This is a genomic window from Streptosporangium sp. G11 (genome assembly GCF_051192615.1).
In the GTDB taxonomy this organism is placed as follows: domain Bacteria; phylum Actinomycetota; class Actinomycetes; order Streptosporangiales; family Streptosporangiaceae; genus Streptosporangium.
Window position 1 is genome coordinate 57672 of record NZ_JBPJUQ010000023.1, and the last position, 57671, is coordinate 115342.

The following is a 57671-nucleotide window of genomic DNA, read 5'->3' on the forward strand; positions in this document are numbered from 1 at the left end:
TCGACGACTCCGACGTCCTCGACGCGCTGGCCGGCCGGTTCGTCCAGCGGGAGTTCCAGGCCGATGACGTGCTCGTGGAGTCGGGGCATCCGGCCGACGAGGTCGTGCTCATCGCGCACGGCAAGGTCAACAAGATCGGCACCGGCCCGTACGGCGACGAGATCGTGCTGACCGTGCTGGCCGCGGGCGACCACTTCGGCGACGACGCGCTGGCGGGCGACGAGAGCGAGTGGCCGTTCACCGCCAAGGCGGTCACCAGCGGCACGGCGATGGTCCTGCCCCGGCACGCCTTCCTGGAGCTGGCCGGGCAGTCGGAGACGCTCCAGGCCCATCTGCGGCAGCGGGAGACGTCCGCCCGCGGACCGCAGAACAAGTACGGCGAGGCCGCCGTCGAGGTGGCCGCCGGGCACGAGGGAGAGGCCGACCTGCCGGGCACGTTCGTCGACTACGAGCTCACCCCGCGCGAATACCGGCTGAGCGTCGCGCAGACGGTCCTGCGGGTGCACACCCGGGTGGCCGACCTCTACAACGACCCGATGGACCAGATCGAGCAGCAGCTCCGGCTGACGATCGAGGTGCTGCGCGAGCGGCAGGAGCACGAGCTGATCAACAACCGCGAGTTCGGGCTGCTGCACAACGCCGACCTCAAGCAGCGGATCCACACCCGCACCGGCCCGCCCACCCCCGACGACCTCGACGAGCTGCTCAGCCGCCGCAGGAGCACGAGCTTCTTCCTGGCCCACCCGCACGCCATCGCCGCCTTCGGCCGCGAGTGCAACGCGCGCGGCCTCTACCCGCAGGGCGTCGACGTCGGCGGTAGCGGGGTGCCCGCCTGGCGCGGCGTCCCCATCTTCTCCTGCAGCAAGATCCCCATCACCGACACCCGGACCACCTCGATCCTGGCCCTGCGCGTCGGCGAGGACAACCAGGGGGTCATCGGCCTGCACCAGACCGGCATCCCCGACGAATACCAGCCCAGCCTGTCGGTCCGCTTCATGGGCATCAGTGAGAAGGCGATCATCTCCTACCTGGTCAGCGCCTACTACTCCGCCGCCGTCCTGGTGCCCGACGCGCTCGGCATCTTGGAAGACGTCGAGATCGGCCACTGAGGACGGGCGAGCGATCCACCTTTCGGAACGGCCGCTGAGCGAGGGAGAGCAAGCATGAGGACCATTGAGACGTCGACGGACGGGCGGTCCGCGGGCGAGGTGCTGGCCTGGAGCCGGGACATGGTCGAGGCGACCCTGCGCCCGGCGGCCGACACGCTGCCCGCCTCGATGAGGCGCATCGCCGGATACCACTTCGGCTGGTGGGACGAGCAGGGCAGACCGTCCACGACCAGCGGAGGCAAGTCGATCCGTCCCGCGCTGGCCCTGCTGTCGGCCGAGGCCGTCGGGGGCAGCGCCGTCTCGGCGCTCCGGCCGGCGGCGGCCGTCGAGCTGGTGCACGACTTCTCTCTCCTGCACGACGACGTGATGGACGGTGACCGGACCCGCCGCCACCGCCCCACGGCCTGGGCCGTCTTCGGCGTCAGCCCGGCCATCCTGGCCGGTGACGCGTTGCTGACACTGGCCTTCGACGTGCTCGCGACCGGAGGGCACCCGATCACCGCCGAGGCGACACGAATTTTCAGCGTCGCGGTCCAGGAGCTGCTGGACGGCCAGAGCGCGGACGTCGCCTTCGAGGAACGCCGGGACGTCGGACCCGACGAGTGCCTGAGAATGGCGGTCGGCAAGACCGGGGCCCTGCTGGGGTGCGCCTGCGGGCTCGGCGCCCTGTTCGGAGGTGGCGGCCCCGAGCAGGTCGAGCATCTCGTCGCCTTCGGCAGGGACCTGGGGCTGGCGTTCCAGCTCGTCGACGACCTGCTGGGCATCTGGGGAGATCCCGAGGCGACCGGCAAGCCGGTTCACTCGGATCTGCGCAGCCGCAAGAAGTCCATCCCGGTCGTCGCCGCCCTGACCTCCGGCACCCCGGCCGGACGGGAGCTGGCCGGGCTCTACCATCGGGAACAGCCGCTCTCCGACGCCGAGCTGGTCCACGCGGCCGAGCTCGTCGAGGCGGCGGGCGGGCGGGCCTGGACCCAGGTGGAGGCCGACGAGCTGCTCACCCGGGCCCTGCGTCACCTGGGGGCCGCGGGCGCGCCGCCCCGGCCCGCCGCCGAGCTGGCCACGCTCGCCCGCCTCGCCGCCCGCCGCGACCACTGACCGGCGGCGTCGTATCCCCGACGGAGTTCGCCGTCCGAGCCCTCCGTCCGAGTGCTCGGACGGAGGGGTCAGACGAAGGCGCTCGTACCGGTGATCGCCCGTCCCACGATCAGGGTGTTGATCTCGCGCGTCCCCTCGTAGGAGTAGATCGCCTCGGAGTCGGCCACGAACCGGCCGACGTCGTAGTCGAGGACGATGCCGTTGCCGCCCAGGATCTCCCGGGCCCATCCCACGGCCTCGCGCATCCGCGCCGTGCAGAAGGCCTTGGCCATGGCCGAGTGCTCGTCCTTGTAGACGCCCGCGTCCTGGAGCTGTGCCAGCCGCACCACCATGCCCAGCGAGCAGGTGACGTTGCCCAGCATCCGTACGAGCAGGTCCTGTACGAGCTGGAACCCCGCGATCGGCCGCCCGAACTGCTCGCGGGTCTTGGCGTACTCCAGCGCGAGCTCGTAGGCGCCGGTCATGCACCCCACCGCCTGCCAGGCCACGCCTCCCCGGGTCTGCCGCAGGATGGTGCCGGTGTCGCGGAAGCCGTTGGCCCTCCGCAGCCGGTTGATCTCCGGCACCAGGCAGTTGGTGAGCGTGATGTCGGCGTTCTGGACCGTCCGCAGGGCTATCTTGTTCTCGATCTTCGTCGCGGCGAAGCCGGGCGTGCCCTTCTCCACCACGAATCCCTTGACCTGCCCGTCGGCCTCGTCCTTGGCCCACACCACGATCAGGTCGGCGAAGGTCGCGTTGCCGATCCAGCGTTTGGCCCCGTTGAGCACCCACACGTCGCCCTCGCGCCGGGCCGTCGTGCGCAGCCCCGCCGCGACGTCGGAGCCTCCCTCGGGTTCCGTCAGCGCGAACGCCCCGATCTTCTCCATCGCCGCCATCGGCGGCAGCCATCGCTCCCGCTGCTCCTCCGAGCCCAGCCGGTCTATGCTGCCCATCGCCAGGCCGTTGTGGACGCCGAAGAACGTGCCCATCGACGGATCCACCCGGTTCATCTCCAGAACCACGAACCCGGTCAGCAGGCTCCGCGCCCCCCGGTAGGCCAGGCCCGCGATGTCGAGCTTGGCGAGTTCGGGAATCAGCTGGTGGGGGAAGCGGGCGTTGGTCCACGCCTCGTTCGCGATGGGCGCGACCTCGCGCGCCATGAACTCCCGTACCCGGAGCACGATCTCCTTCTCGTGCTCCTCCAGCAGGTCGGAGTAGTCGTAGAAATCACCCGTCGTCATCGGCGCGGCTTCCCTCCGGTCGTCGTGCCTCTCCGCTGCCCGAAAGTCGGGGCATCAAGCGGGACACACCGGAAACGGCAGAGGCCCGGGTCGCCCCGGGCCTCCGCGTCGGTCGCCGTCCGGCCGCGCCGCGGCCTCAGGCGGGACTACCAGCGACGGGTGTACACGCGCACCCGGTCGGACCGGCTGCGGCTCTCGGAGAGCTCGTCGGTGCCGTCGAAGACGGCGCGGTACTCGCCGCTCGTGTACGCGCGGGCCCTGGCATGGAACGTGCCGTACCGGCCGGTGTCGGGGGAGGTCACGAACTTCCAGGCGCTGGAGCCGCGCTTGCGGAAGTAGATCTCCACCTCCTCGCCCCGCACGCCCTTCCAGCGGTCGTCGTCGACCTGGAGACGACCGGTGAAGTAGACCCAGCGGCCCTTGCGGACGCTGTCGGGGTTCGCGGAGAACCGGTAGACGCGGGTCTCCGCCTTCTCGTCCTGCTCGTGCGCGACGGAGAAGTTGACCTCATCGGTCACCTTCTTGCCGTCCTTGTCGTACGCGTCGGCGATCGCGACCCAGCGACCCTCGAAGTCGTTCTCGTCGAAGCTGGTCGTGAAGCGCCACAGGTCACCCTCGTGGAGGAGCCTGGGCTCCTGCGCAGCCTGGGTGCGGGCCTGGTCGGAGACCGGCCTGAGGCGAAGCTCGACGCGAGTGGCCTCGGTGGTGCGGACCTCGATGGTGACCCTCGTGTCGTCGTCTCCCTTCACGACGACCGGGTTCGGGTTGACGTTGTCGATGCGCACACTGAGAGCGACTCGCTCCGCGGAGGCCGTTCCCGCGGACAGGAGCAGCGAGCTGCTCACCGCCGCTGACAGCAGACCGATGGCGATTCGTTTCATCAAGACGCTTTCCTCTTCTCCCCGTTCTCGGAGACGGCCAGGGTTGACCGTTCCCGCTCCATAAGACGACACGGAAGCGACTGATGTTGCCTGAAGTCCCCAAAAAAGCGGGTTTAAGTTTCCGTAAGGTAACGTTTCCCGGTGAGAACGGCCAGGTCAGTCATCGATCTCCGAGGCCCAGAAATTTTTTTCCGATAAGTACGATATGTCCGAATTGTCGGGAATAAGGTTTCGGGGGTGAGGGGTCGTGTGGTGGTGTCCGGGTGTGGGGCGGACTGGGATCGTCGATCGGACATAACGGACAAAGGGGATGTGACGCCGTGGTGCCGGCGGGCGGATAGCGTTTACGTATGAGTGCCACCATCGTCGCCAAGGATCTGGCCGCCGGACACGGCGACCGAGCGCTTTTCGCCGGGCTCGACCTGGTGGTCGCCCCCGGCGACGTCGTCGGCCTGGTCGGCGTGAACGGCGCGGGCAAGTCCACCCTGATGAGGATCCTCGCGGGGCTGCTCCCTCCCGAGCACGGCTCCGTGCGGCTCAGCCCGCCTTCGGCGTCGGTCGGCTACCTGCCCCAGGAGCGCGAGCGCCGCGCGGATGAGACGATCGCGGACTTCCTGGCCCGCCGTACGGGGGTGGCCGCCGCGCAGCGCGCGCTGGACGCCGCGACCCAGGGGCTGGTGGAGGGCACCCCGGGGGCCGACGACGACTACGCCGCCGGTCTGGAGCGCTGGCTCGCCCTGGGCGGTGCCGACCTGGAGGACCGGGCCGGAGAGGTCGTCGCCGAACTCGGGCTCGCCGTGGAGCTCGACCGGCCGATGACGGCGCTCTCCGGCGGCCAGGCCGCGCGGGCGGGCATGGCCTCCCTGCTGCTCAGCCGCTACGACGTCTTCCTGCTGGACGAGCCCACCAACGACCTCGACCTGGAGGGGCTGGAGCGGCTCGAACGCTTCGTCACCGGCCTGCGCGCCGGGACCGTCCTGGTCAGCCACGACCGTGAGTTCCTGGCCAGGACCGTGAACCGGGTGGTCGAGCTCGACCTCGCCCAGCAGCTGGTCAGGGTGCACGGCGGTGGCTACGAGGCCTATCTCGCCGAGCGCGAGGTCGCCCGCCGGCACGCCCGCGACGAGTACGAGGAGTACGCCGGCACCGTCGCCTCCCTCAAGCAGCGGGCGGGGATGCAGCGCGCCTGGATGGAGAAGGGCGTCAAGAACGCGCGGCGCAAGGCGCCCGACAACGACAAGATCGGCCGGAACTTCCGTACCGAGACGACCGAGAAGCAGGCCGCGAAGGCCCGCCAGACCGAGCGGCTGATCGAGCGGATGGAAGAGGTCGAGGAGCCCCGCAAGGAGTGGGAGCTCCGCATGGAGATCGCGGTGGCCCCGAGGTCGGGGGCCGTCGTCGCGACGCTGCGCGACGCCGTGGTCCGGCGCGGGGCGTTCACCCTCGGCCCGGTGAACCTGCAGGTCGGCTGGGCCGAGCGGGTGGCGGTCACCGGCGCCAACGGCTCGGGCAAGTCCACCCTGCTGGCCGCGCTTCTGGGCCGGCTCCCGCTACAGGAGGGCAACGCCTCGCTGGGCCCCGGCGTGGTCGTCGGCGAGGTGGACCAGGCGCGCGGGCTGTTCCTCGGCGACGAACCCCTGGTGGACGCCTTCGGCGCCGCCGTGCCCGACATGGTTCCCGGTGACGTCCGCACGCTGCTCGCCAAGTTCGGGCTGCGCGCCGCGCACGTGCCGCGCCCGGCCGCCACCCTGTCGCCGGGGGAGCGGACCCGGGCCGCGCTGGCGCTGCTCCAGGCGCGCGGGGTGAACCTGCTCGTGCTCGACGAGCCGACCAACCACCTCGACCTGGTCGCGATCGAGCAGCTGGAGTCCGCGCTCGCCTCCTATCCCGGTACGCTTCTGCTGGTCACCCACGACCGCCGGATGCTGGACGCGGTGCACACCACCCGGCGGGTCCACGTCGACGGCGGCCGGATCACCGAAAGTTGAACGGGGCCGGTCATCCTGATCTGACTGTTGCCGTAACTTTCGCAAGTTGCCGCAAGTAATTGCTTCTCTTGCCTTATAGTTTCATCATGACGCGACGGCTTGCAGAAGTGGCCAAGAAGGTCGGGATGAGCGAGGCGACGGTCAGTCGCGTGCTCAACGGGAAGCCCGGAGTGTCCGAGGCGACCCGTGAGGCCGTCCTCACGGCGCTCGACGTGCTCGGCTACGAGCGGCCGACCCAGTTGCGGGGCGACAGGGCGCGGCTGGTCGGGCTCGTCCTCCCCGAGCTGCAGAACCCCATTTTCCCCGCTTTCGCCGAGGTGGTCGGAGGTGCGCTGGCCCAGCAGGGGTTCACCTCCGTATTGTGCACCCGGACCTTGGGCGGCGTCTCCGAGGCGGAGTACGTCGATCTGCTGCTCCAGCAGCAGGTGTCCGGCGTCGTCTTCGCCGGAGGCCTGTTCGCCCAGGCCGACGCCTCCCACGAGCACTACGAGCTGCTGCGGGAGCGGCGCCTGCCGACCGTGCTGGTGAACGCGGCGGTCGCGCACCTCGCCTTCCCGCAGGTCTCCTGTGACGACGTGGCCGCCGCCGAGATGGCGCTCGGCCACCTGCGGTCGCTGGGCCACGAGCGGATCGGCATGGTGCTCGGCCCCCCCGACCACGTGCCCTCGCGACGCAAGCTGGACGCGGCGGACCTCGACCCCGAGTTCGTCGAGCACACCATGTTCTCCCTGGAAGGGGGACACGCGGCGGCCGCGCGGCTCATTCGCAGGGGTGTGACCGGCGTCATCTGCGCCAGCGACGTGATGGCCCTGGGCGCGATCAGGGCGGCCCGCAGGGCGGGGCTCTCCGTGCCCGACGACGTCTCGGTGATCGGCTACGACGACTCCGCGCTGATGAACTGCACCGACCCGCCGCTGACGACCCTGCGCCAGCCGATCGACGCGATGGGCCGCGCGGTCGTCGACCTTCTCGCGGCCCAGATCGACAAGGCCCTGGTCCCGGCCGACGAGCTGCTCTTCGAACCCGAGCTGGTGGTCAGGGCCTCGACGGGCCCGGTCAAGCGCTGAGAGGACCTGTCGTGAGGCGGGAGGTCGTGCGCCGCGCCCGGCGGCCCGATCCCGGCCCCCTCGCCGGTTCTCGGTGCCGCGGGCGCTGCGGGTACTCGAGAGGCTTGGAGTCGACGTCCACGCCCCACCGGACCCGTTTCCAGGTCTTGCCCACGATGATCCAGCATCGTGCGTCGTTATTTTCCGAACTTGCATTCGTCTGTTACAGACATATGTTGTCAATAAGAAGTTGAAATGTCCTTCGCTTCCCGGGAGTGACTTCCCTCGGGGCTCCGGGGAGCGTCCCTCCGCGGCCCCCGGCCGGTTCGCACGACCGGCCCGGATCTCCCGCGAGCCCACCGCAAGCCCACCACCGACCTGCCGCGGACCTGCCGTGAACCTCCCGCGGACCCGCCGGGACGGCGCCGCACCCCGCCTCCGCCCTCGTCCGGCGCTTTGATCGTCACCGGAACATCTCCGGGTCTCCCATTTGCCCTCGTGGTCACTCTGGGTAGTTGTGGATCTCTTAGAGTTATCGCGACAAGTATGGAAGATCCATCGCTTGCCGCCCCCCGAAGACATGCCTGGTCATTCGGAAGGAAGAGATCTTGCGTAAGAGATTTGCCGTGCTCACCTCGGCGGGCGTGGGCGCTCTGATGGTCATCCTGGCGGCACCGGCGGTGGCCGCCCCCACCGACGACACCATCGTCACGTTCGACGTGGAGGCGGGAAGCCTGGACATCGTCGCGCCGCCCGGCCCGATCGATCTCGGCTCCGCTCCCCCCGGTGGCACGCTCACCGGGCAGATCGGTCCCGTGTCGGTCTCCGACACCCGCGGCGGGGCCGACTCCGTCTGGACCGCGACGGTGTTCGCGACCGACTTCACCGACGATGCGCTGACCATCCCCTTCGCCTCCGTGGAGTACTGGTCCGGGCCGACGACCGCCACCACCGGCGGCGGCACCTTCATCCCCGGACAGCCCACGGTGGGCGACGCGGTCCCGCTGACGGGGACGACGCTGACCGCCATCCCGGCCATGGCCCACACGGGAGGCACGGGCGGCAGCACGGCGACGTGGAACCCCACCCTGATCGTCAACATTCCCATCACGGCTCAGGTCGGTGCCTACACCGGGACGGTGACACATCAGGTGGCATAGCCGGATCGCTGGACCGTTCACGCTGACGCTGCTGGCCGCGCTGTGTTCCGGCGTGGCCGACGCGTCGGCCGGCGTGACGACCGGTAAGAGCCTGGTCGCCGCCGATCCCCGGGGCACGATCGGCATCCGCCTTCTCGAAGCGCCGGTCAGCCGTCGCGGCGATCCTCGCGCGCTCTCCTACATCGTCGACCATCTCAATCCGGGCACCACCATCCATCGGAAGGTGGAGATCTCCAACACCTCCAGGAAACCCCAGCACGTCAGCTTGTATCCGGCCGCCGCCAACGTCGTGCGGAACGGTTTCCACGCGCCGGCGGGCCGCCCCCGGAACGAGCTGGTGGGCTGGATGTCACTCGACCGCGACTCGGTCGACCTGCCGCCGGGCGGCACGGCGACCGCCCAGGTAACGATCAAGGTGCCGCCCGCCGCCTCGCGCGGCGAGCGGTTCGGCGTCGTCTGGGCGGAGGTCGCCGCCGAACCCGACGACGCCCACCCCGTGCGCGTCGTCAACCGGGTCGGGATCCGCGTCTACCTCGATGTCGGGCCGGGCGGCGAACCGCCGTCGGACTTCCGCATCGAGACACTGACGCCCGTGCGCCCCCCGGACGGCAGCCCGCAGCTGGTGGCACTGGTCCGCAACACCGGGGAGCGGACTCTGGACATGAACGGGGCGCTGTCGTTGACGGAAGGCCCCGGCGGCCTGCAGGCCGGGCCTTTCCCCGCCGACCTGGGGGTCACGCTGCTTCCCGGTGCCGCCGCTCCGGTGACCGTGACCATGGACCGGCGGATGCCCGACGGTCCCTGGAAGGGCAGGCTGACCCTGATGAGCGGCAAGGTGAAACGGGCGGTCACCGCCACCTTCACCTTCCCCGCGACGGGCGAGGGCTTCTCCGTCGAGCCCGACGAGAACCACCTGCCCCTGGTGGGGCTGGTGGCGGGGCTGGTCGTGCCCGCGACCGTCCTCGGCATCGTGGTGCGCCGCAGGCGCCGGGCCGCCGCCCCGGCTAGCTGACGTTCCCGCCGGAGTGGCGGCCCGGTGGCCGTGCGGGGCGGGCGGGGTCTCCCCGCCCGCCGCTCACTTCGAGACGTAGAGGACCTTCCAGCTGCCCGCGTACAGGCAGTTCAGGGAGGGCTTGGAAGCCCTGGCCTCGGAGCAGACCTTGAGCTCGACCTGGTAGAGGTCGTGCTGGGTGAAGGTGAACGACTTCGGGGTGCCGTACGAGCAGTCGACGACGCTGCGGTGCTTGAACGGCAGGTTCTTGCCGTCGGCGGTGCGGTAGGTGAGGCGGAAGACCGCCCAGCCGCAGGAGGGGCCCCTGGTCAGGTCGTAGACCTTTCCGGAGATCCTGCCCGTCTCGGCGGCGGGGATGACCGCGTGGTCCTCGCCGGAGACCGTCAGCGAGCCGTTCGTCTTGGCCTTCCTGCCGGGGGCGTAGTAGGTGCCCCACCGGCTGGTGTCCTGTGCCGCGGTCGTGCCGGTGGCAGCGGGGCCGGTCGCCGCCTGGGCGGTCGCCGGGGCGATGGAGACGAGGGCGGTGGCGAGGGCGAGTCCTGTGAGGAGACGGCTGATCGTCATGGGAGGGGTTCCTTTCCGGCTGCTGTGGCCACAGTGTGTGATGGACCGCTTTCAGACGGGTTGACCGCTCACTGCAAACGAGTATCAGCCGCCTATCAGGGGGAAGGGGGAGTCAACAGGAGGTAAGCACATGGAAGCGCTGGGAATCGACATCGGTGGGTCGGGGATCAAGGGTGCACCGGTGGACGTCGCGAGGGGGCGGCTGACGCGGGAGCGGCTGCGCATCCCCACGCCGGACCCCGCCACGCCCGGGGCGGTGGCCGAGGTGGTGGCGGAGATCGTCAAGCACTTCGCCTGGGACGGGCCGGTGGGGGTGACCTTCCCCGGGGTCGTGCTCGACGGGGTCGCCAGGTCGGCCGCCAATGTGGACAAGGACTGGATCGGCACGGACGCGCGGCAGTTGTTCTCCAGGGCGACGGGGCTGCCGGTGACCGTGCTCAACGACGCCGACGCGGCCGGCCTGGCCGAGGTGGCGGCGGGTGCCGCCAAGGGCAGAACGGGCGTGGTGATGCTGCTGACCTTCGGCACCGGGATCGGCAGCGCCCTGCTCGTCGACGGCCGTCTGGTGCCCAACACCGAGCTCGGCCACCTGGAGATCAGGGGCAAGGAGGCCGAGAAGCGGGCCTCCGACCACGCGCGCGAGGCGCACGATCTCGACTGGGACGAGTGGGCCGAGAAGGTGCAGGAGTATTTGGAACACGTCGAGGCGCTGTTCTCCCCGTCGCTGTTCATCATCGGCGGAGGGGTTAGCAAGAAGGCCGACAAGTTCCTGCCCCAGATCAAGCTGCGCACCCCGATCGTCCCCGCCGGCCTCCAGAACGAGGCGGGCATCGTGGGCGCCGCCATGGCGGCCACGGGGTAGTGGCGGCCCCGCCCGGGGCGCGCCCGGCGGCGGGCGCCCCGGGGAGGGCGGCGTACGCCCGGCGCGAGCGGCGGCGAACGCTCCGGGCGGGATCGAGGAGTCTCCCGGGGGCTCACCGGCGCCTACCACGCACCGTCCGGGAGCGGCTCCGGAGAGGAGCCTGAAACTTTCATCCTCCTCGAAATCTGTTCGGTGAGGTCAGGGGCGGGGACGGTCCCGTTCGGAGGCCTCCGACGTGCAACAAGCTGTACACATCCGTGAAACATCCGGACTATGGGAGCGCTCCCACCACAGTCCTGGAGATGATCACGAATGACAGTCAATCCGCGCCGCCATGCCTGGCGCAACCGGGTGGCGACCATGGCGGCCATGCTTGTGGCCGCCGCCGGTCTCGCCACCGGGCAAGCCGCCACGGCGCACGCCGCAGTCGCCTGCGACGTCGCCTACACCACCAACGACTGGCAGGGCGGATTCACCGCCAGCGTCACCATCAAGAACCTCGGTGACGCGCTCACCGGCTGGACCCTGGGCTTCGCCTTCACCGGCGGGCAGACGCTCCAGCAGGGCTGGTCGGCGACCTGGGCCCAGTCGGGCACCCAGGTCACCGCGAAGAACCTCTCCTGGAACGGCGCCCTCGCCACCGGCGCCTCCACCAGCCTCGGCTTCAACGGATCGTGGACCGGGAGCAACCCCAAGCCCACCGCCTTCACGATCAACGGCGTGACCTGTGGCGGGCAGCCCCCGGTCAACCAGCCCCCCACGGTCAGCCTGACCAGCCCCGCCTCCGGCTCCTCCCACCAGGCCGGTGCCGCCGTGCCGCTCGCGGCGACCGCGAGCGACGACGGCTCCGTCAGCAAGGTGGAGTTCTACGTCGACGGCGCGCTGGTCAACACCGACACCAGCTCCCCCTACTCCTACTCCGCCACCGGCCTGTCGTCCGGCTCGCACACCGCGAGCGCCAAGGCGTACGACAACGCCTCCCCGGCGCTCTCCACCCAGACCGCCGCGGTCCCCTTCACCGTGGGCGGCACCACGACGCCGTCGATCGTCGCCTCCTCGACCTCCCTCAGTGTTCCCGAGGGCGCCTCCAGGACGGTCGGCTTCAGGCTCAGCCAGGCGCCGAGCGGCAGCGTCACGGTCAACCTGACCAAGACGGGTGACTCCGACCTCACCATCTCGCCCTCCACGCTGGCCTTCACCACCGCCAACTGGAACACGGCCCAGAACGTGACGGTCTCGGCGGCCCAGGACTCCGACGAGGCGAACGGCACCGCCACCGTCGCGGCCGCCGCCACCGGCCACACCGGTGCCTCCGTCGCCGTGACCGAGGCCGACGACGACGGCGACACGACGCCGATCACGCACGTCGACAACCCCTACAGCGGAGCCGACGGCTACGTGAACCCCGACTGGTCGGCCAAGGCCGCCGCCGAGCCCGGTGGCGACGCGGTCGCCGACATCTCCACCGGCGTGTGGCTGGACCGCATCGCCGCCATCGCGGGCTCCTCCTCGGCCAAGGGCCTGCGCGCCCACCTGGACGAGGCCCTGGTGCAGGACGCGGCCAACGGCAGCAGGCCGCTGACGATCCAGTTCGTCATCTACAACCTGCCCAACCGCGACTGCTCGGCGCTCGCCTCCAACGGTGAGCTGCTCATCGCTCAGAACGGTCTGAACCGTTACAAGACCGAGTACATCGACCCGATCGCCGCGATCATGGGCGAGTCGAAGTACGCAGGCCTGCGGATCTCGACGATCGTCGAGATCGACTCGCTGCCGAACCTGGTCACCAACCTCAACCTGGCGAAGTGCCAGGAGGCCAAGGACAGCGGCGCCTACGTCAACGGTGTCCGCTACGCCCTGGACAAGCTGCACGCGATCAAGAACGTCTACACCTACATCGACGCCGGGCACCACGGCTGGCTCGGCTGGGACTCCAACTTCGGCCCGTCCGCCGACCTGTTCGCGAGCACCGTCTCCGGCACCACCGCGGGCTTCGACAGCGTGGACGGCTTCATCACCAACACCGCCAACTACTCGGCGCTGCGCGAGCCGCACTTCACCATCAACACCACCGTCAACGGCCAGAGCGTCCGCCAGTCCAGCTGGCTCGACTGGAACTTCTACGTCGACGAGCTCTCCTTCGCCCAGGCCTTCAGGAACACGCTGATCCAGAAGGGCTTCAGATCCAACATCGGCATGCTGATCGACACCTCCCGCAACGGCTGGGGAGGCTCGGCCCGCCCGGCCGCTCCCAGCACCTCCACCGTGCTGAACACCTTCGTCGACCAGTCGCGCATCGACCGCAGGTTCCACGCCGGCAACTGGTGCAACCAGAGCGGTGCCGGACTGGGCGAGCGCCCGCAGGCCAGCCCCGCCGCCGGTCTGGACGCCTACGTCTGGATCAAGCCCCCGGGCGAGTCGGACGGCTCCAGCAAGGAGATCCCGAACAACGAGGGCAAGGGCTTCGACCGGATGTGCGACCCGACCTACGAGGGCAACGACCGTAACGGCAACAAGATGAGCGGTGCCCTGGCCGACGCGCCGATCTCCGGCCAGTGGTTCTCCGCCCAGTTCCGCCAGCTGCTCCAGAACGCCTACCCGGCGCTCCCGTAACCCGCCGATCCCGGGTCCCGCTCCCGCTCCCGCGGGGCCCGGTCAGGCCCGACGCGACGGCCCCGTCACCCCGATCCCGGGGGGCGGGGCCGCCCCTTTCCCCTCCTGGTCCCCGTCCCCGTCCCCGTCACAGGCACAGGCGCAGGTGGCGGTCCGGGAGCGGGAGCCGGCCGCGTACGGCCGGATATTGGGATGCGGCGGCGCGGCGGCTCGGGCAGCATGGGCGGTTGGGCCTTCGCACAGGGGCCTTCAGGTGTGGAGCCTCACAGACGCCTTCACGGCAGCGGGTGAGTCTTCACACGTGGGCCGAAAGTATCCTGGGTTTCAGTATGGGAACGCCTCCTTTGACATCGCCCCTCTCCGATCTGCACGCGCGCCTGCCCGATCTCACGCTGCGTGATCAGCGGCGACTCCGCCGCAGGCTCGACGGAGCCCGCAGGGTCAGAAACCGCGCCGCGCAGCAGAAGATCGCCGCGGAGATCACCTCAGACATCGAACGGGCCGAGCGGCGGGTCGCCCAGCGCCGCGCCGGTGTCCCCGCGATCACCTATCCGGAGGCGCTGCCGGTCAGCCAGCGCAGGGACGACATCCTGGAGGCGATCCGCGACAACCAGGTCGTGATCGTCGCCGGAGAGACCGGTTCCGGCAAGACCACCCAGTTGCCGAAGATCTGTCTTGAGCTGGGCCGGGGCGTCAAGGGCCTGATCGGGCACACCCAGCCCCGCCGCATCGCCGCCCGTACGGTGGCCGAGCGCGTCGCCGAGGAACTCGACACCCCGCTCGGCGACGCCGTGGGCTACAAGGTGCGCTTCACCGACCAGGTGAGCGACGGCACCCTCGTCAAGGTCATGACGGACGGCATCCTGCTGGCCGAGCTGCAGAACGACCGCGACCTCGACCAGTACGACACGCTGATCGTCGACGAGGCGCACGAGCGCAGCCTCAACATCGACTTCATCCTGGGCTACCTCAAGCAGCTGCTCCCGCGCCGCCCCGACCTGAAGGTGATCATCACCTCGGCGACCATCGACCCCGAGCGCTTCTCCAAGCACTTCGGTGACGCGCCGATCGTGGAGGTGTCCGGCCGGACCTACCCCGTCGAGGTGCGTTACCGGCCGATCGCCGAGGACGACGACCAGATCCAGGCGATCGGCAAGGCCGTCGACGAGCTGTGCGCGCAGGGGCCCGGCGACATCCTGGTCTTCCTCAGCGGCGAGCGGGAGATCCGCGACACCGCCGAGGCGCTGTCGAAGCGCAAGGACGCCGAGATCCTGCCGCTGTACGCCCGGCTGTCCGCCGCCGAGCAGCACCGGGTCTTCCAGCGGCACACCAACCGCCGGGTCGTGCTGGCCACCAACGTGGCCGAGACCTCGCTGACCGTGCCGGGCATCAAGTACGTGGTCGACCCCGGCTTCGCCAGGATCTCCCGCTACAGCCACCGCACCAAGGTCCAGCGCCTGCCCATCGAGGCGATCTCGCAGGCCTCGGCCAACCAGCGCAAGGGCCGCTGCGGCCGCGTCTCCGAGGGCATCTGCATCCGGCTGTACGAGGAGGACGACTTCGTCACCCGGCCGGAGTTCACCGACCCGGAGATCCTGCGCACCAACCTGGCCTCGGTCATCCTGCAGATGACCTCGATCGGCCTGGGCGACATCGGGGCCTTCCCGTTCGTCGAGCCGCCCGACCAGCGCCAGGTCAAGGACGGCTACGACCTGCTGCTGGAGCTGGGCGCCTTCGACCAGGCCCGGCAGATGACCCCGCTCGGCCGCAAGCTGGCCGGGCTCCCGGTCGACCCGCGCCTGGCCCGCATGGTGCTGGAGGCCGACCACAACGGCTGTGTCCGCGAGGTCATGGTCATCGCCTCCGCCCTGTCGATCCAGGACCCGCGCGAGCGACCGGCCGACAAGCAGCAGGCCGCCGACGAGAAGCACCGCCGCTTCGCGGACAAGGAGTCCGACTTCGTCTCGTACCTGAATCTGTGGGAATACCTGCAGGAGCAGCAGAAGGAGCTGTCGTCCAGCGCGTTCCGGCGATTGTGCAAGACCGAGTTCCTCAACTACCTGCGCGTCCGGGAGTGGCAGGACGTCTACGGCCAGCTCCGCCAGATGTCGAAGACCCTCGGCATCACGCTCAACGGCACCCCCGGTGACGAGCAGAAGATCCACGTCTCCCTGCTGTCCGGCCTGCTGTCCCACGTCGGCGTGAAGGACATCGACAAGAAGACCGCCGACGCCGGCGGCGGCCGTCGTCCCCCGAACGAGCCGCGCAGGCCCATGACGGAGTACGTCGGAGCCCGCAACGCCCGGTTCGCGATCTTCCCGGGGTCGGCGCTCGCCAAGAAGCAGCCGCTCTGGGTGATGTCCGCCGAGCTGGTGGAGACCTCCCGGCTCTGGGCCCGGGTCAACGCCAAGATCGAGCCCGAGTGGGTCGAGCCGCTCGCCCCGCACCTGATCAAGCGCACCTACTCCGAGCCGCACTGGGAGAAGAAGCAGGGCTCGGTGATGGCCTACGAGAAGGTCACCCTGTACGGCGTCCCGATCGTGGTCCAACGCAAGGTCAACTACGGCCGCATCGACCCCGAGCTGAGCCGGGAGCTGTTCATCCGGCACGCCCTGGTCGAGGGCGACTGGGAGACCCACCACGCCTTCTTCAAGGAGAACCGCAAGCTGCTCGAAGAGGTCGAGGAGCTGGAGGAGCGGGCCCGGCGCCGCGACATCCTCGTCGACGACGAGACGCTGTTCGACTTCTACGACCAGCGCGTCCCGGCCGACGTGGTCTCCGGGCGCCACTTCGACTCCTGGTGGAAGAAGGCCAGGACCGACCAGCCCGACCTGCTCAGCTTCGAGAAGTCGATGCTGATCAGCGAGGCGGCGGGCGACGTCAGTCGGCGCGACTACCCCGACGTGTGGCGCCAGGGCGGCCTGCGCTTCCCCCTGACGTACCAGTTCGAGCCCGGCACCGACGCCGATGGCGTCACCGCGCACATACCGCTCGCGCTGCTCAACCAGGTCAACGTCGAGGGCTTCGACTGGCAGATCCCCGGGCTGCGCGAGGAGCTGCTCACCGCCCTCATCCGGAGCCTGCCCAAGCAGATCCGGCGCAACTTCGTCCCCGCTCCCAACTACGCCAAGAAGGCCCTGGAGCGGGCCGAGCCGACCCAGGAGCCGCTGCTGGCGGTGCTGGAACGTGAGCTGCTGAACCTGACCGGCGTCCAGGTGCCGCGCGAGGCCTGGCAGCCGGACCTGGTCCCCGACCACCTCAAGATCACCTTCCGGGTGATCGACGGCCGCAAGCAGAAGCTGGCCGAGAGCAAGGACCTGGCCGGGCTGAAACGGCGGCTCGCTCCCAAGCTCCGCCAGACCCTGTCCAAGGCCGCCGACGGCCTGGAGAAGTCCGGCCTGACGGGATGGACCATGGGCGCGCTGCCCAAGACGTTCGAGCAGCGCAGGATGAAGGCCTACCCGGCGCTCGCCGACGAGGGCGCCACCGTGGCCGTGCGGATGTTCGAGACCGAGGCCGAGCAGCGCCGGGCCATGTGGGAGGGCACCCGCAGGCTGCTGCTGATCAACACCCCGTCACCGGCCAAATGGGTGCTCGGCCGCCTCGGCAACCAGGCCAAGCTCGCCCTGAGCCGCAGCCCGCACGCCGGTGCCACCGCGCTGTTCGACGACTGCATCGCCTGCGCCGCCGACCACCTCATGACCGAGCACGGCGGTCCGGTCTGGGAGGAGTCGGCGTTCGCCGCCCTCCACGACAGGGTCCGGGCCGAGCTGTTCGACACCTCCGCCGAGGTGGTCGCCAGGGTCGAGAGCATCCTCAAGGTCTGGCACACCGTCTCGACCCTGCTGCCCGAGTCTCGCTCCACCCCCGCGGTCGAGGACATCCGCGACCAGGTGGCCAACCTCGTCTATCCGGGTTTCGTCACCGACACCGGCTACAAACGCCTGCCCGACCTGCTCCGCTATCTCAAGGGGGCCGAGCGGCGGCTGGAGAAGGTCCACGACGACGCGTTCCGCGACGGGGAGCGGATGGACAAGGTGCACGACATCGAGGACGACTATCACGAGCTGGTCGAGAAGCTTCCCCCCGCCCGCCGCTCCGACGACGACGTCCGCCAGATCCGCTGGATGATCGAGGAGCTCAGGGTCAGCTACTTCGCCCAGACCCTCGGCACCCCGTACTCGATCTCCGACAAGCGCATCCGCAAGGCGATGGAGAAACTCTGAGCCTCGCCGGGGAGAGGGGCTACAGGAAGATCGAGGTGTCGAGGTCGAAGTCGACGGGGGAGGGGATCCGGAGCGGCTTGCCCATCTCGGTGTGGGTCATGGTCCGGTAGCTGCCCTCCTCGGGGTCGCTGAGGACCGTGACCGCCGGCGGGGAGGCGACCGGATCGACGATCAGCATGATCGGGATGCCGCAGCCCGCGTAGATCCTGGGCTTCGTGGCGCGGTCCACCTCCATGCTCCCGGGCGAGACGATCTCCGCCACCAGGATGAGCCCCGAGGAGAGGATCTCGCGGTCACCCCAGAGTGGAGCGTCCACGGGGACCAGGCAGTAGTCGGGGACCAGGGTGTCACGTGGCCCCTCGATACAGACATCGACGTTTCCCGCGAAACTCTCCCAGCTGTTTTTCTCCAGGATCGGCTGCAGGGCGAAGGCGAGGCGCATGGCGATTCGGCCGTGCTGTGGAATGCCTGATGGGCTCACGATGAGGTTCCCGTCGATGATCTCGGCGCGAAGGCACAGGGCTGGGGGAAGGGACTCGAAGATCTCCCTCGGGGTGCGAGGCAGTGACCGGTCTTCTGGAGCGGCGGGCTGAGCGGGTGGCTGGGGCGCGGTGCGCTGGGCGGATCGCTGAGACGCTGTCATCACCATCTGCCTGTATCCCTTCGTGTCCGAGCATGCACTCTGAGTGTGTCATGGAGGCCTCGCGGGCGGGGACGGAAGTGAGCCCGCCCGGAGGTCGCATCGGAGTCTCGGGCGCGCTGGACGCGGGGGCCGTTCCGTGAACGGGGACGCCGAAACCTGCGCCTGGCGGACGGGCGGTCGGGCCGCGCTACAGGAAGATCGAGGTGTCGAGGTCGAAGTCGACGGGGGAGGGGATCCGGAGCGGCTTGCCCAGCTGGACACGCGTGACGGTCTGGTAGGCCCCGCCCTCGGGATCGCTCAAGACCGTGACCGTGGGAGGGGCGGCGATCGGGTCGACGAGCAGCATTACGGGCACTCCGCCCGCGGCGTAGATGCGAGGCTTGTCGTCGGGTCGATCCGCGCGCTCCCCGGAGAGGTGACCTCGGTAACCATGATCAATCCGGAGGAGCGCAGTTCCAGCGTGCCCCAGCGCGGGCAGTCGGCGGGGGCGAGCACGAGGTCGGGGATGAGGCTGTCTCGGGGGCCGTCGATGCAGACGTTCACCCCGCCCACGTGGGCGTGCCACTTCCGCTCCATGACGATCGGCTGCAGCGCGTAGGAGAGGAGCGTCGCGCTCCAGCTGTGTTCGGGGGTGCCCACAGGGCTCACGATCAGGTTCCCGTCGATGACTTCGGCGCGGAAGCCGGGGGTAGGGGGCAGGGTTTCGAGAAGATCCCGCGCCGTGCGAGCGGGTGACGGACCTTTCCGGGGAACATGGCGGGTGGGGCGTCCTCTTGCCGTTGTCACCATTAAATGTCTCCCTCCGTATCCGGGCGGCCACTCTGAGTTTCGCATGACGGCCCGGCCGGACGTTACGCGTATGCCCCGTGGTTATGGATCAGCGTGGCGGAGGCGCGGAAGCGAGGCCTGGGGCGGCGCGCTCCGCGAGGGTGCCGGTCGGTGCCGCCTCGATCGGCCCGGCTACGATCGTGAGCCTGAGCGGAGAGGGAGGCACCGTGGTCCGGGCGCTGGTGTTCGACGTGGGCGAGACGCTGATCGACGAGACGCGGATCTGGTCGCGCTGGGCCGACCGGCTGGGCGTCACCCGGTTCACCATGCTCGGTGTGCTCGGCGGCATGGCCGCGCTCGACAGGTCGTTCGAGGACGCCTTCAGGCTCCTGCGGCCCGGTTTCGACGTCGAGGCCGAGCAGGAGGCGTGGAGGCGCGACGACCCGGACGGGTTGCGTGTCAACTTCGACGCGGACGACCTCTATCCGGACGTGCGGCCCGCCCTGGCGGCGCTGCGCGACCTCGGCCACGAGCTGATCATCGCGGGAAACCAGCCGCCGCAGGCGCGCGACGCGCTCGTCGCGATGGACCTGCCCGTCGACGCGATACACACCTCCGACGGCTGGGGCGTCTCCAAGCCTGCTCCGGATTTCTTCGCCAAGGTCGTCGCGGTGTCGGGACGCGAGCCCGGCGAGATCCTCTACGTGGGCGACCGGCTGGACAACGACGTGCTCCCCGCACGCGCGGCGGGCATGCGGACCGCCCTGATCCGACGGGGTCCCTGGGGGCACCTCCACGCGGAGCGCCCCCAGGCCGCCGAGGCGGACCACGTCGTCGACGATCTGAACGCCCTGGTCGCGGCGCTCTCCCGCTGATCCTCGCGCCGGTCGCCCGGGAAGGTCAGGAGTCCCCCCACTGCGCGCCGACCCCGGCGCCCGACCGCACCGACGCGGGGACGCCCGCCGGGGCGTCGACCGTGTACGCGTAGAAGGTACGCGGCTCGACAACGCTGCCCGAGGTCTCGGGGGTTCCGGAGTTCACGTAGATGTTGTTGCGCTGCACCGCCCGTCCCGGGCCGCTGTCGGCGTAGCCGCTCGCGGAGAAGAGCGGGTGGGGCACGTCCTGGAAGTAGTTGCCCTCCACGACCACCCCGGCGTTCTCCGTCGAGGCCACCCCGTACAGCTCGTTGCCCAGGAAATAGTTGTTGAAGACGTGCACCGGCTCGCCGAAACGGATGCGCGGGTGGCGCTGCCGGCTGTTGTTGAAGAAGTTGTGGTGGATCGTCACCTTCAGGTGGCCGATGTCGGTGCCCGCGGCGCCGTCGGAGTGGCTGATCAGCATGCTCTTGTCGGAGTGGTCGAAGTGGTTCCACGACACGGTGACGTAGTCGGCGCCGCGCACCACGTCGATCGAGCCGTCGACCGCGCCGGAGAAGGTGTTGTGGTCGATCCAGATGTGATGTGACTGCTGGCCGACGTTGATCGCGTCGTCCTCGGCCTCGGTGAACCGGATGTTGCGCACGATCACGTTGTACGACCGGTAGAAGTCCAGGCCGCCTCCGGTGATGTGACCCGAGGTCCCCACCCCGATGATGGTCTTGTTCGGCCGGACCCCCTGCTTGCTGGTGATCGAGATGGTGCCCGCCACGCGGATGACGAGCGTCTCCTTGCTGTCGATGTACTCCAGGAACGCGTCGGCGTCGGTCGCGGTGACCGTCCGCCCGCCCGCGCCGCCGGTGGTGCCGTTCTGGCCGAGGGCGTTGACCGACGCGAAGCCGACCGGGGTGCCCACCGGCGCGGCGGTCCCGGTGGCGGCACCCGCGCCGGCCGGTGTCACGGAGAAGGCGGCGGCCAGTACGGCGGCCGCGGTGACGCGGAGGGCCGTACCCCGCAGGGTCGCGTGGTCGGTGATGGTCTGGGGCATGGTGTCTGCCTTCCTGGTGGAGGAGCCCTCGCGGGCATCCCGGGAGGAGCCGTCAGGGGGAGCGTTCCGGGGGAAGGCTCCGGAGAGGGGAGAGAGGGAGGGGGATCGCCGCCCGCAGTCAGGGGGTCCGGCGGACGGCGATCCGGGGCTAGCAGCCGATCTTGCCGACGCCCGCACCGGCGGACACGGTCGCCGGGACGGTCCCGGGGTCATCGACGGTGTACGCGTAGTACGTGCGCGGCTCGACGACGGTGCCGGCCGTCTGGGGGGTGCCGGAGCCGACGTAGCGGTTGTTCCGCTCGACCACCCGGCCGGGGCCGCTCTTGTCGTAGCCCACGTAGATCGGGTGGGCGACGTTCTCGAAGTAGTTGCCCTCGACGAGCACGCCGGCGTTCTCTGTGGACGCGACGCCGTACAGCGCGTTGTCGCGGTAGTAGTTGTTGAGGACGTGGACCGGGTCGGCGAAGCGGACCCGGGGGTGGCGCTGGTCGGTGCCGTCGAAGAAGTTGTGGTGGTAGGTGACGCGCAGCTTCCCGATGTCGGCGGTGTAGCTGTCCGAGTGGCCCAGCAGCGCCGCCTTGCTGTGGTGGTGGAAGTGGTTCCACGAGACCGTGACGAAGTCCGACTCCCGCTTGATGTCGAGCAGGCCGTCGTAGCCGTCGGAGAGGTCGTTGTGGTCGATCCACACGTGGTGCGCCTTGTTCGTGACGCTGATCGAGTCGTCCCCGGCGCCGGTGAACCGGATGTTCCTGATGATCACGTTGTTGCCGGGCCGGGTCGTCGAGCCGAGCTGGAGGCCGCCGCCGGTGATCTCGGCGGTCGTGCCCACGCCCAGGATGCTCTTGTTGGCGACCACGGTGAGCATGCCGGACACCTGGATGCGGCCGGACACCTGGATCACGTACGGGCCGGCCCTGCCGACGTAGTCCTTCAGGGCCGCGGCCGTGGTCACGGTGATGACGGGGCCTCCGGTGCCGCCGGTGGTGCCGTTCTGGCCGAGGGCGTTGACGGTGGCGAAACCGGTCGGCGTGCCGGTGCAGGCGGCGGCGAGGCCGTTTCCCGTGGCGGCGCCCGTCCTCGCGGTGGCCGTGGCGGGGGAGGAGGTGTCGGCGCGGGCGGCGCCGCCCACGACGGCGAGCGCGGCGACCAGGAGTAGCGCGGCGATGGCCGGGCGGGTGCGGGGGCGGTGTTCACCGTTCATCGTCGTCTCCTCAGATCTTTCCGACGCCGGCACCGGCGGGCACGATGGTCGGCACCGCGGAGGCCGAATCCGGGCTGTAGGGGTAGTAGGTGCGCGGTTCGGTCACGGTGCCCCGCGTCTCGATGGGGTGGTTGCAGTCGACCAGGATGTTGCCGCGCTCGACCAGGCGCCCGAGGTCCCCGCTGAACTCCACCCGTCCGGGGTTGTTGACGCTGTAGAAGTAGTTGTTCTCCACCAGCAGCCCGGCGTCGTAGGTGGACGCGATGCCGTAGCTGTTGTCGCGGTAGTAGTTGTTGTAGACGTGCACGAGGTTCGCGAAGCGGACCCGGGGGTGGCGCTGGTCGGAGGCGTCGAAGAAGTTGTGGTGATAGGTGACGCGCAGGCGGCCGATGTCCTGCGGACCGGCGTCCTCGTCGTGGGAGAGCAGCAGGGTCTTGTCGTGGTCGTGGAACCTGTTCCAGGAGACGGTCACGAAGTCCGAGCCGCGCTTGATGTCGACCGCGCCGTCGTCCCCGTTGGAGAAGTCGTTGTGGTCGATCCAGATGTGGTGGCTGAACATCTGCACGTTGATCATGTCGTCGGTGGCGCCGGAGAACGCGATGTTGCGGACGATGACGTTGTGGACGGCGTTCGCGGGCGGCGAGGTGACGGCGTCGCTGACCGGCAGGCCGATGTTCAGCCCGCCGCCGACCAGCGCGGCGTTCGCGCCGACCCCGATGATCGTCTTGTCCGACGTGACGTTGTGCATGCCGTCGCTGGAGCCGGTAGGCAGGGTGATCCGGCCGGTGACCTGGATGACGTACGGCCCGGGGCGGGAGACGTAGTCGAGGAACTGCGCGGTCGTGGCCGCGGTGACCGTGGGGCCTCCCGTGCCGCCGGTGGTGCCGTTCTGGCCGAGGGCGTTGACGGTGGCGAAGCCGATCATGGCGTTGACCGGGTCCGCGCGCCGTGCGGTCTCGGTCTCCGCCACGGCGGGGCCGACCAGGGCGGCGATCAGGAGGGAGACGGCCAGGAGGACAAGCGCCGTACGGGGGGTGGGGAGGTCCGGGAGGGGCCGTGGAGGTGGGGAAACGGATCTGGAGGACACGTGTTCTCTGCTCTCTGCGCGCGGTCGCGGTCGCGGCGGCGTGCGGTCAGGCGGCAGCGTGAAGCCGGGAGAGGAGTACGGGATGTCCGCGGTGCGCGGCTCGTCGGCGTTCCGGCCCCGGTCTCCGGTACGGAAACGGTGCGCCGGTCACGCGGGAGGCGGTGCGTTCCCACCGCGCGGCCGCCGTCGTCTCGCCGGGCCGGTTCGCCTGGGGGAGGCTGCGCAACGCGCTGTGGGACATGAGGCGGGAGTGGTCACCGCACTCGGGAAAAAGGGGCTCGGGTCAGTGCGCGGCTATGGCATCGCCACCTTCCGGCGGGTGGGACGCTTCCCGGCGAGGTGCCAGGAAAGCGCTTTCCAGACGGGCCCGAGTTTATGTTTCCAACAAGTTTCTGTCAATGCTTCCGGGGGTCGCCTCGGGAGGTGCGGGTACGAGTGCGTGTTCACGGGCGCCCGGACGGGAAAGCGTTTGCCCCGGGCCTCATCGTGCCGATGAGGCCCGGGGCCGCGTTCGGTGATTCATGATCGGTTTCGTGAGGTGCCGGGATCCCCGGAGGGGCTCTCAGACGTCGCGATACTCGATGTCGGGCTCGATGTGGACGGCGCGCTCCTCGGCGGACAGGTCGCCGTCGTCGCGGCCCACGTCGGAGGCGTACTCCTCGGACGTCTCGTCGGGGCTCAGGCCCTCGTCCGGCGCCACCAGGCGGGTCTCGTCGCGCGGGACCCGCTCGCGGTCCGGCGCCTCGCGCCGGAGGCGCTCGTCGAGGGTGTCCCGGTGTCCGTCGTCGTGTTCGACGATCTCGTGGTTGAGACCGAGGTCGTCGGTCCACTCCTGGACCTCGATTGCCTGCTCGTCGCTCAGACCATCGCGGTCTGGGGGTGTTTCGGTCATATTGCGGCCATACCCGTTTTATCGCCTTAAATCCCAGGTCAGCTGTCGCGAGACCCTCGACCGGGTTTCCCGGCCGCCGGTGCCTGGAGCGGGTTTCTCAGCCGCCGGCGCCCGAGAGGCCGCCGGGCAGGTAGACGGGGTGCTGGTTCCCGCGGGCCAGGCGTCCCGCGGCGAGGCGCGGCGAGATGTGCGCCGGAAGGAGGGGGGCGGCGGTGTCCCAGGGGAGGAAGGCCGCCTCGTCGAGCTCCTCGGCCTGCAGCCGGATGCGGGAGGGATCCTCCAGGACGCCGCCGTCGAACATGAAGTTGACCAGTGCCCGGGGGCGGTCCTCCGACGGCGGGATCCAGTGGACCACAAGCAGCTCGCCCGCCTTGACGGACACGCCGAGCTCCTCGGCCACCTCGCGCACGGCGCCGTCGTGGGGCGCCTCGCCGTCCTCGACGATCCCGCCCGGGAAGTTCCAGCCGGGCCGATAGTTGGGCTTGACCAGCAGGACACGGTCTTCCGCGTCGGTGAGCAGCATGCAGGCCGAGACGAACACGCTGGGCAGGGTGGCGTACCAGTCGGCGGGGTCGGGACGGGGCTCGCTCATCCCTGCCACGCTACCTCCGTGAGCGGCCGGTCACGGGTGAGACCTGCCGGTCCGTCCCCGGCGGGGGTGTTTCCCGGCGTGGGGGGACCTGGCGGGACGATCGCCACCGAGGCCGCCCCGTTGGTGCCGCCTCGTTGGTGTCGCTCTCGCTCAGGCGAACTTCTTGACCAGGAGTTCCATTTCCAGGTCGTCCCGGTACGGCTCGCCGACGGTCTCGTCGTCGTAGGGGAAGGGGATCATCTCGCCGGTGCGGGTGTAACCGCGGCGCACGTACCAGGCCAGGAGTTCCTCGCGCGCAGAGATCACCGTCATGCGCATCTCGCCCACGCCCCAGGCGTCGCGGGCGAAGCGCTCGGCCTCGGCGAGGACCGCCTTGCCGAAGCCGCCGCCCTGCAGTGTGGGGCGCACGGCGAACATTCCGAAGTACGCGTAATCGCCCCGGTGCTCCACCTGGCAGCAGGCGACGATCTCGCCTTCCGACTCCATGATGATGATGCGGCTTTCCGGTTTCGCCAGTTCGCCGGTCACCCTCTCGGCGTCCGTCCGCTGCCCGCTCAGCAGGTCCGCCTCGGTCGTCCACCCGGCTCGGCTCGACTCCCCCCGGTACGCGGAATCGATCAGGAGCACCAGGGTGGGCACGTCCGCGACGGTGGCCACGCGGAAGGTCGGCCGCGTGGTCCGGGAGGGGCTGTTCATGCGGATGGTCCTCTCGACAGGTGCTGAGACGTAGGCGGATGTCGAGCCGCCTGATCCTGCGAATCATAGCCAAGCAGGCTTTTTATCCTTTTTCCCCGCCGAGTGCCGGGTGCTCGTCAGGAGCGGCCGCCGGGGGTGGAACACGAGGAAGGCCCGGCCCGCGCGACACAGGATTCGCGCGGGCCGGGCCGGGGAAACGCCGTGGACCCATGCCCGGGTCCCGCGGCGATTTAGATCACTTGGCCGCCTGGAAGGCGCGGCCCGCCGGGGTGGCGACGCCGTTGCTCCGGAACAGGCCGCTGTTGGGCTCGCTGTCGGAGGAGGGCAGTCCGAACCAGGCGTAGCGCTGCACGTACGGCAGGGAGTTCAGCATCTTGATGGACTCGGTGACGAAGGCGGCCTGCTGCGCGTCCGTGGGGAAGCGGACACCGTTCGAGAAGTCGATCAGAGCGTACTCGGTGAGCCAGATCGGCTTGCGGTAGCGCTCGTACACGGCCTGGATGTACGACTTGAGCTGGCCGACCGCCGCCTCGGTGCGGAAGTCGCCGCCGTACCAGTGCAGCGTGATGAAGTCGACGCGGTAGTTCTTCTGGGCCGCCCCGGTCATGAACCGGTCCAGCCAGCCACCCGCCCGGTCACCGCCGTAGGCGACGGCGGGGCTGCCGACCTTCAGGCCGGTCGCGGTGAGTCTCGGCCACAGCGACAGCGCCTGCTCCACGGTCATGTTGGACTGCTCGGCGAAGTCCGGCTCGTTGAAACCGAGCAGGTAGGGAGAACCGGCGTTCTTCGCCTGGGCGAGGTTCTGGTCGGTGACGCTGGCGGCTCCCCAGATCATCGGGACGAACTCCGCCCCCTTGGGAGTGGTGACGCCGTTGTGGTTCGTGGACCACGTGTAGTACCAGCTCGCACCGGAGGCTTCGAGGGCCGCGCTGACGCCGGGCGCCTGCCACACGCCCACGCCCTTCTTGGAGGAGGTCTCCACGGGGACCTCGGGGACCGGCGTGGTCGGGGTCTTGCTGGGGGTGGGGCTCGGGGTCGGGGAGGAACTCGGCGTCGGCCTGGTCGGCGTGGCGCTGGGGCTGGAACTCGGCACCGGCTTCGTCGGGGTGACGCTGGGCACGGGGGTGGTCGAGCCCTTGCCGAAGACCTGGAACTCCCAGAGCGAGACACCGTACTGGCTGGACCGCTGGGTGGCGTAGAGCCGCACGTACCGGCCGGTGGCCGACACGTTGAGGGTCTGCACGCCGCCCTTGCCCGCGGTCGTACTGTGGATCGTCTTCCACTGGCCGCCGCCGGGGGACGTCTGGATCCGGAACGCGGTGGCGTGGGCGCGCTCCCAGTTCAGCACGATCTTGTTGATCGCGGTGGACCTGCTCAGGTCCACCTGCAGCCACTGAGGATCACTGAACTTGCTGGACCAGCGGGTGCCGCTCTTGCCGTCGACCGCGGCCGCGGCGGACAGGTCACCTCGCTCGACCGAGGAGGCGACGGCCGCCCGGCCCTGCGACAGGGGGGCCTCGGCCGCGCCCGCGGGGAGGGCGCCGTTCACCACGGAGGCGCCCATGACGGCCACGAGGGCGCCGGCGAGCGCGAAGCGGCGTGCCAGACGACCAGGCGTGCGACCTGCTGTGGTACCGCGCGGAACAGTCTCACTCATATGGATGAGGTCCTTCGTACGGGGAGTAGAGATCGGACATTGTCGGCGTATCGGGAGGCGTGCCGGGTGGGCCGGATCGCGGATCTTCCGTCGGTCGTGTCCGGTGCCGGGCATATTCGCTCCTGTACAGGAGACCGGCGGGCGGGCCGGGGACAACAGAAATCCAAGAAAGGGCTCCGTGGATTTTCGCCGCCGCCGCCGATCGCTCACGTTGTTCAGCCCTATGTCGCCCTATGTCGCTTTACGTTGTTTTGTGCTGTTGTGCGACGCTCCGCAGCCCTTTCCGCCGCCTCGTACCGTTCGGGCTCGCGATGGGCGGCGACCGGTCTGCGATACTCCTGGAGTGCGACGTTCGTCCCGCAGGCCCCTTCAACGGATCACCGACGTCGCCGTCTCGCTCGTCATCGGGCTGTATCTGGTCGCCCTGGTGATGGACGAGGTGGTGCCGCGCCCCGGACCGCTGGTGGTCCTCGGGATGATCGCGGGCGCGGCGCAGGGCGCGGCGCTGTGGTGGCGGCGTTCCCACCCGGTGACGGTGATGGCGATCGCGCTCGCCGGGGGACTCCTCGTCCACTTTCTCGCGCCGCAGGGGATCTTTCCGTTCGCGGGCCTCGTCGCGATCGGCTCGCTGGCCGCCGCCCGGCCGCCCCGCGTGTCGCTGCCCGCGCTCGCGGCGCTGCTTGCTCTCACCGCGCTGAACTTCCTCACCGCCTCCAGCGGGGACGCGCAGTTCGCGATGGCGTTCCCCGTCGTCGCCTGGGCACTCGGCGAGATCGTGCGCAACCGGCGCGTGGCGATCGAGCAGGAGTCGCGCAGGGCGGTCAGCGAGGAGCAGGCGCGGATCGCGCGCGAGCTGCACGACGTGATCGCGCACAGCGTCTCGGTCATCGTCGTGCAGGCGGCCGCGGCCGACGACGTCTTCGACGAGCACCCGGACCAGGCGCGCGCCGCGCTGCGCTCGATCGAGGCGACGGGGCGCGAGGCGCTCGGGGAACTGCGCCGGTTGCTGGCCGTGGTACGGCCGGATACGGATGACGAGCCACGGCATCCCCGACCGGGACTCGACCGGCTCGGGGAGCTCGTGGAGCCGTTCCTCGCCGCCGGTCTGGAGGTCGCGGTGCGACGGGAGGGCATCGGCGCCGACGGCGCGCTGCCGGCTGGGATCGACCTCTCCGCCTACCGGATCGTCCAGGAGGCGCTCACCAACACGCTCCGCCACGCGGGTGCCGGCCGCGCGGAGGTGACCGTCAGGGCCGCCTCGGGAATGCTCGAACTGGACATTCTCGACGACGGGCGCGGTAGTGGCGGTGATGGGAGTGGTGGCGGCGCGGGCCACGGGATCGCCGGGATGCGCGAGCGCGCCGCCATGCTCGGCGGCACCCTCGACGCGGGTCCGCTGCCCGGCGGCGGCTTCCGCGTCCGCGCCCGCCTTCCGCTGGGAGCATCGCGATGACCGTCCGGTTCCGTACCCGCTGCCGGAGTCGTGGTGACGGTCCCTGTTCGTGCTCGCCCGTCGCGGGCGCCGTGATGACCGTCCGTTTCCGCGCCCGTCCGCCGCTGCGGGCGGTGCGATGAGCATCCGGGTGGTCCTGGCCGATGACCAGGCGCTGGTCCGCGGCGGCTTCCGGATGATCCTGGAGGCCAGGGCGGATCTTGAGGTGGTCGGCGAGGCCGGGGACGGCCGGGAGGCCACGGACCTGGTCGAGCGGCTGGAGCCCGACGTCGTCCTGATGGACGTGCGGATGCCCGGCGTCGACGGGCTGGAGGCGACCCGGAGGATCGTCGCCTCGGGAAGTCACGCCAGGGTCATCGTCCTGACCACCTACGACGTCGACGAGTCCGTGTTCGCCGCCCTGCGCGCCGGGGCGAGCGCCTTCCTGCTCAAGGACGTGCGGCCCGCCGAGCTGGTGGAGGCGATACGCGTGGTCGCGCGCGGTGACGCGCTGCTCGCGCCGTCGGTCACCCGCAGGCTGCTCGACCGTTTCGTCACCGTCCTGCCTGATCCCGGTGCCTCGCCGCCGCCCGGCCTCGGCGCGCTGACCGGGCGGGAGGTCGAGGTGCTGCGGCTGGTCGCGCTCGCGCTGTCGAACGCCGAGGTCGCCGAGCGGCTCGTGCTCACCGAGGCCACGGTCAAGACGCACGTCTCCTCGATACTGCGCAAGCTCGGCCTGCGCGACCGGGTCCAGGCCGTCGTGCTGGCCTACGACGTGGGACTCGTGCGCCCGCGCTCCACCTGAACGAGGACCCGGCCCTCCGGGGGTCGCACTCCGAACGGCCCTGACGGGTGCGGATTCAGACGTGCAGGTCGCCGGCGGCCGGCAGCAGCTGGAGCTTCTCGTGGCTCTCGCTGCCCGGCACGGCGGTGAAGACCAGCAGCATCTGGGACTGGTCGGGATCGACCAGGGTCTGACAGTGCAGCTCCAGCAGGCCGAGCCGCGGGTGCTGGATGCGCTTGGCCCCGCAGAACGGGCCCAGGACGGGGTGCTCGTGCCAGAGCGCGGTGAACTCCGGGCTGGCCGCCAGCAGCGCGTCGACCAGCGCGGCCGCGCGCGAACCCTTGCCGCCCCGCGTGTACGCGTCGCGCAGGCTGGCCGTGAAAAGGCGGTCGTGCGTCGGATGGTCGTCCTCGGGATAGATCAGCCGCGAGGCCGGGTCGGTGAACCAGCGGTACTGCATGCTGCGCGCCATTCCGGTGTGGACGCTCTCGTCGCCCATCAGCGCCACCGCGAGCCGGGTCTGTTTGAGCGTCTCGCCGAGATGACTCATCACCTGCGCGGGGGTGTCCTCCAGCCGGTCGAAGATGCGCATCATCCCGGGGTTGATGTGGTCGCCGCGAAAGACCCGCCGCGGGGTGGCGTGGCCGGCGAGGCGGAACAGGTGGTCGCGCTCCTCAAGGGAGAGATGCAGGCCCCGGGCGATCGCGGCGAGCATCTGCTCGGACGGGTTGGGCCCGCGCCGCTGCTCGATCCGGCTGTAGTAGTCGGCGGACATGCCGCACAGCGCGGCGACCTCCTCGCGCCGCAGCCCGCCGGTGCGCCGCCGCTGCCCGCGAGGCAGCCCGACGTCCTCGGGCTGCAGCGCCTCCCGCCGTGTGCGCAGGAAATCGGCCAGTTGGGCCCTGTCCATGAGGTGGGTTCTCCCTTCCAGAGAACGGCCGCCGTGAAGACCTCAGGCGGCGGCGAATTCGACCCTGGCCAGCCGCTCGGAGACGTCCCAGAGCCGAGCCGCACCGGCCTCGTCACGGGCCGGCTTGTAGACGGCCAGCTCGGTCGGGCCTCCGGTGAACTGGCCGAAGCCGTCGGGGCCGTAGAAGCGGCCGCCCCGCGCCCCCGGGTCGGTGGCCGCGTACAGGGCGGGGAGCGCGCCCCTGTCGACGGTCTGCACGAACAGGCCCAGACGGGAGAGCCGCGTCATGATCGCCTCAAGCGGCGAGGGATGCTCGCGGCCCAGGTTGGGGCCGGACGCGTAGAGGTTCGTCAGGGTGGTGCCGGGGTGCGCGACGTTGCTGACGATGCCCCAGCCGCCGGCCCGGCTGCGCCGGTCGAGCTCGAGGCCGAACATCAGGTTGGCCAGCTTCGACAGCCCGTACGAGCGTATCGGGGAGTATTTCCGCTCGCTCTGCAGGTCGTCCCAGTCGATCTTGGTGGTGCGGGCGGCACTGCTCGACATGGTGGTGACCCGGGCCCGGCCGGCGCGCAGCAGCGGCAGGATCCTGCCGACCAGCGCGACGTGGCCGATGTGGTTCGTGCCGAACTGCAGCTCCAGGCCGTCGGCCGTGGTGTGCCGGGTGGCCGGTGACATGACGCCCGCGTTGTTGATCAGGATGTCGATCGGCCGCCCCTCGGCGTTCAGCCTCTCCGCGAGCGCCGCCACGGAGCCCAGCGAGGCCAGGTCGAGCTCACGGAGGGAGACCACGGCGCCGGGAGCCGCCGAGAGGACACGCGCGACGGCCGCCTCGCCCTTGGCGGGGTTGCGGACCGGCAGCACGAGCTCGGCGCCCGCCCGGGCCAGGCGCACGGCCAGGCCGAGGCCGACACCGTCGCTCGCGCCGGTCACCACGGCGAGCTTCCCGGTCAGATCGGGCACGGACACGTCTTTCATGATAACTCCCTGGTCAGCGGCTATTTCCGGTCGAAGCAAGCGTCGCAAACACCACGGGGCGGGTCCATGTCGCGCTTATCCACGGATCACCTGTCCGTGGATAAGCGACCCGATATGAGTGATCCGGTACGTGCCGGCGTGCTCCCGGAGGATGGGGCCGCGTCGGGCCTCGTCAGGCCTCGTTCGGCGGGGAGACCGCGGCCGGGGTCCGCCGGGAGGGGGAAGGAAGCGAGCCGGGCTCCGTCGCAGGAGGGAGACCGCGGCCGGGATCCGTCCTGGGGTGGGGACGAAGGCCGCTCCCACGTTCGATGCGCTCGCATGCCGTCCGGACCTAGCGTCGCCGCCATGACCGGAAACCCTCCCGACGACCGACGGCACGCGGGCCGAACAACCTAGGTGACTCAGGAACCCCAGATGCCCCAGACGGCTCCCGGCGGACCTCCTCTGGCGATGCCGCGCCGCGTCGCGCCCGCCCTCGGGCTGTTCCTCCTCTCCCCGCTGGTGGCCGAGTATCTGCTCGGCAACGTCCCCTCGTCCGAGATCTGGGGCATCGTCCTCCTCGCGCCGATGTACGGCGGTGGCGCGATCATCATCCGCGAGGTGGTGCGCCGCACCGGGCGCGGCTGGCCGGCGCTCATCCTGCTGGGGTGCGCGTACGGCCTGCTGGAGGCGGCCCTGATCGACCAGACCCTCTTCAGCCCCGACCCGCTGTTCGAGGACGACGTCTCCCGCGGCGCCACCCTCATCCCGGCACTGGGTTTCAGCGCGGGCAACGCCGTGGGGTTCATCGCCGGACACGCCATCTGGAGCATCGGCGTCCCGATCGCCGTCGTCGAGATCCTGGTGCCCCGTCGGGCCACCACCCCCTGGCTGGGCGGGTTCGGCCTGGCCGTCACCTGCGTCGTGTTCGTCCTCGGCTCCCTCGTTCTCTTCAGCGGCATACACGACGAGAGCGGATTCATGGCGTCGCCGTCGCAGAGGATCGGCGCCGCCGCCGTGGTCGCGCTCCTGGTCGTCGCCGCGTTCCTCGTCGGACGGCGACCCCGGCCGGTGACGGGCGGGCGGTCACCGAAACCCTGGCCGGTGGGCGCGGCGGGGTTCGTCGCGTCCGCGGCGTTCTTCGTCCGTCCGGAAAACTGGTGGGGGACCGCCGCGGGCGTCGTGCTGATCGCCGTGATGGCGGTCGTGATCAGCCGGTGGTCGCGGCGTGACGGCTGGGGCGCCGCGCACCGGCTCGCGCTGGCGGGGGGCGCGCTGCTGACCTACGCGTTCGGCGGCTTCCTCCTGCTGCTCCTTCACGGCACCGCGAACACCGTCAACCTGATCGGCCAGACGATCCTCGTCCTCGGCGTGCTCGCCCTCTTCCTCGTGGCCCTCCGCACCGTACGCGGGGAGTCCGGCGGGCGGGGAACGGCCGGGGCGAGGTGAACCCCGGCACGAGAGGGACCCGGCGTCCGGCTCGGAGACCGAGCGCCGGGTGTCCCTCCCGGAACCGTCAGGGCTGGGCGCGGAAGGGGCCGGTCACCTCGTAGGTGATGCCGCCGCTGCCGGTCGACGATCCTGAGGTGCCGCGCTGGGAGGAGAAGTACAGGCGCGAGCCGTCCGGTGAGAAGGCGGGGCCGGTGACCTCGGAGGAGGACTGGCCGAGGATCCGCAGGAACGGCGCCACGACGCCCTCGGAGGTGATGACGTTGATCTCCAGGTTGCCGCCGTCCTCGGCGACGAACAGGTCGCGGCTGTTGGGCGCGCCGGTGATGTTGTCCACGCCGGTCAGCGGGGCCGCGCCCCCGGTCACCAGCGAGTCGTCGTAGGCCAGGTCGAGGGTGGAGGCGGCGGTGTCGTACGCCCAGACCCGGTTGTCGCCCTTGGTGGTGAAGTAGCAGACGCCGCGGTCGTACCAGCAGCCCTCGCCGCCGTCGAAGTGCTTGGCCGCGCCGACCTGGCGCCGCGTCGCGGTCGGGAAGCCGTCGCGGTCGGGGATGTCCTGCCAGGTCACCGGGCCGGTGACCTGGTCGGCCGGGGCGCAGAGCACCTGGAGCCTTCCGGTGCGCAGGTCGCCCCAGGTGTCGGGGACGAAGCGGTAGAAGCAGCCGTCGCCCTCGTCCTCGGTCAGGTAGACGACCTGCCGGACGGGGTCGCAGGCGGCCGCCTCGTGCTTGAAGCGGCCCATCCGGGTGCGCTCCTCGCCGGAGCGCCCGCCCGCGGGCCAGGTCTCGAAGACCCGGCCGAGCGCGATCTCCTCGCACGACAGCCAGGTGCCCCACGGGGTCGCGCCACCGGCGCAGTTGAGGTTGGTGCCGGACAGGATGCGGTACGCCGACGCGATGGAGCCGTCGGCGGCGAAGCGGATCGCGGAGGCCCCTCCGGCGAGCGGGATCTCGGAGTTGGACACGTAGATCCAGCCGCTACCGTCGGGGAAGCACGCCCCGCCGTCCGGCGCCCAGTGCCAGGTGTGGCCGGCGACCCGCTGCCCGGAGCGGGCGATCACCCGGCTGGCGAACCCCGGCGGGAGCTGGATGCCGTTCGCGTCCGCGGCCAGCAGGTCGCCGTACGGGCTGGGTCCGGGCTGGGCGACGGCGCCGAAGGCCTGCCCCCACAGCGCTCCGGAGAACGCCGCGCCTCCTCCTCCGATGACAGCCGCGCGTAACACGGTTCGACGATCCATCATTGCCTCCGGGTTGGCCGAGTCATGGTCATCAGCCGGAACGTAAATCGCCCAGGCGACCTTGACCACCCCTCGGCGTGAACGGGGGGTGTCCTTCTGGAGCCCGGCCCGTGCGGAACCGCGGTTCGAGCGCTTCGTGTCACGTGAAGTTATCGTCGATAACGGGACGTGGGGAGGCAATGGATGCGACACACGCGCGCCACGGTGATGCGCACGGCGTTGCGGCTGCTCAACGAGGTCGGGCTCGACGGGCTGACCACCAGGCGGCTGGCGCAGGAGCTCGACGTGCAGTCGCCGGCCCTGTACCGCCACTTCGGCAGCAAGCGGGAACTGCTCGACCACATGGCCGCGGCCATGATCGAGGACGCGTTCTCGCATCTGGCCCGTCCGGGGCCGGGCCAGGACTGGGCCGACTGGCTCGCCGAGCGGGGACGGGCGCTGCGCGAGAGCCTGCTGGCCCATCGCGACGGCGCGCGCCTGCACGTCGGTACCCGGCCGGTCGGGAGCCAGATCGCGATCTCCAACTCCGTGATCGAGGTGCTCGGCGAGGCAGGGTTCCCTCCGGCCGACGCCCGGCGGGCCGTCCTGGTCATCAGCCGCTACACCGTCGGGTGGGCCTTCGAGGAGCAGGCCGGTCACCCGATGGCCGAGGAGCCCCGCGAGGCGGCGGACGCCGACTTCGAGTACGGGCTGAGGGCGATCCTGGCCGGTCTGCGCGCGAACCTGGCCGGTGTTCGTGCGGGCCTGGGCGGGGAGACCCGCTGACGCGGAGCCGGCCCCGGCCGGGCGTGGTCCGCCGTCCCGGAGCCTGCTCCCGGCGGTCGTCCCGCGAGTCGCTCGGTGCCGCCGGTATGGATCGCGGGCCGGAGTCGCCTCGACGGTCAGAGGCATTGAGGTCGGGCGAGACGATACGCGATCTCGTCGATCATTCGACGTGCAACTTCAGGGTTGCGTCTGGGGAGTTGATGTGCAACTCTGAGGTTGCACTCAATGGCGACGTTGAAGGAGAGCTCCCTCATGAGCGAAGATCGGATCGAACGTGAAACCCTGATCGCGGCCTCCCTGGAGCGGGTCTGGTCACTGGTGGCCGAGCCCGGTTTCTGGGTGGCCGACAAGGCGAGCCTGCCCGGCACCCAGGCCAGAGAGGGAGAGTCGATGGTGGCGAAGAACGCCGAGTACGGCGACTTCCCGGTGCGCGTGGAGAAGGTCGAGCCTCCGACGTACCTGGCGTACCGCTGGGCCAGCGCGTTTCCCGGAGAGGAGCTGCGCGAGGACAACAGCACCCTCGTGGAGTTCACGCTGACCCCGGAGGGCGACAAGACGCGGCTTCGCGTCGTCGAGAGCGGGTTCGCGGCGCTGGCCGGCTCCGAGGAGCTGCGCGGCCGGGCGGTGAAGGACAACAGCGGCGGCTGGCCCCTGGAACTCGACGCGCTCAAGACGCGCGCCGAGCAGTCATCGGCGTGACGGACGAACGTCGCGGCGACGTCGAGCCGGTCGACGGCGTCCTCGTCGCGCTGGCCGATCCGACGCGGCGTCAGCTGCTCGATCTGCTCGCCGAGCAGGGCGAGGCCACCGCGACGACGCTGGCCGCGCGACTTCCCGTCTCGCGGCAGGCGGTGGTCAAGCACCTCGCCGTCCTGGACGCCGCCGGGCTGGTCTCCGGCGGCCGGGTCGGCCGCGAGGTGCGGTACGCGGTGCGGCCCGCCGCGCTGGACGCGACGGCGCGGTGGATGACCGCGCTCGCGGCCGACTGGGATAGACGGCTGGCGAACATCAAGCGCGTCGCCGAGGAGGCGGAGCGGGATTCGCGCTAGCACTCCGGTCGCGGTTCGCTGTTTTCCCCGGCCGGAACACCTTTTCGCGTATGTAACGGGCTGAGGGCCCGTCAGGCGGCGCGGGTTCGTGCCCCACTCGGTCGGGGCGCGAACCCGCGGGAAGAACACGCGGCCGACCGCCGGGCCATGCCACGCCGTACGGGTCACGCCGGGCTATGCCGCGCCCCCGTACGGGTCATGCCAGGCCATGCCGCGCCCCCGTACGGCCCATGCCGGGTCATGCCGCGCCGTACGGGCCGCGGTGACCGCTGCCCCGGCGTCGACGGGATCCGGATGGGATCCGCCATGACCCGCGGGAACACGTCGTCAGGCGGCTCGGCCGGCCGGGCGGCGTGCCGATCGTTGACAACACCGGGTGCTTGAAGAAAGGGAACCATCTCTTGACTACCGACACAACCTCCCCTCCGCGTTTCACCAACAGGGAGCGGTTGATCCTGCTCGTTCTGCTCGGTGCCGGGTTCATGCTGTCCGTCGACTTCTCGATCCTGAACGTCGCGCTGCCGGAGGTCGGCGCGGGCGTCGGGCTGGGACTGGCCGGGCTTCCCTGGATCACCTCCGCGTACGCACTGCCCGCGGCCGGCTTCACCCTTCTGTTCGGCCGGTTGGCTGACCTGTTCGGCCGCCGCAGGCTGTTCCTGTCCGGTGTGGTCCTGCTGGCCGGGGCCTCGTTGCTCGGTGGCTTCGCGTCCAACCCCGAGATGCTTCTGACCGCCCGGGTGCTGCAGGGCTTCGCCACCGCCATGGCGATTCCCGCGGCGTTGTCACTGCTCACCACCACTTTCACGGAAGGCGCGACGCGCGACCGCGTCCTCGGCTTCAACGGCGCGCTGCTCTCCGGCGGCTTCACCATCGGCGCTCTGGTCGGCGGCACCCTCGTCAGCCTGCTGAGCTGGCGGGCCGCGTTCTTCATCAATGTCCCGGTCGCCCTGGTCATCCTGCTGCTCACCCCCTTCCTGATCAGTGAGAGCCGCTTGCCCGACCGGGTGAAGCCGGACCTGCCCGGAGCGGTGACCGTGACCGGCGGCCTGCTGGCCGTGATCTACGCGGTCATCGAGAAGAGCATCCCCTCGGCCGTCGTCGGCGTGTTGCTGCTGGCCGCGTTCTGGATGATCGAGCTGCGCTCGCCCGACCCGCTCGTTCCGGTGCGCATCCTCAGGCGGCCCACGGTGAAGTGGGGTAACTACGCGGGGTTCGTGGTCTTCACCATGGAGACCGCCATGATCTTCTTGACGACGCTCTACCTGCAGAAGATCCTGGGCCTCTCCCCGTTGACCACCGGCCTGATCTTCGGCCTCCCCGGACTGGCGTCCGTGGCCGCGGGAGTGATCGCCGGGCGCCTCATCGGGCGCTTCGGCAGCCGCCGGGTTCTGGCCGTCGGCCTGTCCGTGCAGGGCTTGGCGACCCTGCCGCTGGTGTTCCTCGGCGCCGACCGGGTGGCGCTCGCGGTGGTGGTCCCCGCGCTGTTCATCGGGTTCTTCGGGCATGTGACCGCCATCGTGGCGTACACGGTGACCGGGACCTCGGGTCTGCCGGACGAGGAGCAGGGCCTGGCCACGGGCCTGACCTCGATGACCCAGCAGGTGGCCATCACCGTCGGTATCCCGATCCTGAGCTCGGTCGCCGCGACGCAGGCCGTGGAGCTGACCGGTATCCACCTCGCGCTGAGCGTGAACGTGGCCGTGACTCTCGTCAGCGTGGTCCTCGTCTGGTTCGGGCTGCGTCCGCGCGGCGAGCGTCGCACGGCGGTGGCCGTACCGGCGTCGAAGGAAACCGGGAGGGCGCCGGCCGCGTCCTCGGACTGAGGCGGTGCGCCGGACCCGTCGCCATTCGATGCGCATCGAGCGGGCAGCCTGATGGCAAGGCGATCGCCACACTCACGCCGAGTGGAAGGTGTTCGCCGGTGGCGGGATCCGACGGACGCGGGCGCGTGGTTTGCTTGCCCCATGGATGAATCGCGGATCACTCGCTACCTGGACAGATTAGGTGTGGCCCGGCCCGCGGAACCTGATGTTCAGAGCTTGCGAGCCCTGCAACTCGCGCACCTGAGGGCGGTGCCGTTCGAGAGTCTGAGCATCCATCTCGGCGAGCCGATCTCGCTCGGTTCCGACGCGCTGTTCGACAAGGTCGTCGACCGCCGCCGCGGTGGCTTCTGTTACGAGCTGAACGGGTTGTTCGCCGAGTTGCTGACCGCGCTCGGCTACCGGGTGACGCTGCTCGCCGCCCGGGTCTTCAACGGCGGAGTGCCGGGGCCACTCTTCGACCACCTGGCGCTGCGCGTCGATCTCGACGAGCCGTGGCTGGTCGACGTCGGGTTCGGCGACTTCGCCGACGAGCCGCTGCGGCTCGACGAGCGCGCGGAGCAGAGGGACGGCGGGGGCGTGTTCCAGATCGGGCTCGCTCCCGGCGGCCACGGCGACCTCGACATCACGCACAACGGCGATCCGGCGTACCGGCTGACCGCCCGGCCCTACGAGCTGGCGGACTTCGTCCCGACGTGCTGGTGGCAGGCGACCTCTCCGCAGTCGCACTTCACCAGGTCGCCGGTCTGCTCGATGCGCACGGCCCGGGGCCGGATCACGCTCCGCGACCGCAAACTGATCCACACCGTGGACGGAGAGCGCACCGAACGCGTCCTGGAGGAGACCGAACTCCTCCCCGCCTACCTCGACCACTTCGGGATCACGCTCGATCGGATCCCGTCCGCCGGAGCATGACCTTCCGGTCTCCGTCCGGGCGATGAGCGGGAGTGTCGTTCCCCACCTGTACCCGGCGGAGGTCAGGCCGAGGTGAGGGAGCGGTCGCGGTTGACGAGGGCGGCGTAGGGGCCGTCGGCCGCGAGGAGTTCGCCGTGGGTGCCGCGTTCGACGACGCGGCCGTGGTCGAGGACCGCGATCTGGTCCGCGTCGCGGATCGTCGACAGGCGGTGGGCGATGGTGATGGTGGTACGGCCGTGCGACAGAGTGTCCAGGGCCTCCTGGACGGCGCGCTCGGTCTGGGTGTCGAGGGCGCTGGTGGCCTCGTCGAGGATGAGCACGGGCGGGTCGCGCAGCAGTGTCCTGGCGATGGCCAGGCGCTGCTTCTCCCCGCCGGAGAAACGGTAGCCGCGCTCGCCGACCACGGTGTCGTACCCGTCGGGCAGCGACGCGATGTGGTCGTGGATCCGGGCGGCCCGCGAGGCCGCGACGATCTCCTCGTCGGTGGCGGAGGGCTTGGCGAACCGGAGGTTGTCGGCGATCGAGGAGTGGAACAGGTAGGTCTCCTGCGAGACCACGCCGACCGTCTCGGCCAGGGCCTCGAAGGTCAGGTCGCGCACGTCCACCCCGTCGATCGTGACCCGGCCGCCCGTCACGTCGTACAGGCGGGGCAGCAGGTAGCTCAGGGTGGTCTTGCCCGATCCGGTCTCGCCGACCACGGCCAGGGTGGTGCCGGCCGGGACGGTCAGGTCGACGTCCGAGAGGGTCGGGGCCTCGCCGTAGGAGAAGTCGACGTGCTCGAAGCGGATCTCGCCGCGCACGGTCTCCGGCGTACGGGTGCCGGGGTGGATGTCCACGGCCAGGTCCAGATACTCGAAGATCCGTCCGAACAGCGCCAGGGAGCTCTGCACGTCGACGCCGAGCCGCAGCAGCGACACGGCGGGCCGGAACAGGTTCATCTGGAGCGTGGTGAAGGCGACGACGGTGCCGATGGAGACGGCCGAGGTCAGCCCGGTGGCCCAGTAGATCACCGCGGGCATGGCCGCCATGATGATCTGGATGGTGGACTGCCGCCAGCGCCCGGCCATGCTGGAGCGGACCTCCAGGTCGGCCAGCTCGTCCGAGGCGGCCGAGAACCGCCCGGCCAGCTCGGTGCCGCGGCCCATCGTCCGGCCCAGCAGGATGCCGCTGATCGACAGCGACTCCTGGACCATCGACGACATGGCGGCCATCTTCCGCTGCCGCTCGGAGGTGATCTTCCTGCGCTCCCGGCCGACCCTGCGGCTGATCCCGACGAAGAGGGGGAGCAGCAGCAGCGACACCACGGTCAGCCGCCAGTCCAGCACCAGCATCGCGATGATCGTCGCCACCACGGTGGTCAGGTTGGAGACCATCGAGGCCGCGGTGGAGGTGACCACCAGCTGCATGCCGCCGATGTCGCTGGCGATGCGCGACTGTACCTCGCCGGTCCGGGTGCGGGTGAAGAAGGCCATGGACATGCGCTGCAGGTGACCGTAGACGCTGGTGCGCAGGTCGTGCATGACGCGCTGGCCGACCCCGGTGGAGATCAGGGTCTGGATGACGTCGAGCACGCTGGTGACGACGGCGACCGCGATCATGCCGAGCGCGAGCAGGGTCAGCAGGCCCGTCCTGCCGTGCGGGATGGCGTCGTCGAGCACCGAGCGGAGCATGAACGGCGAGGCCAGCGAGACGAGGGAGGACAGTCCGATGAGGGCGCCCACGATGGCGAGGCGGCCCCGGTATGGACGGAACAGGCCGATGACGCGTCGCAGGGGGGCGCGAGGTTCGTCGTTCACGTCAGGTGTTTCGTGCCGTACGGCACTTCCGGTTCGTTCCTTCACGGAACTCCTTTCTGATGTTCACTCAAACAGAGGTTAACTCACATTCATTCCGCGCGTCACTGGGATAAGTTCGGCGCTGTGGAGACGGAACTGGCCGACCTGGTGCACGGCGTCGGCCGTCGACTGCGGCAGGGGTACGGCGAGCGGCTCGGCCCGCTCGGCCTGAGTCCCGGCCAGGCGCGGGCGCTTCGGGTCATCGTCGACTCCGAGCCGCCGCTGAAGATGGTGCAGCTCGCCGAGAGGCTGCGGATCGTGCCCCGCTCGGTGACCCCGGTGATCGACGCCCTGGAGGAGGCCGGACTGGTCCGCCGCGAGGTCGATCCGGCCAACCGCCGCTCCACCCTGCTCGTGGTGACCGGCGAAGGCCGCGAGCGGTACGAGCGGGTACGCGAGGCGCGCAGGCGGGTGGCCGAGGAGCTGTTCTCGGTCCTCACCTCCGAGCAGCAGGACCGGCTCAGGGAACTGCTGGGCGCGGTCGACGCCCAGCACGTCTAGTTCGCCGCCCGGCCGCCGATACCCGTTCTCGAGCCGATACCCGTTCTCGGGCCGAGGCCTGGTCTCCGGCCGGGGTCCTGTCCCTATCCCGGCCCCTGGCCCATGCCCGGTCTCGGGTCGAGGCCTGGTCTCCGGTCGATCGACCGGGGAGGGGGCACCGGGTCAGGCCAGCCGCCTGGTCTCCGCGTCCGCGTCCGTGTCCGCGTCCTCGGCCTCCGCCTCGGCCCGGTCGAGGCGCCAGCGGGGACGGCCGCCCACGAAGGTGGCCACGCACCGTCCGGGTCCCTCGTGGAGCAGGGCGGTGTAGGCGCTCCGCTCGTCGGCCTTCACGGCGAAGACGGCGAAGTCGGCGCGGGCGCCCCGTTCCAGGGAGCCCAGATGGCCGGGGCCCTCGGCCATGCCCAGCGCCCGCGCGCCGCCCAGCGTCACCGCCTCGACCAGGAGACGGTCGTGGCCGGGGGCGTGGGAGAGAGCGCGGGCCACCGACAGCGGGTCGCCGCCCGTACGGGTGCCGACGGCGATCGAACTCTCGCCGTCGAGGAGGCCTTCCGCGGCGAACGGCGACGAGATGGCGATCACCGTGCCGCGGAGCCGGAGAAGCTTGCGGTCGGCCTCGTTCAGCGGGCCGGAGATCGCGATGTGGCAGCCCGCGGTGAGCACGCCGACCTCGTCGAGGAAGCCGACCGGATGGCGGCCGGGCTCGGCGTGGAGCCGGAGCCCGAACGTCCGCGACAGGACGGCCAGGTCCTCCATGACGAGGGGGTCGGGGGAGTGGGCGGCGATGCCGATGACGCCCGGGTGGTCGACCTCGCGGATCGCGGTGATCAGCCGGTCGCGCCCATCGTCCTCCCAGCGCTTCTCGTCCTCGCAGCGGGTCTCCAGGTAGGTCACGCCGCCCAGCCCGGCCTCGCCGAGGGTGGAGGCGGCGTCGAGGTCCGCGGCGACGCCTCCCGCCGCCGTGACGCCGTGGGAGGAGGCCGGGGCGGAGGTCCTGTCGAGCCGGAGATGCGCGTCGATCAGTCCCGGCACGATCATGCCCGGCCAGTGGATCGGGGACAGGAGGGGGTGGGCGGCCTCGATCTCGGCGCGCGGCCCGACCCGCACGATCCGGTCGCCCCTGACGACCATCGCCCCGTCCCTGACGGGAGGGCTCGCGACAGGCAGGACCAGGGGTGCGCAGTGGATGGAGACGACTGCCCGGGCACGCGTGCCGATGGTCCGACCGGCCCGCGTCGACATAGGCGCTCCTGTGTGTTCGTCCCCTTTGGAGAGGTTAAGGGGAGCGACCGTAGATCTCAAATGCGTCTCCGGTAAACGTCTCCCTGCCTTCCTGACAAAAGATTGTTGATCTATATGAAAACGGTCTATACCGTCTTTTAACGTGATACGACCCCCCAGGTTGCTGAAAGTAGTGCTTGCCGCGATCGTACTGATCCCCATCGGTCTTACCTCCGTTCCCGCCTCCGCCGACCCCGCTCCCGAGCCCGAACATCCCTGGCGTCTGGACCACTGGCCCCGGACCCAGCCCTGGCAGCAGGACGCCCCCGAGGCCGGGGCCGCGCGACGGGCCGACCCCGGTGGCCCGGCGCCGATCGACCCGCAGAACTGGAAGAACCCGGACCACATGACGTGGGCCGACTACCGCAAGCCCCCCGGCACCAACTGGGCCGACCCCGCGGCCAAGGGATCGAAGCGGACCTTCCGCGGCGCGCTCGTCCTGGCCGACTATCCCAACCAGCCGTTCGTGGTCACCCAGCCCAAGGGCTCGACCGTCTTCAGGAACCCCAGCGCCGAGGCCCACGACATCCCCCGCGAACAGGTCGCCACGTTCTACAGGGACTTCCTCAACACCCCCAACGAGCTCAACCGGGGGCACACCATCCACGAGTACTGGATGGAGGACTCGGGGGGCCGCTACGGCGTGGAGCTGACCTCGTTCGGCCCGTACCAGATGCCGGGCAAGTCACACGAGTACGCCATGGAGTTCCAGGGAGGCACGGCCTGCCCGTCCGGCGACACCTGCAACCGTAACATCAGGACCGACGCGCGGGCGGCGTGGGTCGGCGCCGTCGGCCAGGAGGTCCCGGCGGGCTTCGACTTCGTCTTCTACCTGAGCGCGGGACAGGACGAGTCGGCCACCTGGCAGGAGTTCGGCCCGATCAAGTTCCCGACCAAGGAGGCGGTGACCGACGACTTCGGCCCGCCGGACCCGGCCCTGCCCAACTGGGCCAGGACCCGCTACGTCGAGTGGACGTCCTGGGCCTCGGCCTCGTCCATCTGGCCCAACGCCGGGGGCGGCTCCTCCACCCAGGCCGAGAGTTCCGGGCAGGGCGTCTACGCCCACGAGCTCAGCCACATCCTCGGCATCGGCGACAACTACAACAACCCGTTCGGGGTGCCACCGCGCCGGGCGTACACCGGCATCTGGGAGATGCTCAGCCGGGGCAGCTTCAACGGCCCCGGAGGCCCGCACAGCCGCTGGCTGATCCCGCCCACCTCGGGCGGCTCCATGGGCGCCCAGCACATGCTCCGCAACAAGATCAAGCTGGAGATGGTGGACGAGGCCAACGTGCTGCGCCTGTCCAGGGAGGCGCTGGCCGAGTCGGGACTCGCCGTGGCCAAGGTGACCGCCCGGGTGGCCCAGCCGGGAGCCGGCGGCCTGTCGGGGGTCAACATCGCCTTCGGCGACGGCGACCGCAGCCCGGCCTGTGACACGAACACCGACCCGTTCTGCGACGGCGGCGGCTACAACAACTACACCGTCGAGGTCGTGGACAGGATGGGCGCCGACTCCTTCACCCCCGACTCCGGCGTGCTGCTGGCCAAGACCAAGAACGAGGACCGGGCACCCTTCGAGTGGGTCGTCGACGCCAACCCGCAGGACATCGGCATGACCGACTACGTCCTGCCGGACGGCACCGCCGTGCCCATCACGGTCGGCGACTACCGCCAGCTGTCGGACGCGCTGTTCCACGCGGGCACCGGTTCGGGCTCGGAGTTCGAGTACGTGGACCAGGCCAACCGGCTCCACTTCTACGTCCTCGACCTCAAGCGCGACCGCAAGGGCGTCCTGTCGTACACGGTGGCGGTCCGCTCCCTGGACGGCGCCGGGCCGAACAGGCGCGGCGTGAAGCTGCTCCCGTCCGTCGGCGTCCCGTCAGGAAAGGACCTGACGTCCTGCCGCTTCCCGCTGTTCAACACCGGCAGGGCCGCCCCGGCGCAGGGACAGCACCCCGAGGACGTGAGCGCCTACCTCAAGGGTGACGTCTACCGGCTGTCGGCGACCGTCGACGGCCGCGGCTGGACGGCCTCACTGCCCAACGAGCTCGCGACCGCCGACTCCGGCAAGAACACCCTGGTCGCCGTCAACGCGCGGCGCGGATCGGGGGGAAGCCACCTCGCCAAGGTGACCCTGACCGCCACCTCGGAGAGCGACCCGTCCAAGACCGCCAAGGCGACCTGCCTCGTGCTGGGGCGGTAGCGCCGCGGGACGGAGGGAGAACCGGACGCGTCACCCGGGCGCCTCGAAGGGCCCGGGTGACGCGAAGGGCGCCCGCGAAGGGAACAGCCCGTGAAAAGGGCGTCCGGGAAAAATGGGTTCACCCGCTGTTGGCCGTGAGGGAACGCGGCCACCGGCATTGCGTCTGGTTGAATAAATCTTGAGAGAACGCGTCGGCTGGGGCGGGGGCCGCGGGCGTGCCGTGGTCTTCTCCGAGGGGTGTGGATGGCCGGGCCATCGAACGTGCCTGATCAGCGTGGTCCGAAACCGCCGAGACGCCGGATACCGCTGGCGGCGCCCGCGGCGGCCGGGATCGCCGCGGCCGTGGCCAGCGTCCTGGCGACCTCGCTGGACGTGTGGGACCTGCCCACCGAGGCCAAGGTCGGCGTCACCGCGGTCGCCGGTCTCCTGGTCGGCCTGCTCACCTGGGCGACCACCGGCTCGCGCTCCGAGGAGCGGAACGCCACCGCCACCGGAACGCCGTGGCGCCCGCCCGACCAGTGGCCGCCGGTCTCCTCGCACTTCACCGGCCGCACCGAGTCGCTGGCCGAGCTGCGCGAGGTCTTCGCCGAGCGCCGCCGCTCCCGGGACCACGCCGGGAGCGCCTCGCCACTGGTCGTCTCGGTGTACGGCAGGGGCGGGGTGGGCAAGTCCGTGCTCATCGCCAGGTTCGGGCACGAGATCGCCGGGAGCTTCCCCGACGGACGCCTCTACGCCGACCTGCGCGGCGAGGTGGAGGCTCCGGTCGGCCCCGAGGAGGTGCTGATCGGCTTCCTGCGCGCGCTCGGGGTGCGGCTCACCACCGACCCGGGCGGCCTGGCCGAGCTGCGCACGCTCTGGCTGACCTGGACCAAGGGCAGGCGCATCCTGATCTGCCTGGACAACGCCCACGACGGCGACCAGGTCAAGGACCTGATCCCGGCCGAGCCCGGGTGCGCGGTCATGGTCACGTCGAGGCAGCCGCTGTTCCTGCTCAACACCTACGACAAGCGGCTGTCGGTGTTCAGCGAGGCGCAGGGTGTCGAGCTGCTGGCACGGCTGGCCGGGGACGACAGGGTCGCCGCCGACCTGGAGTCGGCCCAGGAGATCGTACGGATGTGCGACCACCTGCCGCTGGCGATCAGCATCTGCGGCGGGCGCCTGGCCACCCGGGAGAACTGGACCCTGCGCCGTCTCGCCGACCGGCTGAAGGACGAGCGCCGCCGCCTGGACCAGCTGGAGATCGGCCGCAGGCTCGACAAGAGCGTGCGCGCCTCCCTGCAGCTGAGCTACGACGACTGCACCGGGCTCCAGCGCCGCCTGCTGCGCCTGCTCAGCATGGTCAGCGCCCCCGACGTGCCCGGCTGGGTGGCGGGGGAGCTGCTCGCCACCTCCGAGGCCGAAGGCGCCGACCAGCTGGAGGCGCTCATCGACGCCCAGCTCGCCGAGTGCTCGGGCATCGACCTCTCGGGGGTGATGCGCTACCGGCTGCACGACCTCGTCAAGATATTCGCCCGCGAGCTGGCGCTCTCCGACGACGACGAGAGCCACCGCAGGGCGGCCGTCGAGCGGGTCCTGTCCGGTTACCGCCGCCGCGCGGAGGCCGCGGCCGTGGCCCGCTGGCCCCAGGACTGGGGGCGCAGGGTCAGGCCCTCCGGCGTGGAGCCCGTCCCGGCGGTGGCGGTGACGCAGGCGCAGATCTCGGCGGCCGACTGGCTCAACGCCGAGCGGCTGACCCTGGTCGCCGCGATCGGCCAGGCCAAGAGCATGGAGATGTGGGAGCTGGCCTGGGGCCTCGGCCGGGCCTTCTGCTCGCTCTGCCACTCCCTGCGGGCCTATTGGTCAGACTGGCGGGCGGTCGCCGAGATCCTGTGCGAGGCCGCGGACCGCATGGACGACCCGCGGGCGTTGGGCATCGCGCTGCTGGACCGGTCGGCGGTGGCGGGCGGGCAGGGCGGTCACCGCAGCGCCGCGGCGGACGCGGAGCGGGCACTGGAGATCTTCACCGACCTGGGTGAGACCTGGTGGGCGGCGCGGGCGATGCGCGCGGTCGGCATGTCCCTGTTCAACGACGGCCACCTCGACCGCGGGCAGGGCTACCTGATCGGCGCCGTCACCGCCTTCAAGGGCGAGGAGGACCGCTGGTGGGCGGCCAGGACCCAGCGCAACCTCGCCGAACTCCGGCTCGCCCAGCGCAGGCCCCAGGAGGCGCGGGAACTGCTGGAGGACGCCCTCGAGGTGTTCGAGCGCGACCGCAACCGCTACTCAGAGGCGCAGACGCTGCGCGCGTACGGCGAGGTGCTCGGCGCGACGGCCAGGGGACTGCATGCCGCCGGCGACGTCCGGGCCGCGAGCGAGGACTTCGCGAGGGCCGGTTTCAGCCTGGACCGGGCCGCCGAGATGTTCCGGCTCCGCGGGGAGCTGTGGGAGGAGGCCAGGTGCCTGCGCGCGGCCGGGGAGGTCGGCAACCCGGCCAACGCGCTGCGCGAGCTCACCTACGTGCGCCGGGCCACCGAGATGCTCACCGCGCTCGGCGACTCGTGGGGCGTCGCCAGGTCCGAGCTGTCGGCGGGACGCGCCCACGGGCGGCTCGGCCGTACGCGCGAGGCGCAGGAGTCGCTCCTGCGGGCGGTGCACGACTTCGGGGAGCTGGGCGACCGCTGGTGGATGGCCAGGAGCCTGCGCTACCTGGGGGAGGCCCACCTGGAGGCGGGCGACCGGCAGGCCTCGCTATCCGCCCTGCGGCAGGCCCAGGACATCTACCGCAGCCTCGGCAACCAGGCGGGAATGGGCCGCACCCTGGAACTCCTGCGCCGCGCGGAAGGCTGAGCGCGTACGGCGCCCCTGGGCGTACACCGGTCCGGGAGGCGGGCGGTCCGCGGGGAGTCGGCGCGGAGCCGGGGCGTCCCCAGGCCGGAGCGCGGGGTCCGCGTCGGTCCGGACCGGGGCCGGGACGCGGGATCCGCGCCGTGCTGGGGCCGGGACGCGGGATCCGCGCCGTGCCGGGGCCGGGGGGCAGGGCTCGGTGGCCGTCAGCAGGTGCCGGGCGGCGGGTGGTCCGCGGGGGGCGGCGTCGAGGGGGCCGTGCCGGGGCCGGGGGTCAGGAGTCGGTGGCCGTCAGCAGGTGCCGGGCGGCGTCGCGCGCCTCGCCGATGCTCTCGTGGAACAGCTTCCTGACCTGCCGGGCCTGCTCGGTCAGGTGCTCCAGCCCGGGGAGGGTCAGCGCGTCCTCCGCGGTCTCGGCGACCAGCGCCTCGTAGCGCGGGGTCCGTTCGGCGAGCACCTGGAGCTGCCGGTAGGCGCGGTAGACGCCGTCGGCCCTGCGGACCTGCCGGGCGTACTCCTCCAGCGCGCGGACCCGCCCGGCCAACGAGATCTCGGCGGTCTCCAGGGCCTTGACGTAGGGGGTGAAGGCCTCGGCCACCTCGGGCGGGGGCGCGCCCGGTACGAGCCGGTGGTGTTCGGCCTTCATGTCCGACAGGCGCACCAGCTTCCTGGCGATCTGCCAGGTCTGGTCGGGCAGGGTCACCGCGTTGTCGATCGTGTCGAGCAGGCGCGCCCGGTTGATCTCGGAGTCGAGGACCGTCTCCGTGGCGTCCTGGGTGCGGCGGAGCAGGTCACCGCAGTCGCGGTCGAGGTCCTCCGGCAGGATGAACCGGTCCCTGTGCTCCATGGCCAGCCGGACGCGCCGCCGTTCCCGCCGGCCCTCGGGATCGTCGCTCAGGCCACGCAGCACGGAGAAGGAGATCAGGACGAGGGCGGCGATGAAGCCTCCCGTGGCGCTCAGTCCCGCCATGAGCAGCAGGAGCCCGGTGATCGCGACCAGTTTGACGGGATCGGGCCCCCGGCGGTGGGGGACCTGCCCCAGCCGGGCCGCGCGCAGCGCCTGCGGGCTGGCACGTAAGACCGAGGAGATCGGGGCCGGCAGGGCCGGATCGATCAGCAGGTGCGGGGGACGTCTCCTCGGATCCACACGACCTCCTCGTGACGGGGTACAAGGCGGGTCCTTCCACTGTCCCCCATGAAAGGAGAAATGACGCATTTACGGCTGTCATACGGGGACATCGGTAATTACGGAAACCGGCGCCGGGTGTTAACCGCCCACGCGTAAAGCGACGTATAAACTCGAAGGCGATGAACGACTTCACGCGTTGGATCGATCTTGAAGGTGCCGTCAACGTCCGTGACCTCGGCGGGCTCGCCACGGTGGACGGCCAGACCACACGCCTCGGCCGGATCTACCGGTCGGACAACCTGCAGGGGCTGACCGGACGGGACGTCCAGCTGCTCGTCACCGAGCTGAAGCTCCGCAACGTCGTCGACCTGCGCTCGGGCCCCGAGGTGCGCCTGGAGGGGGCGGGGCCGCTCACCGAGGTGCCGGAGGTGAGCATCCACCACCTCACCCTGTTCCCCGAGGGCGGCGTGTACACCGACGTCGAGGCCGACACCATCGAGGGCGACAGGGTCCTGCCCTGGACGGAGCAGGTCGAGGAGGATCTCGCCGAGCTCCGGGTGACCGGCTTCTACTACGCCTACCTTCGCGACCGTCCCGACTCGGTCCTGGCCGCCCTGCGCACCATGGCCCTCGACGACGGGGCCGCCATCGTCCACTGCGCGGCGGGCAAGGACCGCACCGGTGTCGTCTGCGCCCTCGCGCTGGAGGTCGCCGGCGCCACCCGCGAGGCGATCGTCGCCGACTACGTCGCCACGGCCGACCGCCTTGAGGGCATCCTGGCGCGGCTGCGCGCCAGCGCCACCTACCGTGACGACCTCGACACCCGCCCGGCCGACGACCACCGCCCGAGGCCGGAGTACATCGAGCAGTTTCTGCGCGTCCTCGACGAGCGGTTCGGCGGCCCGCTGGAGTGGCTCGCCTCGCACGGCTGGACCGAGGCCGACTCGCGGAGCCTCCGCGCCCGCCTGCGCGACTAGCGGTCCTCCAGAACGACGACCCGGCGCTCGGCGGCCGAGCGCCGGGCGGCCTCCAGCACGGTGAGAGCCTCGACGACCCCCTCCGGATCGACCGGCGGCGGGGTGCCCTCACGCAGGCACGCCACCACGGCCCGGTAGAAGCCGGCGTAGGCGCCGGGCTCCGTGGGGACGGCGCGGACGTCGCCCTCCGTGCCGACGGTGCCCCACCGCTCGGACGGCTCCTCGCCGAAGCCGGGGGATTCGGGGGTCAGACCGGCGCGCAGCTGCTCCTCCTGCACGTCCAGGCCGTACTTCAGATAGCCCGCCCGCGAGCCCAGCACCCGGAAGCGGGGGCCCAGCCGGGGAGTGACCGCGCCGGCCCACAGGTGGGAGCGGGCCCCGCCCGCGTGGGAGATGGCGATGAAGGTGTCGTCGTCGGCGTTCACTCCCGAGCGGCGCACGTCCGACTCGGCGTAGACGTCGACGGCGGGTCCGAGCAGCCGCAGAGCCTGGTCGACCAGGTGGCTGCCGAGGTCGTACAGCAGCCCGGCGACCTCCTCGGTCCCGCCCGTCTCGCGCCAGCCGCCCTTCGGCACCGGCCGCCAGCGTTCGAAACGCGACTCGAACCGGGTGATCTCGCCCAGCTCGCCCTCCGCGACCAGGCGCCCGAGCGTCAGGAAGTCGCCGTCCCAGCGCCGGTTCTGGAACACGGTCAGCATCAGGCCGAGATCGCGCGCCAGCTCCACCAGACCGCGCGCCTGTGCGGCGGTCGCGGCCAGCGGCTTGTCCACCACCACCGGCAGGCCCGCCTTCAGCGCGGCCTCCGCCAGCGGGACGTGCGTACGGTTGGGGGAGGCGATCACGACCAGGTCGGTGGAGTCCCACAGCTCGGCGGCGTCCCGGACCGCCCGCGCGCCGTACTTCCCCGACACCTCCGCGGCCCGCTCCGGATCACCGGTGACCACCGCCGACAGTCTCAGACCGGGCGTCGCGGAGATCAGCGGGGCGTGGAAGAACGCCCCCGCCACCCCGTACCCGACAAGGCCCACGCGCAGGTCGCTCATCGCGCGGCCAGGGTGTCGTACGCGCGCCAGGTCCCGTGCCCGGCGTGGAGGTCAGTCACCGCGCTGCTCGTCACGCTCGGCGAGGAACGCCTCGAACTGGGCGGCGAGCTCGTCGCCGGTCGGCATCTCCGAGGGCTCGGCCATCAGGCTCTCGCGCTCGGAACCCGCCGCGAACGCGTCGTACTGCTGCTCCAGGCCGGTGATGGCGGTGGACAGCTCCTGGGAGGCCTGGATCTGCTCGGCGATCTCGGCGTCGGTCTTCTCCGCGGCCTCGCGCAGGCCGTCCAGCGGGAACACCAGGCCGGTGCCCTTGGTGACCGCCTCCAGCGCGGTCACCGCGGCCGACGGGTATTCGGCCTGGGCCAGGTAGTGGGGGACGTGCACGGCGTAGCCGAGGGCGTCGTGCCCCTTGGCGCCGAGCCGGAACTCGATCAGCGCGGCCACGCTGCCGGGCACCTGGACCTTGCCGAAGGCGCTGTTCTGGCCGGTGACCAGCTCGGGACGGCTGGAATGGCCGGTGACGCCCAGCGGGCGGGTGTGCGGGACAGCCATCGGGATGCCGTGGGTGGTCACCAGCCTGCCGACGTTCAGCCGGGTGACCAGAGTGTCGACGGCGGCGGTGAACAGCTCCCACTCGCGATCGGGCTCGGGGCCGCTGAGCAGCAGGAACGGGGTGCCCGTGGTGTCGTGGGCCAGATGCAGCGAGAGCTCGGGACTCTCCAGGGCCACCCAGCGGTCGGTGTCGAAGGTCATGGTGGGCCGCCGGGAGCGATAGTCCAGCAGGCGGTCCACGTCAAAGGTCGCCACGACCCGGTGCTCCAGCTCGTCGAGCAGGTGGGTGATGGCGAGCCGTCCGGCGCCACCCGCGTCCACGAACCCGTCGAAGTGGTAGAGCAGCACCGGATCGGTCAGCTCAGGGACGTCTCCGCTGAGCCGGTAGAGATCCGTCGGGTCGAACACCGTTTTCCAGCCTTTCGTCGGTCGTCTCTTCAGCTCAACCCGCGGGGGGTCCGCTGAATTCCGCCTACCCTCGGCGATCACACGGCACCCTACCGGGGCACAATGGGTCACATGCAGTCTGACCCTGAGCTTGAGGAGTTCGCGACCCGTCTGTTCGACCTGGCGAGAACCGGCGATACGGAGCGGCTCCGAGCCTATGTCGGAGCGGGGGTTCCCGCCGATCTCACCAACGACAGGGGCGACACCTTGCTGATGCTCGCCGCCTACCACGGCCACGCGGGTACGGTCCGGGCACTGGCCGAGTTGGGCGCCGACCCCGGCAGGGCCAACGACCGCGGGCAGACGCCGCTGGCGGGCGCGGTGTTCAAGAAGGAACCCGCCGTGATCAGGGCACTTCTGGAGGCCGGGGCCGATCCGCACGCCGGGACCCCCTCGGCGGCGGACACGGCCCGGATGTTCGGTCAGGACGAATACCTGGAATGGTTCGGGCAGTAAGTCAGAAACCACGATATCCAGGTGTTTCCTGACGTATAGGAAAACGGGCGTCCTTCGGCCATCCTTGGGGAGTGGGAACTACTACTACGCGTAGGTCAGGCCTGTCTCTCCGCATCCCCCCGTTACCCTGTCCCTTCCCCAGCGAGATCAACCCCCATGTTGAGAGCGTCAACACCGAGACCCTCGACTGGCTGGTGGACACGGGCATCCTGGTGGACGCCGAAACCGTCGAGCGCTACCGCCAGGCCAAGTACGGCTGGCTGGGAGCCCGCACGTACCCCTATGCCGAACGCCACACGCTCCGCCTGGCGACCGACTGGTGCGTATGGCTGTTCGCCTTCGACGACGCCTTCTGCGAGTCGGGCCGCGGCGCCGGTGAGATAACCCGCGCCCTGCCCCGGCTCTTCACCGTCCTCGACGACCTGGAGGCCGGGGAAGAGGTCGACGACGTCTTCGCCAGGACGCTCCTGGAGATCAAGACCAGGATCGCCAGGTACGGCGACGACGACCAGCTCGACCGCTGGCGCACCGTTACCAAGGACTACCTCTTCGCCCAGGTGTGGGAGGCCGCCAACCGCGAGGCCGACGTCGTGCCGCAGGTGGACGACTACATCTTCATGCGGCGGCGCACCGGCGCCATGCTCACCGTCTTCGCCCTCATCGACGTGGCCAGCGGACGCAGCCTCACCCCCGAGGAGTGGCGCCACCCCGACGTCAAGGCGATCACCGAGAGCGCCAACGACGTCGTCGTCTGGGACAACGACCTCATCTCGTACGCCAAGGAGAGCGACGGCGCCAACTCCCGCAACAACCTGGTGAGCGTGCTCGCCAGGCACCGGGGCTACTCGCGGCAGCAGGCCATGGAGGCGATCGGCGCCATGCGCAACCGGGCCATCGCCGACATGGTGGCGCTGCGCCCCTCGCTGGAGGCGCTCGGCTCCGAGGCGGTGCTCGCCTACGTACGCGGCCTGGAGTTCTGGATCAGCGGCAGCGTCGACTACTCGCTGACCAGCTCCCGCTACACGTCCGCCTGGCAGCAGGAGGCACCGGAGCCCTCCACCGGATGACCCGGCTCATCCCTGGGCGACCTGGCCGTCCTCGTGGTCTCCGAGCGCGAGGACGATCAGCTCCTCCAGGTTCAGCTTCCTGCCCTGGGCGAAGGCCTTCTCGTGGGCCTCGTCTCCGAGGACGCGCCTGCACTCCTTGACGCAGCGTTCGTGCTCGGCGTTGAAGAACGGGGAACCCAGCTGCGGCATCCCGAAGGTCCGCCAGTTGGCCTGGCCGCCGCCCATCAGCCGGGCCGCGAGCGCCGCCTGCCCGTCTTCCAGCGCCTGCCTGGCCACGACCTCGATCGCCAGGCCGATCCCGAGCACGTCGTGGAAGTAGCGCTTGAGCCGGAGCGCCTCGCGCGCGTTCGACATGGCCTCGGGCGAACGGCCCATCGCCTGGTACACGCTGGCGAGCGCGTAGATGGCGTACGAGCGCAGCCACAGCTCGCCGCGCTGGGTGCAGACCGCGATGCAGTCGCGCAGCAGCACCTCGGCCTCGGCCGGCTCGTTCTGGATGAGCAGCACCATGGACAGCTCGACGATCGAGGGCAGCAGGCCCGGATTGAGCTCGCGCCCGCTCTTGTGGAACTCGATCGCCACGCCCAGCAGCGCGCTCGCCTTCTGCAGGTCGTTCTGCAGGAACGCGGCCGTGCCGAGCATCTTGGTGGCCAGGATTACCGCGCCGGAGTCGCCGACCCTGACGGCGTCGGAACTGCACTGCTCGGCGGCCTCGATGGCGCCGGTGATGTTTCCCTGCGCGCTGTTGATGTAGGACAGCACCCACAGCGCCTTGCACCGGTCAGGGCTCGGCTGGCGCGCCAGCTCCAGGGTCTTCTCCAGGTAAAGCCTGCCCTCGCGGGCCAGCCCGCAGGCCACCCACATGAACCACAGGGAGGACAACAGCTTCAGCCCCGCCTGCACCTCGCCGGGGTTGCGCAGGCAGTGGTCGAGCGCGACGCGGATGTTGTCGTGCTCGTGGCGCATCCTGACGTACCAGTAGACCTGGCGGGCACCCGACCAGGCGTCCTCGCTCCGCTTGGCCAGCTGCAGGTAGTAGTCGCGGTGCTTCTCCCTGATCCCGGCGGTCTCGCCGAGCTTGTCCAGCCACTCCTCGCCGTACTGCCGCAGGGTGTCGATCAGCCGGTAGCGGTGCCCCGAGGGCGTGCCGTCGCTCAGCAGGATCGACTTCTCCACCAGGCTGGAGATGAGCTCCATGATGTCCTCGGAGGGAAGACTGTCGCCCGAGCAGACGTAGCGGGCGGCGTCGAGCTCGAAGTCTCCGGCGAAGACCGACAGCCGCGCCCACAGCAGCCGCTCGGCGGGCTCGCACAGCTCGTGGCTCCAGCCGATCGCGGCCCGCAGCGTCTGGTGCCTGGGCAGCGCCGTGCGGCTGGCCCCGGCGAGCAGGCTGAACCGGTCGGCCAGCAGGCCGAGGATCTGCTCCACCGACAGGGCGCGCATCCGGACCGCGGCCAGCTCGATGGCGAGCGGTATGCCGTCGAGGCGGCGGCAGAGCTCGGCCACCGGGCCGATGTTGTGCTCGTCCAGCACGAAGTTGGGCACCACCGCGCTCGCCCGCGCGAGGAAGAGCTGCACCGCCTCGTTGCTGAAGACGTCCTCGCCCGGAGAGTCGCCGGGGACGGCCAGCGGCGGGATGGTGACCGTGTGCTCGCCCCTGGCGTTCAGCGACTGGCGGCTGGTCGCCAGGATGGTCAGCCCCCCGGCGTTGCCGAGCAGGTCCTCGAAGAGGGCGCCGCACGCGTCGACCAGGTGCTCGCACGTGTCGATGATCAGAAGGATCTCGCGGTCGCCCAGCCACTCGACCAGCGTCTCGTCCGCCGAGCGGGCGGACTGGTCGGCGATCCCGAGGGCCGAGGTGATCGTGTGGCGGACCATCCCCGAGTCCTGGAGGCGGGCCAGGTCGGCGAACCAGACGCCGTCCTTGAAGTCGCCTCGCATCTGGTGCGCGATCCGCAGGGCGGTGCGGGACTTGCCGACGCCCCCGATGCCGGTCACCGTGACCAGGCGGTGCTCGCCCAGCCGCTGCCTGAGTGTGGTGAGCAACCTGGTGCGCCCCACGAAGCTGGTCAGCTCGTTGGGCAGATTGCCGTCTCGCCGCCATCCTGCTGGCGTTGTCATGGCGCCTCACGGGGGTAGCCGAAACCTGCCACCGCATCGTACCTTCTGGGCTTCCGCCTGTCCTTGGCGTCACAGGGTGCGGGGGCGGGCTTTCGAGACGGGCTTTCCCCCGGGGGAAGCGGGCTTTCCTCTCGGGGAGGAGGCTTTTCCCGGGGAGGGGGCGCCGGGCTTTCCCCGGTGCCGGGTTCTCGCCCAGGGGTGGGTTCTCGCTCCGCGCCGGGTTCCCTCCTCGTGGTGGAGTCTCTCCCCGAGGCGGGGGTTCTCCTCTCCCCGAGGCGGGGGCGATCTTTCTTCGGGAGGGGGAACGCGCGCCGCGAGGGTGGCTAGCATGGAACGCGTGACAGTGCGCGAACCCGATGACCTGCGTCCCGTCGATCTCGCCGACGACGGGCTGCCCATCCTGCCCGACCAGACCGCCGACGACACCGATCTCGGCTGGAGCGAGTGGCGCGAGGCCGACGACGACGCCCGCCTGATCGAGGATCGCCCTCCTCACTGGGGGTGACCTCGGACCACTGGGGGTGACCCCGAATCGCTGGGAGTGACCTGGGGCCGCTGGGGTGATGTCGGGTCGCCGAGGGTGACCCTGGAGGCCGCGCCTCGCCGCGTGCCCGGGTACGCGGCGCAAGGCTCCCCGGGGCCGGGCCTTCACTCCCCGGAAGCCGGGCCCCCGCGGCGGGACCTTCTGTGAGGGCCCCGCCGGAAAGCGCCGCGCCGGGGCCCGCACGGGTTTCGGATCTTCGGCCTTTTGCTCGGTGGCCTGCTCCAACGCCTTCACCGGCTCGCCGTCCGCGCCCATCACCGTCCATGAATCGTCCACGACCGGAACCTGTCGTGGACGGTGGAGCACGGCGCTACACGGCGCTGTCCGACGCCGCCCGGCGGGCAGAGGCCGCCACGAGCCGCCGGTACGCGACCGCCACCTCACGGCGTTGGACCGCCGTCGCGGATCCGGGGCCGGGCCTCGCCCGCCCAAGATCGGGCCTGCCCGCACGAGATCAGGCAAAACCCGATCAAGGACCGTTTCCCATCGGTGAGATCTCCACGCGCCAGGGCGACGACCTATCGGGATCGGACACCGAGGCACCGGCGAATCCCTCCGCCCCTCACGACCTCGACCCCGCACGGACCCTGGCGGCCGTCGGCTCATTTTTAACCATTTTCCAGACCATATGCTGTCCATTTAATAGCCGATTTATCATTATCCGCCGATAGTGATTTGCCAAGCCGTAATTTGTAAGATCGTGTTCATTTCTGTGTTGCTTTTGAGTGGGACAGGGACTTTTAAGCTGAACGTCGTATTCGTGCGATTCCATCGCCCGTGTGCCACTGAAAGGCGCAGGTCTTCGCCATCAGTGGACGGATGCGCGTCCTGGCGGGCACGGTCGCTCCGGGGCGGGAGGTCCGCCGGACTGCCCGCGAAGCCGTGGCCTGCTCGTCTTGCTCGATAGAAATGAGTTCACGTGAGACGTGAGGCCGGTTCATGAGAGAACACCGTTTCGCCCACCGTCTGATCACGATCGGAATGACCCTCCTCCTGCTCCTGTGTGAGCTTGCCGTACCCGCCCAGGCGCGGTCCGCGTCGCTGTCGTGTGGACTGCCGAAGTCCCTCCACATCCCCGCCGCCACCGCCGTGAGGGGAGTGAGCATCGGCTGCGGCGCGGAGGCGAAGGCGGCCCAGCCGACGCTGCAGGCCGCCGCCGATGACCTGGTGCTCACCTTCGGCTTCGAGGGGGTGAACCAGGCGGCCATGCAGATGGCTCTCGACAAGCTGTACGACGCCGACGTCCCCTTGAGCGATCAGTTGCGCGATGTCTACGAGGGGCAAGAGCAGTTCTACGTGGATGTCGAATCGGAACCGGCCGACGTCGATTTCAACGGCACCGTCCGGGCGACGTCCACCGGGTTGGCGATCGTCATCCCGGCCGACGAGGTCCACGCGAATCTGTCGTGGTGGGCCAAGAGCGTCATCACGCTCCTGGTCGCGGGGGCCGCGCGTTGGGGCTCCCATGGGCTCTGCATGATGTTCGCCAGCGCCCCGCCCACCCCGTTGGCCCTGCTCATGTGCTCGACCTTGTCCGGCGCCGTGGGGGGATTCGCGGGTTACATGACGGGCGCCTGGCTCCTCGGCGAGAAAATGGACAACGCGACGTTCTGGCTGGGAGCTCTCGCGGCCAGCGTGGTGGGAGGGCTGGTGAGCGGCGCTCTGTGGGACAGGGTGAAGGAATGGATGGGCGTGCACCTGCCCGGCATAGTCGCAACGATCGGCACGGCCCTGATCGACCTGGCGAGAACCGGAATGAACTGGGCGGGCGAACAGATCGTGAGCGGGGTGAGGGCTCTCGGGGAGTCGATCAGGGGCATGCGCGACCGGGTCTGGGAGGCGATGGTCCGGGAGGCGCACAGGCGCGGCATCCCTCTGGTCCTCACCCAGGTCCGCCTCATGCCACTGGGCGACTCGATCACCCAGGGCGTCGGCAGTTCCACCCTCTCCGGGTACCGGTCCACGCTGTGGAACCGGCTGACCGAGAACGGGCGAACCGTGGACTTCGTCGGCACGCAACGCGACGGTTCGTTCGCCGACATCGACCACCAGGGCCATTCCGGCTGGCGGATCGATCAGATCGCCGGGGATGCCGCCTACTGCTCCGTGCCCGCCCGGCGGCCCAATGTCGTGACGCTGCACGCC

Annotated in this window: 48 protein-coding genes (2 of these 48 cut by a window edge); 26 read left to right on the top strand and 22 right to left on the bottom strand. The window is 70.5% G+C overall.

Features of this window, described 5'->3' with window-relative positions; genetic code table 11:
* Positions 1-1109: the 3' portion of a family 2B encapsulin nanocompartment shell protein gene (locus tag ACSDR0_RS22155; protein ID WP_435290773.1), read on the top strand. It extends 277 nt beyond the left edge of the window; the window shows 1109 of its 1386 coding nt (coding positions 278-1386); its start codon lies beyond the left edge, outside the window; its stop codon occupies positions 1107-1109.
* Positions 1110-1163: 54 nt separating this feature from the next.
* Positions 1164-2204: a family 2 encapsulin nanocompartment cargo protein polyprenyl transferase gene (locus ACSDR0_RS22160; protein ID WP_435290774.1), complete on the top strand. Its 1041-nt coding sequence runs from the start codon at positions 1164-1166 to the stop codon at positions 2202-2204.
* 68 nt (positions 2205-2272) lie between these two features.
* Here the strand turns inward: ACSDR0_RS22160 and ACSDR0_RS22165 are convergent, their stop codons facing one another.
* Both ACSDR0_RS22165 and ACSDR0_RS22170 read right to left on the bottom strand, forming a co-directional pair.
* Entirely contained in the window at positions 2273-3424 is a 1152-nt protein-coding gene (locus tag ACSDR0_RS22165) for an acyl-CoA dehydrogenase family protein (protein ID WP_435290775.1), read from the bottom strand.
* 146 nt (positions 3425-3570) lie between these two features.
* The gene (locus ACSDR0_RS22170) at positions 3571-4305 is read right to left on the bottom strand and encodes a hypothetical protein (protein ID WP_435290776.1); all 735 of its coding nucleotides are present in this window, start codon (positions 4303-4305) and stop codon (positions 3571-3573) included.
* Positions 4306-4655: 350 nt separating this feature from the next.
* Between ACSDR0_RS22170 and ACSDR0_RS22175 the strand changes: the two genes are divergently transcribed.
* The 4 genes from ACSDR0_RS22175 (at position 4656) to ACSDR0_RS22190 (ending at position 9511) form a co-directional block, all read left to right on the top strand.
* The gene (locus tag ACSDR0_RS22175; protein WP_435290777.1) at positions 4656-6293 is read left to right on the top strand and encodes an ABC-F family ATP-binding cassette domain-containing protein; all 1638 of its coding nucleotides are present in this window, start codon (positions 4656-4658) and stop codon (positions 6291-6293) included.
* A gap of 86 nt (positions 6294-6379) precedes the next feature.
* Positions 6380-7360: a LacI family DNA-binding transcriptional regulator gene (locus tag ACSDR0_RS22180; RefSeq protein WP_329084127.1), complete on the top strand. Its 981-nt coding sequence runs from the start codon at positions 6380-6382 to the stop codon at positions 7358-7360.
* 587 nt (positions 7361-7947) lie between these two features.
* Positions 7948-8499: a hypothetical protein gene (locus ACSDR0_RS22185; RefSeq protein WP_435290778.1), complete on the top strand. Its 552-nt coding sequence runs from the start codon at positions 7948-7950 to the stop codon at positions 8497-8499.
* 52 nt (positions 8500-8551) lie between these two features.
* Positions 8552-9511 (top strand): hypothetical protein, encoded by a 960-nt coding sequence (locus ACSDR0_RS22190; protein WP_435290779.1) that lies wholly within the window; start codon positions 8552-8554, stop codon positions 9509-9511.
* A 63-nt stretch (positions 9512-9574) separates the two neighbouring features.
* On the opposite strand, the gene ACSDR0_RS22195 is transcribed toward ACSDR0_RS22190, so the two are convergent.
* On the bottom strand, positions 9575-10075 hold the full coding sequence (locus tag ACSDR0_RS22195; protein WP_435290780.1) for a hypothetical protein: 501 nt from the start codon (positions 10073-10075) through the stop codon (positions 9575-9577).
* 130 nt (positions 10076-10205) lie between these two features.
* Here ACSDR0_RS22195 and ppgK point away from each other — a divergent pair, with 130 nt between their 5' ends.
* From ppgK to hrpA, 3 genes are all read left to right on the top strand, one after another.
* Positions 10206-10937 (top strand): polyphosphate--glucose phosphotransferase, encoded by a 732-nt coding sequence (gene ppgK / locus ACSDR0_RS22200; RefSeq protein ID WP_435290781.1) that lies wholly within the window; start codon positions 10206-10208, stop codon positions 10935-10937.
* Between the two features lie 312 nt (positions 10938-11249).
* Positions 11250-13550 (top strand): glycoside hydrolase family 6 protein, encoded by a 2301-nt coding sequence (locus tag ACSDR0_RS22205; protein WP_435290782.1) that lies wholly within the window; start codon positions 11250-11252, stop codon positions 13548-13550.
* Positions 13551-13879: 329 nt separating this feature from the next.
* Positions 13880-17776, top strand: coding sequence for an ATP-dependent RNA helicase HrpA (gene hrpA / locus ACSDR0_RS22210; protein ID WP_435290783.1), 3897 nt, complete (start codon positions 13880-13882; stop codon positions 17774-17776).
* 19 nt (positions 17777-17795) lie between these two features.
* Here the strand turns inward: hrpA and ACSDR0_RS22215 are convergent, their stop codons facing one another.
* The 3 genes from ACSDR0_RS22215 to ACSDR0_RS22225 all read right to left on the bottom strand — a co-directional run bounded on the left by ACSDR0_RS22215 (position 17796) and on the right by ACSDR0_RS22225 (position 19253).
* Positions 17796-18419 carry a Uma2 family endonuclease gene (locus ACSDR0_RS22215; protein ID WP_435290784.1) on the bottom strand — a complete coding sequence of 208 codons (624 nt, stop codon included), beginning with the start codon at positions 18417-18419 and terminating at the stop codon, positions 17796-17798.
* A 187-nt stretch (positions 18420-18606) separates the two neighbouring features.
* Positions 18607-18765 (bottom strand): hypothetical protein, encoded by a 159-nt coding sequence (locus ACSDR0_RS22220; protein ID WP_435290785.1) that lies wholly within the window; start codon positions 18763-18765, stop codon positions 18607-18609.
* Positions 18765-19253 carry a Uma2 family endonuclease gene (locus tag ACSDR0_RS22225; protein WP_435290786.1) on the bottom strand — a complete coding sequence of 163 codons (489 nt, stop codon included), beginning with the start codon at positions 19251-19253 and terminating at the stop codon, positions 18765-18767. Before ACSDR0_RS22225 ends, ACSDR0_RS22220 begins: the two co-directional genes overlap by 1 nt.
* A gap of 161 nt (positions 19254-19414) precedes the next feature.
* Here ACSDR0_RS22225 and ACSDR0_RS22230 point away from each other — a divergent pair, with 161 nt between their 5' ends.
* The gene (locus ACSDR0_RS22230) at positions 19415-20062 is read left to right on the top strand and encodes an HAD family hydrolase (protein ID WP_435290829.1); all 648 of its coding nucleotides are present in this window, start codon (positions 19415-19417) and stop codon (positions 20060-20062) included.
* 25 nt (positions 20063-20087) lie between these two features.
* Here ACSDR0_RS22230 and ACSDR0_RS22235 read toward each other — a convergent pair whose 3' ends face one another.
* The 7 genes from ACSDR0_RS22235 to ACSDR0_RS22265 form a co-directional block, all read right to left on the bottom strand.
* On the bottom strand, positions 20088-21110 hold the full coding sequence (locus ACSDR0_RS22235; RefSeq protein WP_435290787.1) for a pectate lyase family protein: 1023 nt from the start codon (positions 21108-21110) through the stop codon (positions 20088-20090).
* A gap of 148 nt (positions 21111-21258) precedes the next feature.
* A complete protein-coding gene (locus ACSDR0_RS22240; RefSeq protein WP_435290788.1) occupies positions 21259-22311 on the bottom strand; it encodes a pectate lyase family protein in 1053 nt (350 codons plus the stop codon).
* 10 nt (positions 22312-22321) lie between these two features.
* On the bottom strand, positions 22322-23398 hold the full coding sequence (locus tag ACSDR0_RS22245; RefSeq protein ID WP_435290789.1) for a pectate lyase family protein: 1077 nt from the start codon (positions 23396-23398) through the stop codon (positions 22322-22324).
* 562 nt (positions 23399-23960) lie between these two features.
* Positions 23961-24290, bottom strand: a complete 330-nt coding sequence (locus ACSDR0_RS22250) for a DUF5709 domain-containing protein (RefSeq protein ID WP_435290790.1) — start codon at positions 24288-24290, stop codon at positions 23961-23963.
* A gap of 97 nt (positions 24291-24387) precedes the next feature.
* Positions 24388-24882, bottom strand: a complete 495-nt coding sequence (locus ACSDR0_RS22255) for an NUDIX domain-containing protein (RefSeq protein WP_435290791.1) — start codon at positions 24880-24882, stop codon at positions 24388-24390.
* A 150-nt stretch (positions 24883-25032) separates the two neighbouring features.
* Positions 25033-25578, bottom strand: coding sequence for a GNAT family N-acetyltransferase (locus tag ACSDR0_RS22260; RefSeq protein WP_435290792.1), 546 nt, complete (start codon positions 25576-25578; stop codon positions 25033-25035).
* 235 nt (positions 25579-25813) lie between these two features.
* A complete protein-coding gene (locus tag ACSDR0_RS22265) occupies positions 25814-27235 on the bottom strand; it encodes a glycosyl hydrolase (RefSeq protein ID WP_435290793.1) in 1422 nt (473 codons plus the stop codon).
* 343 nt (positions 27236-27578) lie between these two features.
* On the opposite strand from ACSDR0_RS22265, the gene ACSDR0_RS22270 reads away from it, so the two are divergent.
* Positions 27579-28688, top strand: a complete 1110-nt coding sequence (locus tag ACSDR0_RS22270) for a sensor histidine kinase (protein WP_435290794.1) — start codon at positions 27579-27581, stop codon at positions 28686-28688.
* A 118-nt stretch (positions 28689-28806) separates the two neighbouring features.
* Positions 28807-29472 carry a response regulator gene (locus tag ACSDR0_RS22275; protein ID WP_435290795.1) on the top strand — a complete coding sequence of 222 codons (666 nt, stop codon included), beginning with the start codon at positions 28807-28809 and terminating at the stop codon, positions 29470-29472.
* A 55-nt stretch (positions 29473-29527) separates the two neighbouring features.
* Here ACSDR0_RS22275 and ACSDR0_RS22280 read toward each other — a convergent pair whose 3' ends face one another.
* Positions 29528-30361 carry a helix-turn-helix transcriptional regulator gene (locus ACSDR0_RS22280; RefSeq protein ID WP_435290796.1) on the bottom strand — a complete coding sequence of 278 codons (834 nt, stop codon included), beginning with the start codon at positions 30359-30361 and terminating at the stop codon, positions 29528-29530.
* Positions 30362-30403: 42 nt separating this feature from the next.
* Positions 30404-31336, bottom strand: a complete 933-nt coding sequence (locus tag ACSDR0_RS22285) for an SDR family oxidoreductase (protein WP_435290797.1) — start codon at positions 31334-31336, stop codon at positions 30404-30406.
* A gap of 414 nt (positions 31337-31750) precedes the next feature.
* On the opposite strand from ACSDR0_RS22285, the gene ACSDR0_RS22290 reads away from it, so the two are divergent.
* The gene (locus tag ACSDR0_RS22290; protein ID WP_435290798.1) at positions 31751-32764 is read left to right on the top strand and encodes a hypothetical protein; all 1014 of its coding nucleotides are present in this window, start codon (positions 31751-31753) and stop codon (positions 32762-32764) included.
* Between the two features lie 67 nt (positions 32765-32831).
* Here the strand turns inward: ACSDR0_RS22290 and ACSDR0_RS22295 are convergent, their stop codons facing one another.
* Positions 32832-33986 carry an alkaline phosphatase PhoX gene (locus tag ACSDR0_RS22295; RefSeq protein ID WP_435290799.1) on the bottom strand — a complete coding sequence of 385 codons (1155 nt, stop codon included), beginning with the start codon at positions 33984-33986 and terminating at the stop codon, positions 32832-32834.
* Between the two features lie 198 nt (positions 33987-34184).
* Here ACSDR0_RS22295 and ACSDR0_RS22300 point away from each other — a divergent pair, with 198 nt between their 5' ends.
* The 5 genes from ACSDR0_RS22300 to ACSDR0_RS22320 all read left to right on the top strand — a co-directional run bounded on the left by ACSDR0_RS22300 (position 34185) and on the right by ACSDR0_RS22320 (position 38550).
* Positions 34185-34766, top strand: coding sequence for a TetR/AcrR family transcriptional regulator C-terminal domain-containing protein (locus tag ACSDR0_RS22300; protein ID WP_435290800.1), 582 nt, complete (start codon positions 34185-34187; stop codon positions 34764-34766).
* A gap of 252 nt (positions 34767-35018) precedes the next feature.
* Positions 35019-35465 carry an SRPBCC domain-containing protein gene (locus tag ACSDR0_RS22305; protein ID WP_435290801.1) on the top strand — a complete coding sequence of 149 codons (447 nt, stop codon included), beginning with the start codon at positions 35019-35021 and terminating at the stop codon, positions 35463-35465.
* On the top strand, positions 35462-35815 hold the full coding sequence (locus ACSDR0_RS22310) for an ArsR/SmtB family transcription factor (RefSeq protein WP_435290802.1): 354 nt from the start codon (positions 35462-35464) through the stop codon (positions 35813-35815). Before ACSDR0_RS22305 ends, ACSDR0_RS22310 begins: the two co-directional genes overlap by 4 nt.
* Positions 35816-36216: 401 nt before the next feature.
* Positions 36217-37638: an MFS transporter gene (locus ACSDR0_RS22315; RefSeq protein WP_435290803.1), complete on the top strand. Its 1422-nt coding sequence runs from the start codon at positions 36217-36219 to the stop codon at positions 37636-37638.
* A 216-nt stretch (positions 37639-37854) separates the two neighbouring features.
* The gene (locus ACSDR0_RS22320) at positions 37855-38550 is read left to right on the top strand and encodes an arylamine N-acetyltransferase family protein (RefSeq protein WP_435290804.1); all 696 of its coding nucleotides are present in this window, start codon (positions 37855-37857) and stop codon (positions 38548-38550) included.
* Between the two features lie 62 nt (positions 38551-38612).
* Here ACSDR0_RS22320 and ACSDR0_RS22325 read toward each other — a convergent pair whose 3' ends face one another.
* Positions 38613-40346 carry an ABC transporter ATP-binding protein gene (locus ACSDR0_RS22325; protein WP_435290805.1) on the bottom strand — a complete coding sequence of 578 codons (1734 nt, stop codon included), beginning with the start codon at positions 40344-40346 and terminating at the stop codon, positions 38613-38615.
* A 123-nt stretch (positions 40347-40469) separates the two neighbouring features.
* Between ACSDR0_RS22325 and ACSDR0_RS22330 the strand changes: the two genes are divergently transcribed.
* Positions 40470-40886, top strand: a complete 417-nt coding sequence (locus ACSDR0_RS22330) for a MarR family winged helix-turn-helix transcriptional regulator (protein ID WP_435290806.1) — start codon at positions 40470-40472, stop codon at positions 40884-40886.
* A gap of 162 nt (positions 40887-41048) precedes the next feature.
* On the opposite strand, the gene ACSDR0_RS22335 is transcribed toward ACSDR0_RS22330, so the two are convergent.
* The gene (locus tag ACSDR0_RS22335; protein ID WP_435290807.1) at positions 41049-42125 is read right to left on the bottom strand and encodes an amidohydrolase family protein; all 1077 of its coding nucleotides are present in this window, start codon (positions 42123-42125) and stop codon (positions 41049-41051) included.
* A 142-nt stretch (positions 42126-42267) separates the two neighbouring features.
* Here ACSDR0_RS22335 and ACSDR0_RS22340 point away from each other — a divergent pair, with 142 nt between their 5' ends.
* A complete protein-coding gene (locus tag ACSDR0_RS22340) occupies positions 42268-44367 on the top strand; it encodes a M6 family metalloprotease domain-containing protein (RefSeq protein ID WP_435290808.1) in 2100 nt (699 codons plus the stop codon).
* Positions 44368-44709: 342 nt separating this feature from the next.
* A complete protein-coding gene (locus ACSDR0_RS22345; protein WP_435290809.1) occupies positions 44710-47193 on the top strand; it encodes a tetratricopeptide repeat protein in 2484 nt (827 codons plus the stop codon).
* A 271-nt stretch (positions 47194-47464) separates the two neighbouring features.
* Here ACSDR0_RS22345 and ACSDR0_RS22350 read toward each other — a convergent pair whose 3' ends face one another.
* On the bottom strand, positions 47465-48337 hold the full coding sequence (locus ACSDR0_RS22350) for a hypothetical protein (RefSeq protein ID WP_435290810.1): 873 nt from the start codon (positions 48335-48337) through the stop codon (positions 47465-47467).
* Between the two features lie 161 nt (positions 48338-48498).
* Here ACSDR0_RS22350 and ACSDR0_RS22355 point away from each other — a divergent pair, with 161 nt between their 5' ends.
* Positions 48499-49296 (top strand): tyrosine-protein phosphatase, encoded by a 798-nt coding sequence (locus tag ACSDR0_RS22355; protein WP_435290811.1) that lies wholly within the window; start codon positions 48499-48501, stop codon positions 49294-49296.
* Here ACSDR0_RS22355 and ACSDR0_RS22360 read toward each other — a convergent pair.
* Both ACSDR0_RS22360 and ACSDR0_RS22365 read right to left on the bottom strand, forming a co-directional pair.
* A complete protein-coding gene (locus ACSDR0_RS22360; protein WP_435290812.1) occupies positions 49293-50339 on the bottom strand; it encodes a Gfo/Idh/MocA family oxidoreductase in 1047 nt (348 codons plus the stop codon). The two genes, ACSDR0_RS22355 and ACSDR0_RS22360, sit on opposite strands and share 4 nt — an antisense overlap.
* 51 nt (positions 50340-50390) lie before the next feature.
* Positions 50391-51299, bottom strand: coding sequence for a proteasome assembly chaperone family protein (locus tag ACSDR0_RS22365; protein WP_435290813.1), 909 nt, complete (start codon positions 51297-51299; stop codon positions 50391-50393).
* Positions 51300-51401: 102 nt separating this feature from the next.
* On the opposite strand from ACSDR0_RS22365, the gene ACSDR0_RS22370 reads away from it, so the two are divergent.
* Together ACSDR0_RS22370 and ACSDR0_RS22375 are read left to right on the top strand one after the other, a co-directional pair.
* On the top strand, positions 51402-51794 hold the full coding sequence (locus ACSDR0_RS22370) for an ankyrin repeat domain-containing protein (protein ID WP_435290814.1): 393 nt from the start codon (positions 51402-51404) through the stop codon (positions 51792-51794).
* 71 nt (positions 51795-51865) lie between these two features.
* Positions 51866-52861 carry a 4-epi-cubebol synthase gene (locus tag ACSDR0_RS22375; RefSeq protein WP_435290815.1) on the top strand — a complete coding sequence of 332 codons (996 nt, stop codon included), beginning with the start codon at positions 51866-51868 and terminating at the stop codon, positions 52859-52861.
* Between the two features lie 6 nt (positions 52862-52867).
* Here ACSDR0_RS22375 and ACSDR0_RS22380 read toward each other — a convergent pair whose 3' ends face one another.
* Positions 52868-54982, bottom strand: coding sequence for an ATP-binding protein (locus ACSDR0_RS22380; RefSeq protein ID WP_435290816.1), 2115 nt, complete (start codon positions 54980-54982; stop codon positions 52868-52870).
* A gap of 328 nt (positions 54983-55310) precedes the next feature.
* Here ACSDR0_RS22380 and ACSDR0_RS22385 point away from each other — a divergent pair, with 328 nt between their 5' ends.
* Positions 55311-55487: a hypothetical protein gene (locus ACSDR0_RS22385; protein ID WP_435290817.1), complete on the top strand. Its 177-nt coding sequence runs from the start codon at positions 55311-55313 to the stop codon at positions 55485-55487.
* A 978-nt stretch (positions 55488-56465) separates the two neighbouring features.
* Positions 56466-57671, top strand: partial view of a GDSL-type esterase/lipase family protein gene (locus ACSDR0_RS22390; protein WP_435290818.1) — the start only. The gene runs 1251 nt beyond the window's last position; 1206 of the gene's 2457 nt are visible here — the first part of the coding sequence; the start codon lies at positions 56466-56468; its stop codon lies off the right edge, out of view.

Coding starts and splice junctions, on each gene's coding strand:
- ACSDR0_RS22160 (WP_435290774.1), top strand. CDS start 1,164: ATGAGGACCATTGAGACGTCGACGGACGGGCGGTCCGCGGGCGAGGTG.
- ACSDR0_RS22165 (WP_435290775.1), bottom strand. CDS start 3,424: ATGACGACGGGTGATTTCTACGACTACTCCGACCTGCTGGAGGAGCAC.
- ACSDR0_RS22170 (WP_435290776.1), bottom strand. CDS start 4,305: ATGAAACGAATCGCCATCGGTCTGCTGTCAGCGGCGGTGAGCAGCTCG.
- ACSDR0_RS22175 (WP_435290777.1), top strand. CDS start 4,656: ATGAGTGCCACCATCGTCGCCAAGGATCTGGCCGCCGGACACGGCGAC.
- ACSDR0_RS22180 (WP_329084127.1), top strand. CDS start 6,380: ATGACGCGACGGCTTGCAGAAGTGGCCAAGAAGGTCGGGATGAGCGAG.
- ACSDR0_RS22195 (WP_435290780.1), bottom strand. CDS start 10,075: ATGACGATCAGCCGTCTCCTCACAGGACTCGCCCTCGCCACCGCCCTC.
- ppgK (WP_435290781.1), top strand. CDS start 10,206: ATGGAAGCGCTGGGAATCGACATCGGTGGGTCGGGGATCAAGGGTGCA.
- ACSDR0_RS22205 (WP_435290782.1), top strand. CDS start 11,250: ATGACAGTCAATCCGCGCCGCCATGCCTGGCGCAACCGGGTGGCGACC.
- hrpA (WP_435290783.1), top strand. CDS start 13,880: ATGGGAACGCCTCCTTTGACATCGCCCCTCTCCGATCTGCACGCGCGC.
- ACSDR0_RS22215 (WP_435290784.1), bottom strand. CDS start 18,419: ATGACAGCGTCTCAGCGATCCGCCCAGCGCACCGCGCCCCAGCCACCC.
- ACSDR0_RS22220 (WP_435290785.1), bottom strand. CDS start 18,765: ATGCTGCTCGTCGACCCGATCGCCGCCCCTCCCACGGTCACGGTCTTG.
- ACSDR0_RS22225 (WP_435290786.1), bottom strand. CDS start 19,253: ATGCGAAACTCAGAGTGGCCGCCCGGATACGGAGGGAGACATTTAATG.
- ACSDR0_RS22235 (WP_435290787.1), bottom strand. CDS start 21,110: ATGCCCCAGACCATCACCGACCACGCGACCCTGCGGGGTACGGCCCTC.
- ACSDR0_RS22240 (WP_435290788.1), bottom strand. CDS start 22,311: ATGAACGGTGAACACCGCCCCCGCACCCGCCCGGCCATCGCCGCGCTA.
- ACSDR0_RS22250 (WP_435290790.1), bottom strand. CDS start 24,290: ATGACCGAAACACCCCCAGACCGCGATGGTCTGAGCGACGAGCAGGCA.
- ACSDR0_RS22255 (WP_435290791.1), bottom strand. CDS start 24,882: ATGAGCGAGCCCCGTCCCGACCCCGCCGACTGGTACGCCACCCTGCCC.
- ACSDR0_RS22260 (WP_435290792.1), bottom strand. CDS start 25,578: ATGAACAGCCCCTCCCGGACCACGCGGCCGACCTTCCGCGTGGCCACC.
- ACSDR0_RS22265 (WP_435290793.1), bottom strand. CDS start 27,235: ATGAGTGAGACTGTTCCGCGCGGTACCACAGCAGGTCGCACGCCTGGT.
- ACSDR0_RS22275 (WP_435290795.1), top strand. CDS start 28,807: ATGAGCATCCGGGTGGTCCTGGCCGATGACCAGGCGCTGGTCCGCGGC.
- ACSDR0_RS22280 (WP_435290796.1), bottom strand. CDS start 30,361: ATGGACAGGGCCCAACTGGCCGATTTCCTGCGCACACGGCGGGAGGCG.
- ACSDR0_RS22285 (WP_435290797.1), bottom strand. CDS start 31,336: ATGAAAGACGTGTCCGTGCCCGATCTGACCGGGAAGCTCGCCGTGGTG.
- ACSDR0_RS22290 (WP_435290798.1), top strand. CDS start 31,751: ATGCCCCAGACGGCTCCCGGCGGACCTCCTCTGGCGATGCCGCGCCGC.
- ACSDR0_RS22300 (WP_435290800.1), top strand. CDS start 34,185: ATGCGACACACGCGCGCCACGGTGATGCGCACGGCGTTGCGGCTGCTC.
- ACSDR0_RS22305 (WP_435290801.1), top strand. CDS start 35,019: ATGAGCGAAGATCGGATCGAACGTGAAACCCTGATCGCGGCCTCCCTG.
- ACSDR0_RS22335 (WP_435290807.1), bottom strand. CDS start 42,125: ATGTCGACGCGGGCCGGTCGGACCATCGGCACGCGTGCCCGGGCAGTC.
- ACSDR0_RS22355 (WP_435290811.1), top strand. CDS start 48,499: ATGAACGACTTCACGCGTTGGATCGATCTTGAAGGTGCCGTCAACGTC.
- ACSDR0_RS22360 (WP_435290812.1), bottom strand. CDS start 50,339: ATGAGCGACCTGCGCGTGGGCCTTGTCGGGTACGGGGTGGCGGGGGCG.
- ACSDR0_RS22370 (WP_435290814.1), top strand. CDS start 51,402: ATGGGTCACATGCAGTCTGACCCTGAGCTTGAGGAGTTCGCGACCCGT.
- ACSDR0_RS22380 (WP_435290816.1), bottom strand. CDS start 54,982: ATGACAACGCCAGCAGGATGGCGGCGAGACGGCAATCTGCCCAACGAG.
- ACSDR0_RS22385 (WP_435290817.1), top strand. CDS start 55,311: ATGGAACGCGTGACAGTGCGCGAACCCGATGACCTGCGTCCCGTCGAT.